64 protein-coding genes and 1 other annotated feature (2 of these 65 running past the window's edge) are annotated in these 57,671 nt (G+C 38.7%); of the genes, 54 read left to right on the forward strand and 10 right to left on the reverse strand.

Annotation, left to right across the window (positions count from 1 at the left end):
* On the forward strand, positions 1-652 hold the final stretch of the coding sequence (locus tag COD92_RS04620; RefSeq protein WP_098529903.1) for a peptidoglycan D,D-transpeptidase FtsI family protein. Its footprint begins 1,115 nt before the window's first position; 652 of the gene's 1,767 nt are visible here — the last part of the coding sequence; its start codon lies beyond the left edge, outside the window; its stop codon occupies positions 650-652.
* Between the two features lie 69 nt (positions 653-721).
* Positions 722-1,348, forward strand: a complete 627-nt coding sequence (locus tag COD92_RS04625; protein ID WP_176541171.1) for a YrrS family protein — start codon at positions 722-724, stop codon at positions 1,346-1,348.
* A gap of 33 nt (positions 1,349-1,381) precedes the next feature.
* Here the strand turns inward: COD92_RS04625 and COD92_RS04630 are convergent, their stop codons facing one another.
* The gene (locus COD92_RS04630; protein WP_098529905.1) at positions 1,382-1,585 is read right to left on the reverse strand and encodes a DUF2536 family protein; all 204 of its coding nucleotides are present in this window, start codon (positions 1,583-1,585) and stop codon (positions 1,382-1,384) included.
* Positions 1,586-1,874: 289 nt separating this feature from the next.
* Here COD92_RS04630 and mtnN point away from each other — a divergent pair, with 289 nt between their 5' ends.
* From mtnN to COD92_RS04660, 6 genes are all read left to right on the forward strand, one after another.
* Positions 1,875-2,570, forward strand: coding sequence for a 5'-methylthioadenosine/S-adenosylhomocysteine nucleosidase (gene mtnN / locus COD92_RS04635; RefSeq protein ID WP_098529906.1), 696 nt, complete (start codon positions 1,875-1,877; stop codon positions 2,568-2,570).
* A 17-nt stretch (positions 2,571-2,587) separates the two neighbouring features.
* On the forward strand, positions 2,588-3,511 hold the full coding sequence (locus tag COD92_RS04640) for a PLP-dependent cysteine synthase family protein (protein ID WP_098529907.1): 924 nt from the start codon (positions 2,588-2,590) through the stop codon (positions 3,509-3,511).
* Position 3,512: 1 nt separating this feature from the next.
* Positions 3,513-4,646, forward strand: a complete 1,134-nt coding sequence (locus COD92_RS04645; protein ID WP_098529908.1) for a bifunctional cystathionine gamma-lyase/homocysteine desulfhydrase — start codon at positions 3,513-3,515, stop codon at positions 4,644-4,646.
* A gap of 142 nt (positions 4,647-4,788) precedes the next feature.
* Positions 4,789-5,043, forward strand: coding sequence for a YrhC family protein (locus COD92_RS04650; RefSeq protein ID WP_098529909.1), 255 nt, complete (start codon positions 4,789-4,791; stop codon positions 5,041-5,043).
* A gap of 512 nt (positions 5,044-5,555) precedes the next feature.
* The gene (locus COD92_RS04655) at positions 5,556-5,696 is read left to right on the forward strand and encodes a YrzI family small protein (protein WP_098529910.1); all 141 of its coding nucleotides are present in this window, start codon (positions 5,556-5,558) and stop codon (positions 5,694-5,696) included.
* Between the two features lie 21 nt (positions 5,697-5,717).
* On the forward strand, positions 5,718-5,858 hold the full coding sequence (locus tag COD92_RS04660; RefSeq protein WP_098529911.1) for a YrzI family small protein: 141 nt from the start codon (positions 5,718-5,720) through the stop codon (positions 5,856-5,858).
* A 474-nt stretch (positions 5,859-6,332) separates the two neighbouring features.
* On the opposite strand, the gene COD92_RS04665 is transcribed toward COD92_RS04660, so the two are convergent.
* Both COD92_RS04665 and COD92_RS31800 read right to left on the reverse strand, forming a co-directional pair.
* Positions 6,333-8,132, reverse strand: a complete 1,800-nt coding sequence (locus COD92_RS04665; protein WP_098529912.1) for a M3 family oligoendopeptidase — start codon at positions 8,130-8,132, stop codon at positions 6,333-6,335.
* Positions 8,133-8,248: 116 nt separating this feature from the next.
* The gene (locus COD92_RS31800) at positions 8,249-8,413 is read right to left on the reverse strand and encodes a hypothetical protein (RefSeq protein ID WP_176541172.1); all 165 of its coding nucleotides are present in this window, start codon (positions 8,411-8,413) and stop codon (positions 8,249-8,251) included.
* 224 nt (positions 8,414-8,637) lie between these two features.
* Between COD92_RS31800 and COD92_RS04670 the strand changes: the two genes are divergently transcribed.
* Positions 8,638-9,594: a F510_1955 family glycosylhydrolase gene (locus tag COD92_RS04670; protein WP_098529913.1), complete on the forward strand. Its 957-nt coding sequence runs from the start codon at positions 8,638-8,640 to the stop codon at positions 9,592-9,594.
* Positions 9,595-9,669: 75 nt separating this feature from the next.
* Here COD92_RS04670 and sigK read toward each other — a convergent pair whose 3' ends face one another.
* Both sigK and pssA read right to left on the reverse strand, forming a co-directional pair.
* Entirely contained in the window at positions 9,670-10,383 is a 714-nt protein-coding gene (gene sigK, locus COD92_RS04675) for an RNA polymerase sporulation sigma factor SigK (RefSeq protein ID WP_098529914.1), read from the reverse strand.
* 173 nt (positions 10,384-10,556) lie between these two features.
* Positions 10,557-11,096, reverse strand: coding sequence for a CDP-diacylglycerol--serine O-phosphatidyltransferase (gene pssA / locus COD92_RS04680; protein WP_098529915.1), 540 nt, complete (start codon positions 11,094-11,096; stop codon positions 10,557-10,559).
* Positions 11,097-11,226: 130 nt separating this feature from the next.
* On the opposite strand from pssA, the gene COD92_RS04685 reads away from it, so the two are divergent.
* The gene (locus COD92_RS04685; protein WP_098529916.1) at positions 11,227-12,009 is read left to right on the forward strand and encodes a phosphatidylserine decarboxylase; all 783 of its coding nucleotides are present in this window, start codon (positions 11,227-11,229) and stop codon (positions 12,007-12,009) included.
* Positions 12,010-12,089: 80 nt separating this feature from the next.
* Here COD92_RS04685 and COD92_RS04690 read toward each other — a convergent pair whose 3' ends face one another.
* Entirely contained in the window at positions 12,090-12,230 is a 141-nt protein-coding gene (locus tag COD92_RS04690) for a sporulation histidine kinase inhibitor Sda (RefSeq protein ID WP_098529917.1), read from the reverse strand.
* Between the two features lie 484 nt (positions 12,231-12,714).
* Here COD92_RS04690 and COD92_RS04695 point away from each other — a divergent pair, with 484 nt between their 5' ends.
* Genes COD92_RS04695 through COD92_RS04730 form a run of 8 tightly spaced genes read left to right on the forward strand, consistent with a single transcriptional unit; the run spans position 12,715 to position 17,760 of the window.
* Positions 12,715-13,230: a YqeG family HAD IIIA-type phosphatase gene (locus tag COD92_RS04695; protein WP_098529918.1), complete on the forward strand. Its 516-nt coding sequence runs from the start codon at positions 12,715-12,717 to the stop codon at positions 13,228-13,230.
* A 3-nt stretch (positions 13,231-13,233) separates the two neighbouring features.
* The gene (gene yqeH / locus COD92_RS04700; protein WP_098529919.1) at positions 13,234-14,340 is read left to right on the forward strand and encodes a ribosome biogenesis GTPase YqeH; all 1,107 of its coding nucleotides are present in this window, start codon (positions 13,234-13,236) and stop codon (positions 14,338-14,340) included.
* A 32-nt stretch (positions 14,341-14,372) separates the two neighbouring features.
* Positions 14,373-15,206: a shikimate dehydrogenase gene (gene aroE, locus COD92_RS04705; protein ID WP_098529920.1), complete on the forward strand. Its 834-nt coding sequence runs from the start codon at positions 14,373-14,375 to the stop codon at positions 15,204-15,206.
* Positions 15,206-15,496, forward strand: a complete 291-nt coding sequence (yhbY, locus tag COD92_RS04710) for a ribosome assembly RNA-binding protein YhbY (protein ID WP_098529921.1) — start codon at positions 15,206-15,208, stop codon at positions 15,494-15,496. The genes aroE and yhbY overlap by 1 nt, the downstream gene beginning before the upstream one ends.
* A gap of 35 nt (positions 15,497-15,531) precedes the next feature.
* On the forward strand, positions 15,532-16,122 hold the full coding sequence (locus COD92_RS04715) for a nicotinate-nucleotide adenylyltransferase (protein WP_098529922.1): 591 nt from the start codon (positions 15,532-15,534) through the stop codon (positions 16,120-16,122).
* Positions 16,091-16,657, forward strand: coding sequence for a bis(5'-nucleosyl)-tetraphosphatase (symmetrical) YqeK (yqeK, locus tag COD92_RS04720; RefSeq protein WP_098529923.1), 567 nt, complete (start codon positions 16,091-16,093; stop codon positions 16,655-16,657). Before COD92_RS04715 ends, yqeK begins: the two co-directional genes overlap by 32 nt.
* A gap of 3 nt (positions 16,658-16,660) precedes the next feature.
* Positions 16,661-17,017 (forward strand): ribosome silencing factor, encoded by a 357-nt coding sequence (gene rsfS / locus COD92_RS04725; protein ID WP_098529924.1) that lies wholly within the window; start codon positions 16,661-16,663, stop codon positions 17,015-17,017.
* Positions 17,014-17,760 (forward strand): class I SAM-dependent DNA methyltransferase, encoded by a 747-nt coding sequence (locus COD92_RS04730; protein ID WP_098529925.1) that lies wholly within the window; start codon positions 17,014-17,016, stop codon positions 17,758-17,760. Before rsfS ends, COD92_RS04730 begins: the two co-directional genes overlap by 4 nt.
* Before the next feature lie 71 nt (positions 17,761-17,831).
* On the opposite strand, the gene comER is transcribed toward COD92_RS04730, so the two are convergent.
* A complete protein-coding gene (gene comER, locus COD92_RS04735) occupies positions 17,832-18,656 on the reverse strand; it encodes a late competence protein ComER (RefSeq protein WP_098529926.1) in 825 nt (274 codons plus the stop codon).
* An 85-nt stretch (positions 18,657-18,741) separates the two neighbouring features.
* Between comER and COD92_RS04740 the strand changes: the two genes are divergently transcribed.
* The 3 genes from COD92_RS04740 (at position 18,742) to COD92_RS04750 (ending at position 22,336) form a co-directional block, all read left to right on the forward strand.
* On the forward strand, positions 18,742-19,392 hold the full coding sequence (locus tag COD92_RS04740) for a helix-hairpin-helix domain-containing protein (protein ID WP_255286628.1): 651 nt from the start codon (positions 18,742-18,744) through the stop codon (positions 19,390-19,392).
* 69 nt (positions 19,393-19,461) lie between these two features.
* Positions 19,462-19,914, forward strand: coding sequence for a ComE operon protein 2 (locus tag COD92_RS04745; RefSeq protein ID WP_098529927.1), 453 nt, complete (start codon positions 19,462-19,464; stop codon positions 19,912-19,914).
* A gap of 94 nt (positions 19,915-20,008) precedes the next feature.
* On the forward strand, positions 20,009-22,336 hold the full coding sequence (locus COD92_RS04750; protein ID WP_176541173.1) for a DNA internalization-related competence protein ComEC/Rec2: 2,328 nt from the start codon (positions 20,009-20,011) through the stop codon (positions 22,334-22,336).
* Positions 22,337-22,406: 70 nt separating this feature from the next.
* On the opposite strand, the gene COD92_RS04755 is transcribed toward COD92_RS04750, so the two are convergent.
* A complete protein-coding gene (locus COD92_RS04755) occupies positions 22,407-22,541 on the reverse strand; it encodes a YqzM family protein (protein WP_098529929.1) in 135 nt (44 codons plus the stop codon).
* Between the two features lie 307 nt (positions 22,542-22,848).
* On the opposite strand from COD92_RS04755, the gene holA reads away from it, so the two are divergent.
* Positions 22,849-23,865, forward strand: a complete 1,017-nt coding sequence (gene holA / locus COD92_RS04760; protein ID WP_098529930.1) for a DNA polymerase III subunit delta — start codon at positions 22,849-22,851, stop codon at positions 23,863-23,865.
* Between the two features lie 50 nt (positions 23,866-23,915).
* On the opposite strand, the gene rpsT is transcribed toward holA, so the two are convergent.
* Positions 23,916-24,176: a 30S ribosomal protein S20 gene (gene rpsT / locus COD92_RS04765; RefSeq protein WP_098529931.1), complete on the reverse strand. Its 261-nt coding sequence runs from the start codon at positions 24,174-24,176 to the stop codon at positions 23,916-23,918.
* Between the two features lie 212 nt (positions 24,177-24,388).
* On the opposite strand from rpsT, the gene gpr reads away from it, so the two are divergent.
* The 13 genes from gpr (at position 24,389) to deoC (ending at position 39,712) form a co-directional block, all read left to right on the forward strand.
* Positions 24,389-25,507, forward strand: coding sequence for a GPR endopeptidase (gene gpr, locus COD92_RS04770; RefSeq protein WP_098529932.1), 1,119 nt, complete (start codon positions 24,389-24,391; stop codon positions 25,505-25,507).
* A gap of 125 nt (positions 25,508-25,632) precedes the next feature.
* Positions 25,633-26,838 (forward strand): stage II sporulation protein P, encoded by a 1,206-nt coding sequence (spoIIP, locus tag COD92_RS04775; RefSeq protein WP_098529933.1) that lies wholly within the window; start codon positions 25,633-25,635, stop codon positions 26,836-26,838.
* A gap of 17 nt (positions 26,839-26,855) precedes the next feature.
* Complete coding sequence (locus COD92_RS04780) at positions 26,856-27,170, forward strand: DUF3679 domain-containing protein (RefSeq protein ID WP_098529934.1); 315 nt, start codon at positions 26,856-26,858, stop codon at positions 27,168-27,170.
* Between the two features lie 402 nt (positions 27,171-27,572).
* Positions 27,573-29,408 carry a translation elongation factor 4 gene (gene lepA, locus COD92_RS04785; RefSeq protein WP_098529935.1) on the forward strand — a complete coding sequence of 612 codons (1,836 nt, stop codon included), beginning with the start codon at positions 27,573-27,575 and terminating at the stop codon, positions 29,406-29,408.
* A gap of 78 nt (positions 29,409-29,486) precedes the next feature.
* Positions 29,487-30,626 carry a radical SAM family heme chaperone HemW gene (hemW, locus tag COD92_RS04790; RefSeq protein WP_098529936.1) on the forward strand — a complete coding sequence of 380 codons (1,140 nt, stop codon included), beginning with the start codon at positions 29,487-29,489 and terminating at the stop codon, positions 30,624-30,626.
* 125 nt (positions 30,627-30,751) lie between these two features.
* Positions 30,752-31,783: a heat-inducible transcriptional repressor HrcA gene (gene hrcA / locus COD92_RS04795; RefSeq protein ID WP_098530114.1), complete on the forward strand. Its 1,032-nt coding sequence runs from the start codon at positions 30,752-30,754 to the stop codon at positions 31,781-31,783.
* Positions 31,784-31,938: 155 nt separating this feature from the next.
* Positions 31,939-32,538, forward strand: coding sequence for a nucleotide exchange factor GrpE (gene grpE / locus COD92_RS04800; RefSeq protein WP_098529937.1), 600 nt, complete (start codon positions 31,939-31,941; stop codon positions 32,536-32,538).
* 29 nt (positions 32,539-32,567) lie between these two features.
* Positions 32,568-34,394, forward strand: a complete 1,827-nt coding sequence (gene dnaK / locus COD92_RS04805; RefSeq protein ID WP_098529938.1) for a molecular chaperone DnaK — start codon at positions 32,568-32,570, stop codon at positions 34,392-34,394.
* Positions 34,395-34,651: 257 nt separating this feature from the next.
* A complete protein-coding gene (gene dnaJ / locus COD92_RS04810) occupies positions 34,652-35,779 on the forward strand; it encodes a molecular chaperone DnaJ (protein WP_098529939.1) in 1,128 nt (375 codons plus the stop codon).
* Between the two features lie 17 nt (positions 35,780-35,796).
* Complete coding sequence (gene prmA, locus COD92_RS04815) at positions 35,797-36,738, forward strand: 50S ribosomal protein L11 methyltransferase (RefSeq protein ID WP_098529940.1); 942 nt, start codon at positions 35,797-35,799, stop codon at positions 36,736-36,738.
* A 94-nt stretch (positions 36,739-36,832) separates the two neighbouring features.
* Complete coding sequence (locus COD92_RS04820) at positions 36,833-37,582, forward strand: 16S rRNA (uracil(1498)-N(3))-methyltransferase (protein ID WP_098529941.1); 750 nt, start codon at positions 36,833-36,835, stop codon at positions 37,580-37,582.
* A 6-nt stretch (positions 37,583-37,588) separates the two neighbouring features.
* Positions 37,589-38,962 (forward strand): tRNA (N(6)-L-threonylcarbamoyladenosine(37)-C(2))-methylthiotransferase MtaB, encoded by a 1,374-nt coding sequence (gene mtaB / locus COD92_RS04825; protein ID WP_098529942.1) that lies wholly within the window; start codon positions 37,589-37,591, stop codon positions 38,960-38,962.
* Positions 38,963-39,037: 75 nt separating this feature from the next.
* A complete protein-coding gene (deoC, locus tag COD92_RS04830) occupies positions 39,038-39,712 on the forward strand; it encodes a deoxyribose-phosphate aldolase (RefSeq protein ID WP_098529943.1) in 675 nt (224 codons plus the stop codon).
* A gap of 42 nt (positions 39,713-39,754) precedes the next feature.
* On the opposite strand, the gene COD92_RS04835 is transcribed toward deoC, so the two are convergent.
* Positions 39,755-40,696, reverse strand: a complete 942-nt coding sequence (locus COD92_RS04835; RefSeq protein WP_098529944.1) for a Na/Pi symporter — start codon at positions 40,694-40,696, stop codon at positions 39,755-39,757.
* A gap of 188 nt (positions 40,697-40,884) precedes the next feature.
* On the opposite strand from COD92_RS04835, the gene rpsU reads away from it, so the two are divergent.
* The 19 genes from rpsU to dnaG all read left to right on the forward strand — a co-directional run.
* Positions 40,885-41,058, forward strand: coding sequence for a 30S ribosomal protein S21 (gene rpsU, locus COD92_RS04840; protein WP_007087607.1), 174 nt, complete (start codon positions 40,885-40,887; stop codon positions 41,056-41,058).
* A gap of 15 nt (positions 41,059-41,073) precedes the next feature.
* Entirely contained in the window at positions 41,074-41,520 is a 447-nt protein-coding gene (locus COD92_RS04845; RefSeq protein WP_098529945.1) for a GatB/YqeY domain-containing protein, read from the forward strand.
* A 132-nt stretch (positions 41,521-41,652) separates the two neighbouring features.
* The gene (locus COD92_RS04850) at positions 41,653-42,285 is read left to right on the forward strand and encodes an NfeD family protein (RefSeq protein WP_098529946.1); all 633 of its coding nucleotides are present in this window, start codon (positions 41,653-41,655) and stop codon (positions 42,283-42,285) included.
* Between the two features lie 22 nt (positions 42,286-42,307).
* Positions 42,308-43,303 (forward strand): flotillin-like protein FloA, encoded by a 996-nt coding sequence (floA, locus tag COD92_RS04855; protein WP_176541174.1) that lies wholly within the window; start codon positions 42,308-42,310, stop codon positions 43,301-43,303.
* A 33-nt stretch (positions 43,304-43,336) separates the two neighbouring features.
* A complete protein-coding gene (locus COD92_RS04860; RefSeq protein WP_098529947.1) occupies positions 43,337-43,783 on the forward strand; it encodes a hypothetical protein in 447 nt (148 codons plus the stop codon).
* A gap of 76 nt (positions 43,784-43,859) precedes the next feature.
* Positions 43,860-44,162 carry a sporulation protein YqfC gene (gene yqfC / locus COD92_RS04865; protein ID WP_098529948.1) on the forward strand — a complete coding sequence of 101 codons (303 nt, stop codon included), beginning with the start codon at positions 43,860-43,862 and terminating at the stop codon, positions 44,160-44,162.
* Positions 44,159-45,373, forward strand: coding sequence for a sporulation protein YqfD (gene yqfD / locus COD92_RS04870; protein WP_098529949.1), 1,215 nt, complete (start codon positions 44,159-44,161; stop codon positions 45,371-45,373). Before yqfC ends, yqfD begins: the two co-directional genes overlap by 4 nt.
* Positions 45,348-46,316: a PhoH family protein gene (locus COD92_RS04875; protein WP_098529950.1), complete on the forward strand. Its 969-nt coding sequence runs from the start codon at positions 45,348-45,350 to the stop codon at positions 46,314-46,316. Before yqfD ends, COD92_RS04875 begins: the two co-directional genes overlap by 26 nt.
* Positions 46,317-46,520: 204 nt before the next feature.
* The gene (locus tag COD92_RS04880; RefSeq protein WP_098529951.1) at positions 46,521-48,698 is read left to right on the forward strand and encodes an HD family phosphohydrolase; all 2,178 of its coding nucleotides are present in this window, start codon (positions 46,521-46,523) and stop codon (positions 48,696-48,698) included.
* A complete protein-coding gene (ybeY, locus tag COD92_RS04885; protein WP_098529952.1) occupies positions 48,695-49,165 on the forward strand; it encodes an rRNA maturation RNase YbeY in 471 nt (156 codons plus the stop codon). The genes COD92_RS04880 and ybeY overlap by 4 nt, the downstream gene beginning before the upstream one ends.
* Entirely contained in the window at positions 49,149-49,529 is a 381-nt protein-coding gene (locus COD92_RS04890) for a diacylglycerol kinase family protein (RefSeq protein WP_098529953.1), read from the forward strand. The genes ybeY and COD92_RS04890 overlap by 17 nt, the downstream gene beginning before the upstream one ends.
* Before the next feature lie 237 nt (positions 49,530-49,766).
* On the forward strand, positions 49,767-50,150 hold the full coding sequence (cdd, locus tag COD92_RS04895; RefSeq protein ID WP_480254374.1) for a cytidine deaminase: 384 nt from the start codon (positions 49,767-49,769) through the stop codon (positions 50,148-50,150).
* Entirely contained in the window at positions 50,140-51,060 is a 921-nt protein-coding gene (gene era / locus COD92_RS04900; RefSeq protein WP_098529955.1) for a GTPase Era, read from the forward strand. The genes cdd and era overlap by 11 nt, the downstream gene beginning before the upstream one ends.
* A gap of 157 nt (positions 51,061-51,217) precedes the next feature.
* On the forward strand, positions 51,218-51,361 hold the full coding sequence (locus COD92_RS04905; RefSeq protein WP_098529956.1) for a YqzL family protein: 144 nt from the start codon (positions 51,218-51,220) through the stop codon (positions 51,359-51,361).
* 36 nt (positions 51,362-51,397) lie between these two features.
* Positions 51,398-52,150: a DNA repair protein RecO gene (recO, locus tag COD92_RS04910; protein ID WP_098529957.1), complete on the forward strand. Its 753-nt coding sequence runs from the start codon at positions 51,398-51,400 to the stop codon at positions 52,148-52,150.
* Between the two features lie 114 nt (positions 52,151-52,264).
* Positions 52,265-52,449: a binding site (T-box leader), on the forward strand.
* 73 nt (positions 52,450-52,522) lie between these two features.
* Complete coding sequence (locus COD92_RS04915; protein WP_098529958.1) at positions 52,523-53,905, forward strand: glycine--tRNA ligase; 1,383 nt, start codon at positions 52,523-52,525, stop codon at positions 53,903-53,905.
* Between the two features lie 123 nt (positions 53,906-54,028).
* Positions 54,029-54,664, forward strand: coding sequence for a transcriptional regulator CcpN (gene ccpN, locus COD92_RS04920; RefSeq protein ID WP_176541175.1), 636 nt, complete (start codon positions 54,029-54,031; stop codon positions 54,662-54,664).
* A gap of 26 nt (positions 54,665-54,690) precedes the next feature.
* Complete coding sequence (locus COD92_RS04925; protein ID WP_098529960.1) at positions 54,691-55,500, forward strand: pyruvate, water dikinase regulatory protein; 810 nt, start codon at positions 54,691-54,693, stop codon at positions 55,498-55,500.
* A 542-nt stretch (positions 55,501-56,042) separates the two neighbouring features.
* A protein-coding gene (gene dnaG, locus COD92_RS04930) for a DNA primase (protein ID WP_098529961.1) crosses the window boundary here: on the forward strand, positions 56,043-57,671 show its 5' portion. Its footprint extends 180 nt past the window's final position; 1,629 of the gene's 1,809 nt are visible here — the first part of the coding sequence; the start codon lies at positions 56,043-56,045; its stop codon lies off the right edge, out of view.

The following is a 57,671-nucleotide window of genomic DNA, read 5'->3' on the forward strand; positions in this document are numbered from 1 at the left end:
GCACCTATTAGAGGAATATGCAGACAAACTTTCATTAACCACCACAGTGGGCTGGCAGGGAGATGTCTATCATACAAGTGATTTCAAACAGCTAACAGAAGAGGAGTCTGGCCATGTATTTGTTTCGGATGAGGCAAGGAAGGATGCTAACATCGCAGCGATGTCTGGAATCGGCCAGCATGAAGTCCGTGCAACCCCTTTAGCAGTTGCGAATATGATGGCAACTATTGCTAGAGGGGGAAAAAAAGAGATGGTTAGAACAGTGTCCAAAATTGAATATAAAAATGGGACCACATTGGTGGATTTTCCAGTCCGAAGCCTTGAAGGGGATTCCATCTCCCCGTACACCAGTATGAAACTGCAAAAATTACTGCGCGAGGTTGTAACTAATCCTAATGGCACAGGCAGGTGGTTTAAAAATTTACCATATGAAGTTGCCGGAAAATCAGGGACAGCTGAAACAGGAAAATATTTGGCAGGTAAGCAGCTTCATAATAAATGGTTTGCCGGATATTTTCCTTATAAAAATCCAAAATATGCACTTGTCACAGTGAATTTGGATGTGTTAGATTCCGAGGGCGGTGTGAATTTGTTATTTGCAGATATGGTGAAGATGCTCTATGAAACAGATTATGAAAAAAGTAGTAAGTAGGTTTTCCCTTCAAGTTCTCTTTAAATCATGTTAGAATATTAAGAGCCTTATTTTTAGGAGGGAAAAATCTTGAGCAATGATTCCAATTCACGTTCGGGTTATCGAGCGAAACGAAAAAAAACAAATGTGGTTTTGAATACTTTGATTGTGGTTGTCCTGCTATTAATCATCTTTGTTGCATATAATATATTTTCATCAGGAGATGACAATGCTTCGTCGTCAAAAACGGAAAGTACAAAAACGGAACAAACAAAAACTGCAGATAAAGAAAAAACAACAGATAAAGATACAACAACCGATGAGAAGACAAAGGACGACACTGTATCAAGTGATGACAGTACTTCTTCAGAGGATCAAACGGCAGCCGAACAAGAAAGTGAAGAAACAACCACACCTGAACAGCCAGATGATACACAGGCCGTTGTTACTGATGATGGAAGTTCTTCAACGACTCAAACAGGTGAGCATAAAATGACATTTGAGGGTGAAGATTGGCAGGCAATGATAAATGCCATTTCCAATGCAACAGGTCTTGATCAAAGCAATATGACAGTATATTGGCTTGGCAGTGATAAGTCTACTTCCAATGCAGCCGTTGGGACCGTGGCTTCTAAAGATAAGTCACAGAAATATAAGGTTTATATAAAATGGGTTGATGGCCAAGGCTATGTACCTACAAAGGTTGAACGACAATAATGAAAATAGGATGGTGCATCTAATAGCACCATCCTATTTCTTTTTAAAATGCACAACCGCTGTAAAATAGGTCTGACCATTTTCGTTCACATGCATTTGATGTGAAACAGAGTGGACGGATAACATAATGGCACGATTCTCATCAATCTGTGACTCAATCTTTTTCTGCAATGTCTTTAAATTATCCGCCTCAAAAAATTCTACCTTATCCTCAATAAAGTCGAGTTGAAAATTCATCTGGCTCCCCCTTTCCATATGTTGATTTTAGTTAATTTAATGCTTGTATACAATTGTTTTATCATTAATCTAGCAGGTTGTTTTTAAATGGTGATAGAATAGGGTTTGCGGATACGATGTAGGAATACGAGGAAGATTATAATCGTACATCTGTAAATATAAAAACTAATTGCTTACACTAACCTGACAATACATAACTGAATACAATAATGCAATCCCATTTTAGATGGAGTGATATATTTATTTGTCCGGGTTAATGGCAGGCTGAGAAGGAAGAAAGAGGTAATATATGAAGATCGCAATTATTGGAGCAATGGAAGAAGAAGTAACCTTACTACGAGATAATATTAAGGATCAAACACAAGAAACGGTTGCGGGCTGCGAATTTACATTTGGTAACATGCATGATTCAGAGGTCATCTTACTGCGTTCGGGCATTGGGAAAGTAAATGCGGCGATGTCGACGACCATCCTGCTTGAAAAATATAAGCCCGATTGCATCATCAATACCGGTTCAGCAGGAGGCTTTAATCCTTCTTTAAACGTTGGGGACGCCGTTATTTCAACAGAAGTCCGTCATCATGATGTCGATGTAACTGCCTTTGGATATGAATATGGCCAGGTACCTCAGCTTCCTGCTGCTTTTTTAGCGGATGACAAATTAATTTCTGTTGCTGAATCTGCGGCAAAAGAACTTGATAAGTTTCAAATTGTTAAGGGACTAATCGTAACAGGTGACTCCTTTATGGAAGACCCGGCACGGGTTGAGTTCGTTCGGTCGAAATTTACGGACCTTCAGGCGGTGGAAATGGAAGCTGCAGCGATTGCGCAAGTCGCCCACCGTTTCGGGGTTCAGTTCGTCATTATTCGTTCGCTTTCCGACATTGCCGGAAAAGAGTCTGAAATCTCATTTGATCAGTTTATCGACAAAGCAGCAACTAATTCTGCTACTTTGGTTATGAAAATGGTAGCTGCATTAAAATAGTACTTAGGGGTGGAGCAATGCAGTTTTACAAAAACGTCCATGAATTAATTGGGCATACACCTATGGTTGAAATTACACAATTTTCTTTGCCTGAAGGCGTTCGTATTTTTGCAAAGCTTGAATTCATGAACCCAGGGGGAAGTGTCAAGGACCGGCTTGGAATTAAACTTTTAGAAGAGGCGTTTTCAAGCGGGAAACTATGGTCTGGCGGTACTGTCATTGAACCCACTGCTGGAAATACCGGAATTGGTCTGGCGCTAGCCGCGATTAATAAAGGAGTACAGGTCATTCTGTGTGTACCAGAGAAATTTAGTATCGAGAAACAGGAATTAATGAAAGCACTGGGAGCTAAGGTCGTTCATACTCCAACAGAACAGGGGATGAAGGGAGCAATAGCTAAAGCTGACGAGCTTTTAAAAGAAATCCCGGGGTCTTATTGTCCACGGCAATTTGGGAATCCGGCTAACCCTGAAACATATTATAAAACACTTGGGCCTGAAATTTGGGAACAAATGGATGGGAACGTCCATATTTTTGTTGCCGGGGCAGGCACTGGCGGAACCTTTATGGGGACCGCCCGGTATTTAAAAGATCAGAACCAAGCAGTTAAGACTGTTATAGTGGAACCAGAAGGATCTATATTGAATGGCGGAGAGTCCGGACCTCACAAAACAGAAGGAATTGGGATGGAATTTTTACCAGCCTATATGGATTCCGCTTATTTTGATGCGATTCATACCGTTTCAGATGTTAATTCCTTTCGTCTGGTGAAGGAATTAGCTATGCAGGAGGGACTGCTTTGTGGGAGTTCTTCAGGTGCAGCCTTCTATGCAGCCTTAGAGGAGGCAAAGACGGCAAAAGCAGGGACCAATATTGTGGTTATTTTTCCGGACGGCAGTGAACGTTATTTAAGTAAGAAGATTTTTGAAGGAGGCATATAGCTTGAAACCGAAAACAAGATTAATTCATGGCGGTATCAGTGAAGACCCTGCAACTGGCGCTGTTTCTTTCCCAATTTATCAGGTAAGTACGTATAAACAGGAGGGGGTTGGAGGGCACAAGGGCTTTGAATATTCCCGGACCGGAAATCCTACTAGACATGCGTTAGAGGAGCTTATAAAGGAAATTGAAGGCGGTACAGCAGGTTTTGCTTTTGGCTCCGGAATGGCGGCGATTACGGCTGTATTCATGCTGTTTAACAGTGGGGACCATGTCGTCATCACAGACGATGTCTACGGTGGGACGTTCCGTGTATTGACGAAGGTATTAAAGCGCGTTGGTATTGATTCAACCTTTGTAGATACTAGCAATTTGGAAAATATTCAACGTGAAATTCGTCCAAATACAAAAGCAATTTACATCGAGACACCGACCAACCCGCTCTTAAAGATTACCGATATTGAAGCAGCAGCAAAGCTGGCAAAGGAAAATAATTTGTTAACAATCGTTGACAATACTTTTTCCACTCCTTATTGGCAGAATCCGCTTGAGCTCGGCGCAGATATTGTCCTTCACAGTGCGACAAAATATATTGGCGGCCACAGTGATGTGGTGGCTGGGTTAGCGGTGGTAAACAGCGGCAAGCTTGCTGAAGACCTCCATTTTGTTCAAAACTCCACTGGCGGTGTTTTAGGGCCGCAGGATTCATGGCTATTAATTCGTGGGATTAAAACTTTAGGAATTCGTATGGAGGAGACGGAAACGAATACGAAGGCGATCGTCGCATTTCTACAAACCCATCCTAAGGTCAACAAAGTATTCTACCCAGGCCTTGAAACCCATCCTAATCATGAGATTGCCAAAAAACAGGCAAGAGGGTTTGGCGGCATGGTTTCCTTTGATGTTGGCAGCGGGGCAAATGCAGATCTAATCCTTAGCAGAATTAAATACTTTACCCTTGCAGAAAGCCTTGGAGCCGTCGAGAGCCTAATTTCCGTGCCAGCACGTATGACACATGCTTCGATCCCAGCTGAACGAAGAGCCGAGCTAGGCATCACAGAAGGCCTAGTCCGAATCTCTGTAGGCATCGAAGACGTTGAAGACCTAATCGAGGACCTAACTCAAGCATTAAAATAAAGATAATACAGCAAAAGGTGACAGGCACCATGTGAAATTTTCACATGGTGCCTGTCACCTTTTCTAATATTTACATACTGTTTAGCTGCTATATCTGTGGTAAAGTAGGTTAGTAGATTTTAAGAAAGACAGGTGATAAGTAGTGAAGCAGCAAACCAAGATGTTGTATGAGAAAATGGTCGATTTTAAACGTTTCGGAACTGTCTTATTGGCTGTTGGAATCTTTTTTTATTTAGGTGTTATTATTCCGGTTGAAGCAAAAACTGAACTTGCACAAAATTTGATGGTCCTTTCTTCCACATCCTTTATTGCTTTGTCGATTTTGTTTTTTATTCAGTACAAGCAATGTCAACTAAAGCTGTTAGAAATCGATGATAACGAAGATTTAAATAATTAAACGCCAGGCGCACCGATTCTTTTGTCGGGGCGCCTTTTTACGTATTTTAAGAGGGCAATTTCCTTATTTATAAAAAACTTTCGAAAAATGGTTTACAAAGTTAGTTAGTATGGATATAATTACCATATAAAGTGAAATATTCCAAAGGAGGTCGAAGAAAATGATGTTAAATAGAACAGTTTACTCAAGCGCTGCAACAGCGAGAACAAGTATGAAAACTGTATATCTAAATATCACTCATTCGACCAGATTGGAATGGATCGCTTAGCGTATCATTTGCGTAAAGTGACAATACATATCCATGCCGCAGGGAGAATGACGCCTTGCGGTATTTTTGTGCCTAAAATTAGGCTCTGGCCGCAGGGAAGCTCTTTCTGCGGCCTTTTTGTGCCCTTTTTACGAGCCATTTGGATATGTGGTGCATAAGGTAAAAATGCAGGCATTGGACAGTATCATCTTATCTTTGGTTTTGGGCTGTCATTTAGAAATTTTATTTAAGGAGGTGGTTGTACATGACCCTGAATATTCTATTTTTCTCGATTACCATCAAAAAAAGAAATGTAAGTTTGGAGGAAGCCGCTAACCAGGAAATGATTGAAAAACTTTATGAAGAACACAAAAATCGTCAAATATCCATGCACCGCTATATGTAAACAAAAAGGAAGTGAAACAAAATGACTCTAAATATTCTGTTTTTAACCATTACAATCCGTAAACGAAAAATCAGCACCGAAGAAGCTGTCCATCAAGAAAAGGTTGAAAAGCTTTATGAACAATACAAAGACAGACAAATTTCTATGTATCGAAACATTTAGAAATAACTATTAAAAATTATACAAAGAAAGGTGGTTTTTGATATGATGTTTTTTCTAATGCAAGGACGGGGAGCAAGCTTATGGGGTATGAAGGATACCACCTAGTCGAGGAAGAAAAAATAGGAGGTAAAATCACGATGCCACTGCACACTATATTTTTATCATTAATATTTAAATTGAAGAAAACAAACAAAAACACCAATTCGTAATGATTCATATATTAGCCATGCTAGTAAACCACATATCATTGTTAACAAAATGTTCATTATTCCCTGAGATTGGTACTGTGAAAATATGATAAATTCAAATTAGAAAATAACAGATCTCTAAGGGGTGGAGAACATGTTTATGGTTGTGATGGCTCTCATTATTACAGGAGCAATTGGATGCGTAATTTCAGCTGAGATTAGTGTAGAATAATATAAAAAAATGAGCATTGGCTAAATAAAGCCGATGCTCATTTTTTTATCTCGATTATTTCTTTTCCGTTAATTCGAGGAATTCATCGATATCAGCAAGACAAGTACCCACGGCTTTTTCCCAAAAGTCTTTTTGGGTTAAATCCACTTGTAAATGTTTTTGGGCCAAATCCTCTACCTTCATGGAGGCAGTGTCTCTTAACAGAGCCATATATTTTTCCTCATATCCTTTGCCCTCTTCAAGGGCCTGTGCATAAATGCCCAACGAGAAAAGGTAGCCAAATGTATAAGGGAAGTTATAAAACGGTACATCCGTGATAAAGAAATGGAGCTTCGAAGCCCAAAAAAGTGGATGATATTCTTCTAAAGCATCACAGTAAGCCTCTTTCTGTGCTGCCAACATCAATTCACTAATTCGATCTGCAGTGACAGTCCCAACTTTCCTTTCCTCATAAAAACTCGTTTCAAACAAGAAGCGAGCATGGATATTCATAAGAAGGGCAACTGTCCGCTGGATTTTATCATCCAATAGAACAAGCTTTTCTTCTTCGTCCTTAGCATTTTTAACAGCTGCATCTGCCACAATCATTTCGGCAAAGGTTGAGGCTGTTTCTGCCACATTCATGGCATAGTTGCAATTGAGAAATGGGACTTCTCTCATTGCATAGGAATGAAACGCGTGACCAAGCTCATGGGCGAGTGTAGAAACATTCGATGGCGTACCGGAGTAGGTCATAAAAATCCGCGATTGTTCGTTCTCTGGAAGATATGTACAAAACCCTCCCGGTGCTTTCCCTGGACGGTCCTCTGCTTCAATCCATCGTTCCTCAAAAGCATTTTTCGTAAAGGCCGCGAGCTTTTCTCCAAAAAGGGCAAAGTTCTGTTCAATAAATTGGGCCCCTTCTTGGTAAGGTACCTTTGTTTCCGTTTTTCCGTATGGAGCATCTAAATCAAACCAGCTTAACTTCTTAAGTCCGAGGAGTTTAGCCTTGCGCTCCAAATAATCAACAAGCTTTTGTTTATGCTGCGAAATAACTGACCACATCGTTTCCAATGTTACTTTTTCCATCCGGTTAATGCTGAGCGGCTCTTGTAAGACATCTCCCCAGCCTCGCTTCTGGTAAACACTTAAACGGAATCCTGCAAGATGATTAAGTGTTTTGGCGAGAATGTCGGCTTGGTTTCCCCAGGCTTGTTCCCAATTTTTAAAAACAGCAGCACGAATCTCGCGGTCGGGGTTTGAGAATTTGTTAAAAGCTTGTCCGACGGAAAGCTGTTGTTCCTCACCGTTTTCGCTAAAGGGAACTTTTATTTTACTAACTATTAAATCATAGAGTTGGCCCCAGCTATGATAGCCGTCAACTTCAAGGGTGCTGATTAAGGCTTCTTCTTCTTTTGAAAGTTTCTCTTTAGCCTTTTCTCGGCTCTTCGATAAAACAAAGCTAAATTCTTTCAACGGTTCTGTGGCAACTAACTGCACCCAGACTGTGTCATCAATTGTGGTGAAGTGATGGTCCAGTGAACCTATTGCTGTTTGAAATACGGCTCCCAAACTTGTTATTTTTGCATCAAGAGAGTAGGCCTTTTTATCTTTTGTGTTTTGTGCTAATAGACAGCCAATAAACGCTCCAGCATGAGTTAACTTCTTTGCGGCCTCTTCTAAATCATGTAATAGTTCCTGCAGGTATTGGCTATCCTCCACTGAATTAAGGGGTGTCCAATTGTTTACCTTTGCTTCAAACTTTTTAATACTTTCTTCCGTTTGAACGATGAACTTTTGTAATTCTTCTGAATCACTTCCTCTAGGGAAAAATACATCAAGATTCCATATTTCTGAATATGTATTGACTTTCATGTTTGTACCTCCTCAAATATGTACTTCTTCATTATAATCCATTTATCAAAAAATTCTCTTACTTTGCACTATATAAAAATGGCTTATGCAGTGAGCACAAGCCTGAAAATATACTCTCAACAAAACTGTGTATACCACCACCAGCCACCAAAGATTAATAAGAGAACGAATAAGATGATGATAACTGCAATCCATATCCCACCGCCACCGTAGCTATAAGGAACAGGGCAGGCAGGATATGGGGCTGGGTAACCGTAGGGATATGAATAACCAAATGGCATCTGAATCACCCCTTTGCCCTTTTATATTAAGGTATGAGCACTACTATTAACTGTATAGGCAAACGTGTATGTCCCGCTATATACAAATAAAATTTAGAGAGAAATTACGGAAAGCGGTTTTCCAGTGGAAGATTATTTGACAACCGTATGAGGAGTGGGGTATAAGTGGATGGATAAGGATTCCTAACCAAATATCTCATATTTTAATATTATAGGAGGAAAAAATGAAGCTTACGATTAAAACGTTTTTTGTTTTTCTTTTAGGAGTGGTGCTGGTTACATCAGGCTGCTCCAATAAGAGTCAGGTGAAAGAAGAAACAAGTTCGAAAAATAAAGCTGCTTTTCAAATCGTGGATGCAGGTTCCATAAGCTTGAAAAATATCCGCGGGATTGGCTACCCGGGCAACGATACTGCCCTATATATTGCCGGAAATGATGGACTAAAACTTTATAAAGATAAAAAGTGGTACAAAACAACGGCAAACCAACATGACTATATTGGTTTTCAAGCTGTTGATACAGGATTTATCGCAAGCGGTCATCCGCAAAAAGGCTCGGGTTATAAGGATCCGCTCGGTCTAATAAAAAGTGTCAATAAGGGAAAAATCATTCAGAAGCTGGCTTTTTATGATAAAGCTAACTTTCATTTTACTGCGGCTAGTTACTCCGGAAATGGACTTTATGTCATTGGGGAAGCGCAAAGTGATGAGGTAAGTTTGGGTGTAAACTATTCTACTGATAACGGGGACACTTGGAAAAAAAGTGCACTTAAAAATTTTAGTGCAGATTCAATGGGGATGATGGCAGTTCATCCGACTAACGGAAATACAATGGCGATGTCAACAAGATCTGGTATCTATTTTTCAAACGATAACGGGAATACCATGAAACTGATAACAGGACCAATCATGGTGACGGCATTAACCTTCAGCGGGGATTCAATCCTTTTTTCTAGTGTCGAAAATGAGAAAATTTTATTGAAAACAATTCTCCCTTCTACTGGTGAACAGGCTGATTTGATTATTCCGTTTCTTGATTATGATAACCCCATTACCTATTTGGCTGTTAATCCAAAGAATACTAAGCAGCTGGCCTTTACTACATACAAAAATGATTTATATGAATCCACTGATGGCGGGAAAACATGGAACAATTTATTGAAGGACGGTAAAAATAAGTAAACTCAAACCAAAAGAGCAGGAGGAGAACTCCTGCTCTTTTGGCTATGCCATATTCTATTCATCATGATAAAAACTTTATCTTTTCTTCCGATCTTTCTCAGCACGGTAAAACTCATGGAACATTTTCATCAGCGCTCGTTTTTCAATCCTTGATACATAGCTTCTTGATATACCTAGTTCCTTCGCAATTTCCCGCTGCGTTTTTTCTTTTTTTAAATCCAGACCGAATCGGCCGATAATCACTTCCTTTTCCCTGTCATCTAGCACTTCAATATACTTTTTTATTTTTTCAAGTTCCATGTTAAGTTGAATGGTATCCACTACATCTTCAGATTCTGATTTTAGTACGTCAATTAATGAAATTTCATTGCCCTCCTTATCCTGACCGATCGGGTCATGCAGAGAAACATCCTTTTTTGTTTTTTTGAGCGCTCTAAGGTGCATTAGAATCTCATTTTCAATACATCTTGCTGCATAAGTGGCGAGTTTTGTGCCTTTCCCTTCTGAATAGCTCTCAATTGCTTTTATTAATCCTATCGTTCCAATGGAAATTAAATCTTCTGAATCCTCGCCGGTGTTTTCGAATTTTTTTACGATATGGGCAACAAGGCGTAAATTGTGTTCGATTAACATATTACGTGCGTGCGCATCCCCTTCTGCCATTAACCGTAAGTACTTTCTTTCTTCTGCTGCAGAGAGGGGTTGAGGAAAGGCATTATTTTTTACATAAGAAACAAGAAATAAGAATTCCTTCATTAAATATCCGAGAGCTGTTAAGATTCCAGTCATCTACATCCACCCCCGTGCTTTTTTGGACTCTAGCCCTTTTATTAATTCCTATGAAGAAAACAAGAAATTGTGTCTGTCCTGATAATTTTATTTACAAAAAATAAAAATGACCTATCTAGCGAGCCACTAGAAAAGGTCAGATTTGTTTGGATTTAGATTAAGCGAATTTTTTCTTATACTTTTTTCAGTTTAAAGGAGCTAACCATTAGAAATGATAAAATAATCATAATAAATAAGAACGTTTGTGAGGGGAGGTAAGGAATTGCCAGATAACTTAAAGTTGCAAGGCAGCCTGCTGCTGTAATCGGTAATCCTGTAAAATAGCCATTACTCTCTGTGATGTTAAACCGTGCTAATCGAAAGGCACCACAGCTAATGTAAAAAACGGTAAAAAATGAACCTGGTCCGCCAAATTCAAATAAAATTCCTTGGTATAGTAATAGTGCTGGTGCGACTCCAAATGATATAATATCACTCATGGAATCCAATTGTTTCCCTAATTCTGATTCAATATTAAACTTTCGGGCGATCATGCCATCAAACCGATCGGCTAGGGCTGCAATAAAAATGAGTAATAAGCTTAAGCGTAAATTTCCATGCAGGCCAAGGACAATTGCAAATCCACCGAGTGAAAGGTTTGTTATAGTAATAACATTTGCTGTTTGGGATTTCAGTTTTTTAATTGTGTGATCCAATACATCTAATAAAAACATTCTCCACACCACTCCTTTTTTTTAAAAACAGAAGGGAATTATACTTTTTTAGGTTATTCTATATTATTTAATTCTACGGGTTTTATGTCATTGCGTAAAGAGTATTTTTACACTATTTGGGGGTATTATCATGTTACAGGGTTTATATCGTCTGTTAATAGAATTGACCAATGGAAGGTGGACATCAGGGGTTTTAAAAAAGTTCGCTCGTTCACGAGTTAGTCGGTTTGTTGTCCCGTCGTTTGCAAGGATTTATCAAATAAATCTCGAGGAAATGGAAAAAGGGCTGTCTGATTATCCAACATTGCACGATTTATTTGTGAGAACGCTAAAAAAAGAAGCAAGAAAGATTGATCCCCAAACGGACACTGTAGTCAGTCCTGTCGATGCCGTTCTGGAAGACGTTGGAAAAATCAAAGAAACAAGTGACATCATGGTAAAAGGGAAAACTTATTCTATCGGTGAGATGCTGGGGGATCCTGATATTTTGTCCAAATATCTTAATGGTACATATATGATTTTATATTTAAGTCCAAGCCATTATCATCGCATCCATAGTCCTGTCAATGGAACTGTTACCAAACAATGGGAGCTTGGTTCGAAATCCTTCCCTGTTAATAAATGGGGATTGAAATACGGTCGGGGGACCCTTTCAAAAAACTATCGCGTCATAACTGAAGTGAAAACAAATTATGGACATGCAGCCATTGTTAAGGTTGGAGCAATGTTCGTAAATTCAATTGAGACGACTCATAAGGGCAGTGAACTAGAAAAAGGCAGGGAAATGGCTTACTTTAGTTTTGGTTCGACAGTTGTCCTGTTATTTGAAAAAGGGATCTTTCAAATGGACAAAACACTTCATACTCCACAAGAGCTTAAGGTTGGGGAAAGACTAGGAATACTTGTAAAGTAGTGCAAAACGGCGCTTTTTAGCGCCGTTGTTATTTTTACTCTATATAAAAAGAAAAGCCCTTAAAGGGCAGAAAGTTAAGATTAAGAAGATTTTTTGATTTTATTGAATAAAGAACGTCGGTGAATCTCAGACTCAATGAGACCAATAAATTCTGGGCTTAAGTTTAATTCTCTTGCTTTAAAATATGATTCGATTAATAATTCATCTGACAGTTTCCGCATGTCAGAATCCACCTCCGATTTAAAATAAAATGGTTCTATTATATAAGAACAAAGCATAAATTGGTAAGTTCAATAGCTGTAACCTAAATCTACCAAATTTATTCCTTTAGAACAATCGTTCTCTTTATCCACAGATTGACGTGGATAACTTGTGATTAATTTGTTTATAAAGTAACAAAATGTAAAGGTTTCAATGGGTATAATGTTAATAAGGTTATCCACAAAGCAGCTAAACAATGGGTTTTGTCGAAAAATATTTATTTTTAATTTCGTGAAATCAGTAATTCCTTTAAAATTAACAGAAAGTAATCGTATTTGAATCTCATGTTTGTCGATATTTGAAGGATAATAAGAAATAAAGTAATTTTGCGCCCTTTCACTTTTCTTTTGAAACGAGGGAGGAAATTGGTTATGATGGTACAAGAAAAGAAAATGGTGGTTGTTCATCCAACATTTTATTTAGAACTAATGAGGTGTACGCTTAGTGTTAAAACAATTTTTACCAAATGAACATGTGAAAAGCATTCTTGATATTTCACCTGAAGAATTAAAAGCAAGAGGGATTAAGGGGATTATTACCGATTTGGATAATACCCTTGTAGAATGGGACCGCCCCAGTGCTACTCCACAATTAATCCAATGGTTTGATGAAATTAAAAAACATAATATCCTGGTAACCATTGTTTCTAATAATAATGAAGAAAGAGTAAAGTTTTTTTCAGACCCTCTCAAAATACCGTTTATTTATAGAGCACGGAAACCTATGGGACCGGCGTTTCACAGGGCAATACAACAAATGGGAATAAAAAAGGAAGAAGCAGTTGTGATTGGCGACCAATTATTAACCGATGTCCTTGGGGGAAATCGGAGCGGATTTCATACGATTTTGGTTGTGCCTGTTGCCTCGTCTGATGGTTTTTGGACGAAATTCAATCGGTTTGCGGAACGAAGAATTTTAAATTGGTTCCGTAAAAAAGGGATGCTTCAATGGGAGGATTAATCTGTGAGTGATCAACAATATATTTGTATGGGCTGTGGTATAAAGGTCCAAACGGAAAACCCAAACGAAATTGGTTATGCTCCTTCTTCTGCTTTGGAGAAAGCGACCATTATTTGCCAAAGATGTTTTCGGTTAAAACACTATAACGAGGTTCAAGACGTAAACTTAACGGATGATGATTTTTTAAAGATTTTAAATGAGATTGGCAAGTCTGACGCCCTCATTGTCATGATTGTAGATATCTTTGATTTTAACGGGAGCTGGCTTCCGGGCTTGCACCGATTCGTTGGTAACAATAAGGTAGTCCTTGTGGGAAATAAAGTCGATTTACTGCCAAAATCTGTGAAGCATGCCAAGTTAGTTCAGTGGATGAAGCATGAATCAAAAGAACTAGGGCTCAGACCGGAAGAAGTATTTTTAGTAAGTGCTGCTAAAGGACTAAATATTGGAGATACGGCCGCAGCCATTGATGTTTTGCGAAATGGAAAAGATGTTTATGTGGTCGGTTGTACGAATGTTGGAAAATCAACATTTATCAATCGAATTATTAAAGAGGTAACCGGTGAAGAGGACGTTATCACCACCTCTCATTTTCCTGGTACAACATTAGATATTATCCAAATCCCGTTAGATGATGAAAAATTTTTAATTGATTCACCCGGAATTATCAATCACCATCAAATGGCGCATTTTATTAACAAAAAAGATTTGAAAATCATCACACCTAAGAAGGAAATAAAGCCAAAAGTTTTTCAATTAAATGAAGGCCAAACCTTGTTTTTTGGGGGATTGGCACGTTTTGATTATATAAGCGGCGGCAGAAGATCCTTTGTTTGTTATGTATCCAATGAATTGAATATCCATCGGACGAAAATAGAAAATGCTGACGATCTTTATGAAAAGCATCTAGGGGAATTGCTGACACCACCAGGACCAGAAGATTTAGAATTTTTTCCGGAGCTAGTCAGACAAGAATTTACTGTCAAGGAATCCAAAACAGATATCGTTTTTTCGGGTCTTGGCTGGATTACCATAAATGAGCCTGGGGCAAAAGTGGCTGCCTATGTGCCAAAGGGTGTACAAACTTTAATGCGAAGATCATTGATTTAGTATAGAAAGTGTTAATAGGGTGGGGGAAATAGATGAAAAAGTTATTTGGAGTATTGGGGAACCCGATTGGCCATTCGATGTCACCGGTTATGCATAATGATTTGTTTTCTCTTTATAATATCGATGCAGAATATCTTCCTTTTCTAGTACAGGAAGATGAATTAAGAGATGCGGTAAATGGATTAAGAGCACTGGGAGCAGGTGGATTTAATGTCACCGTTCCTCACAAAAGCAGCATTATTCCATTTCTTGATGAAGTGGATGAGTTAGCAGCCAGTATTGGTGCTGTTAATACAGTTATCAATAAAGATGGAAAATTGATAGGCTACAATACCGATGGTCTGGGGTTTTTAAAAGGGTTAGATGCCTATTTAACCAAAATTGAAGGTCAAAAGATATTGGTAATTGGAGCAGGTGGTGCAGCTAGAGCTATCTATTTTACTTTAGCGAAAGAAAAACCGATGCAGATTGACATTGCTAATCGCACACTTGAAAAAGCTGTTCAACTCATTGAAGAGTGTCCATACTCCATTTCCTCAAGGGCTCTAACCTTAAAGGATGCCAGCAGTGAATTAGGTGAATATGACTTGATTATTCAAACGACCATGATTGGTATGGAGCCAAATATCACGGAGCGGCCCATAACTCTTGAATATCTAAGAGAAGATTCCGTTGTCTGTGAAATCATCTATAACCCGCTTGAAACAAGGATTTTGCGTGAAGCAAAGAGCATAGGGGCAACGGTTCAAAACGGAATTGACATGTTTGTTTATCAAGGGGCTCTAGCCTTTGAAAAATGGACAGGGATATTTCCAGATATAAAAAGAATGAAAGAAAATGTGTTGGGACAACTAGGAGGAAAATAATGCTAACAGGTAAACAAAAAAGATTTTTACGGTCAAAGGCACATCATTTAGATCCGATCTTTCAAGTAGGGAAGGGCGGGGTAAATGAGAACATGATTAAACAAATTGCCAATGCGCTTGAAGCCAGAGAACTTTTTAAAATAAGTGTTCTGCAGAATTGTGAGGAAGATAGAACAGAGGTAGCAGAGCAGCTGGCAAACGGTACTGGAGCAGAAATCGTTCAAATTATTGGAAACACGATTGTCTTGTATAAAGAATCTACAGAAAAGAAAACAATCATTCTTCCCTAAAAAAGTGACCTTTAAAAGTAAAGGATGGCGAATGCATGAAGAAAGTTGGAATATTGGGCGGCACGTTTGATCCGCCCCATTATGGACATCTTTTGATTGCCAATGAAGTTCTTTCGGCCCTTAAGCTTGATAAAATTTGGTTTATGCCAAACCATGAACCACCACACAAGAAAAAACCGGAGTCTGTTAAGGATGAGGACCGCCTTCGTATGCTGGAGCTGGCCATTGAGGGAAATTCGGCATTCAGGGTTCAACCAATCGAACTCGAACGTAATGGGCCATCTTATACAGTCGATACAATGAAAATACTTAACGCTGAGTATTCTGACCATCAATTTTTCTTTATAATTGGTGCCGATATGATTGAATACTTGCCGAAATGGCATGATATTGATATACTCGTTAATCTTGTCCAATTTGTTGGGGTAGAAAGACCATCTTACAGCCATCAAACAGACTACCCTGTTCTTTATGTTGACGTACCTGCCATTGATGTGTCATCTAGTATGATAAGGGATAGAGTGAAAAAAGGTAAATCGGTTCGTTACTTATTGCCCGACCCAGTTATTGATTATATTGAGGAGAAACATTTATATGGAACGTCAAAAAGCTTTAGACATAGTTAAACTCCAATTAACGGAACATCGATACCAGCATACGCTAGGGGTAATGGAAACAGCTATTAGCTTGGCAGAGAAATATGGAGCAGATGTGAAGAAAGCAGAAATAGCAGCTATTTTTCATGATTATGCAAAGTTTCGCCCCAAGGATGAAATGAAAGAAATTATCATGTCACAAGGTCTGCCGCAGGATTTACTTTTATATAATACTGAATTGTGGCATGCTCCAGTTGGTGCATACCTGGTAGAGAAAGAGGCAGGGGTCAGTGATAATGAAGTATTGGATGCCATCCGCTACCATACTTCTGGAAGACCTAATATGACTTTGCTGGAAAAAGTAATCTATTTAGCGGATTATATAGAGCCTGGGAGACATTTTCCAGGAGTAGAAGAAGTAAGAGAAATCGCAAATGAGAATTTAGAAAAGGCACTCATTAAAGCAATTCAAAATACGATACTCTTCCTAATGAAAAAGAACCAAACGATTTATCCGGAAACATTTTATACTTATAATGATTTAATCCAAAAACTGGAGGACTGATGAATGGATAATCAAGAACTTCTAAAAATTGCGGTAAAAGCAGCAGACGATAAACGTGCTGAAGATATTTTGGCGTTAGATATGAGAGGGATCTCGTTAATTGCTGATTATTTTATTATTTGTCATGGTAATTCTGACAAACAGGTACAGGCGATTGCACGAGAAATGAAGGAAAAGGCCCAAGAGAACGGTTATGATGTAAAAAGAATCGAAGGTTTTGATGAAGCAACATGGGTGCTAATTGATTTAGGAGATGTTGTAGCCCATGTATTCCACCGTGATGAACGAAGCTATTACAATTTAGAACGGTTGTGGGGCGATGCTCCACATGTTGATATCCTCAGTGAGTTAAATTCATGAGTTATGAGCAATTTGCTTACTTGTACGATGAGCTTATGAAAGATGCCCCATATGACAAATGGGTATCGTTTGTTAAGGATATTCTTGCCAAATATGACGTTGAAGCAACCCGCCTGTTGGATTTAGCCTGTGGGACAGGGGAGCTCTCAGTCCGATTGGCTAAACAAGGGTTTGACGTAACGGGAATTGATTTATCAGAAGATATGCTTTCAGTGGCTCAGGAAAAGGCACAGGCTAGTGGTGTCAAAATACCTTTTTTTCAACAGAACATGGCGAATTTGGAGGGACAAGGACAATTTGATGCAATCGGTATCTTTTGTGACTCATTAAATTATTTGCAAACGGAAGAAGAGGTAAAATCGACTTTTTCAAATGTACACCAACATTTACAAGATAATGGGATCTTTATTTTTGATGTACATTCTGTTTATAAAATCACAGAAGTATTCATTAATCAAACCTTTGCCTTGAATGAGGATGACATTTCTTATATTTGGAATAGTTTCCCTGGAGATAATCCCAATAGCGTTGAGCATGAACTAAGCTTTTTTGTTTTAGACGAGCGGACAGGGAAATATGATCGAATCGATGAACTGCATTTCCAGCGTACTTATCCTATCGAGCAATATTCTGACTGGTTAGATGCTGCGGGCTTTCAATTGCTTGAGATAAGTGCCGATTTTGAACATCAAGACCCAACAGAGCAATCTGAGCGAATTTTCTTTGCTGCAAAGAAAAAATAAAAAAAGCCATCTTTTTAAAAAAAGATGGCTTTTTTATCATTTATTAGAGGAATTTGTAAATGGTTGGCGAATTATTGTCTAGAGAATTGAATTTCAACCTTTTCTAGATCCTCTTTAAACTTCGTATGGGTTGCTTGGAATACGTGCTCAAATACTGATCCAAGCTCGGCATCTAACACCTTAATCCCTTCACCTGTTATCCCGCCCTTTACACACACCTTTTCTTGTAATGACGGTAACGTATAATGTCCTTGCTTAATTAATTCTCCAAGTCCTACAATCATCTCACTTGCAAAAACAGTCGCTGTCTCCGTATCAATCTCTGTCTCTTTCACAGCGGCCTGAATAAAATTCTGAAGCAGATAGCTAAAGAAAGCAGGTCCACAGCTTACAATATCAGAAGCTACCCTTGTAATTTTTTCATCAATATGAACCGGCACAGAAATCTTTGAAATTAGTTTTTCTAGTTTCGTTTTCCAATGTTCGCTGCAATTTTCCCCATACGTAACGAGTGAAACCCCAGCTAATGCTCGATTAGTAATGCTAGGTATTACTCGGACAGTTGAACAGTTTACCCTTTTTTCAATTTGGCTGGTACTGACAGGACTAGTTATCGAAACAAGACACTTATCAGGAGTTAAATGTGGATTAATTTGCTCAAGCAGATTACGGATGTCTAATGGCTTTACACAAATAAAGATTATATCGGATTGTGCAGCTACTTCTTCCGGGTTTGCCCCAATCAAAATGTCCTTATATTTATCTTTAAGCAGCAAGGCTTTTGATTTTGTTCGATTCATGATCATCATGGAAGAAGGGAAAGCGGCCTTTCCGTCAATCAAAGCCTCCACTATGATTCGCCCCATATTACCGGTACCAATAATACCTATATTCACAATTCGACCCTCCTTCGCATCCGTATTCTTTTATAACATTATGAAAATGAAATGTGAAATATACCTTTAGAAAGGATGGATATTCTTGAAGAATTGGCTAATACAACACAAGATTCATGTTGTTGTAGTGCTGTTGCTTGGTTTCGGAGGTTTTTATTATTTTTATCTTCAGGTTCCTATGGATTCGGCCCCATTGAATTCAATTAGTCAAGTGAACGAAGCCCTAAAACAAGATGTGGAGACAGGAACAGAAAAGAATGCCACACCAGCGGCTAACCAGCCTGAAAATATTATGGTGGACGTAAAAGGACAAGTCAATCGTCCAGGCGTTTATCAATCTAACACAGGCGAGAGGGTAATTGACGTAATAGGACGAGCCGGCGGATTAACGGAGCAGGCTGATCAAACACAAGTTAATTTTGCTGAGCATGTAGAAGATGAAATGGTCATTTACATTCCAGGCAAGGGTGAAGAAGGAAGTAGTTTACCTTCCTCAATTGGAACAAGTGGAACTGTTTCGAGCGCGGATGGACAAAAACAGGGGAAAATTAATATTAATAAAGCGGATGAACAGGAGCTGCAAAATCTTCCAGGGATTGGTCCAGCAAAAGCAGCAGCGATTATCGAGTTTCGAAATACCAGCGGCCCGTTTAAAGCGATTGAAGACTTAAAAAACATTAGCGGAATTGGTGATAAGACATTTGAAAAACTTAAGGATTTAATCGCAGTAAAATAAAACTTCCATTGACCTAAATTGGCTTGTACCAGTAAACTTAAAAGAAAAGTTATACAGGGAGTGGAAAACGTGGAGAGAATTTCTTGGGATCAATATTTTATGGCACAAAGCCATCTGCTTGCATTAAGAAGTACCTGTACAAGATTGACCGTGGGTGCAACCATTGTCAGAGATAAACGAATTATTGCCGGAGGCTATAACGGTTCGATTGCTGGCGGTGATCATTGTATTGATAAAGGGTGTTATGTCATAGACCATCATTGTGTAAGAACGATTCATGCTGAAATGAACGCCCTATTGCAGTGTGCAAAGTTCGGTGTTCCGACCGCTGATGCCGAAATTTATGTGACCCATTTTCCTTGTCTTCAATGCTGTAAGGCAATCATTCAGGCGGGGATTAAAACTGTCTATTATGCGGAGGATTATAAAAATCATCCATATGCAATTGAGCTGTTTGAACAGGCAAAGGTAAAAATTGAGAAGGTCGAATTAAAAGAGCAAGTAATTCAATTAGGCAAATAATAACCTCTAAATGGCGCCGGATGACTTCCGGCGTTCTCCCTCGCAATCAGTTATCGCTACCATCTTCAAAAAAACAATCATGGAGAATAAAATAATGAGCGGAAAATATATTTATGTCGCCATGGGTGCATTTTTAGGTGTATTATGTTCACTTGTAAAAATTTTCCCATTTATTATATTAGCTTTTTTATATCTATTTGCGTTAGTTAAACTTAAGAAATTCAAACAAGCCCAAATTTTATTGATCCTCCTTTTAGGTTTTGTCTTTTTTCTTAAAGGGGAGTGGGCAGATACACATAACAATTCAAAGTTTTCGCCAGCTAAGACTGTTTTTTACATACAATATACTCAAGACCCCATTATTGATGGAGATTTATTAAAAGTACAAGGAATAGAGCGCGAATATAAAGAACAAGTTCTGCTCCGGTATCAAATTAAATCAGAGAAAGAAAAAAAGGTTCTACAAAATCAAAGCCTTTATGGCTGCCTTTGTCAGGTTAAAGGGACGTTAAAGAAGCCCTCAATAGCTAAAAATCCGAATGGATTTGACTATAGGAGCTATTTAGCTGCGAACGGAATTTTTTGGGTCATCGATTTCCAACAAAGCCCGCTTCAAAATTGCAAACCCACCAAATTATCTCCATCCGTATTCATAAAACAGCTTCGCTTTACTGGTATTAGTTATTTGAAAAGTAATTTTCCTCAGGAAATTGCAGGGTTGTCAGCAGCTTTAATATTTGGTGATACAAATATCCTTGACCCTGAATTATTAAGCGACTACCAACGTACTGGCATCGTCCATCTTCTGGCTATATCTGGTCTCCATGTTACTTTGTTCATAGGGATGATATTTTTTATCGGAATTAGATGTGGACTGACTAGACAGTTTATGACAAACTTTCTTTTGATCCTCTTACCTGTTTACGTCGTTTTAACAGGCAGTTCCCCATCGGTCATACGCTCTGCTCTTATGATTTCTCTGATCTTAATCGCTGAAAAGTGGAAGCGCCACCTTAGGCTTACAACGATTGATGCCATAAGTTTGGCCTTTATCCTTTACCTATTTGTTTCACCAATGGTCATTTTTGATATTGGCTTTCAGCTTTCCTTTTTAGTCAGTTTTGCCATTATTTTAGCTGCCCCCGAAATCCTCAATAGGTATAGAGGGAATGGAGCAAAGATGGTTGCCACCTCTGTGACAGCACAGCTGTCCGCCATGCCGCTTTTGCTTTACCATTATTTTGAACTTTCCCTGATAAGTATAGCTGCCAACTTGTTGTACATACCTCTATTTTCATTTATTTATCTTCCCGCTGTATATGTATTATTTATTATTCAATTACTGATTGGAACTACACCAAGGATACTGATTATCCTCTTAGAAAAGACCATTGAGTTATCCAATAAGCTGCTTGAGGTTATTGGGAATATACCTTACACCAGTTATATACCTGGGAGACCTCACAACTTCATTATTTTTGTTTACATTATCCTTATTGCTTCATTATTTTACGTATGGGAAAGGGGGCCTTATTTAAACAAGAGAGTGCATTCAATGGTTCTCGTTGTTACCCTCTTATCCATCCAACCCTGTTGGAATTGGTTGAATCCTTATGGTGAAGTGACAATGATTGATGTTGGACAGGGGGATAGTATATTGATTCATTTTCCACATGGACAAGGCAACTATCTCATTGATACAGGCGGTTCGTTGAGCTTTAAAGAGGAAGAGTGGAAAATGCGGTCCAAACCATTTGAGGTTGGACGGGATGTGGTTGTTCCATTTTTAAAAGGGAAAGGGATTACAAAAATTAATAAGTTAATCCTAACCCATGGCGATATGGATCATATTGGCGGTGCTAGTTCGATTCTTTCAGAACTTGAGGTCAAACAAATATTAATGCCATCAGTAACTGAACCATCGGAGACAGAGGAGCTTATTTCTAAGGAAGCAGCAAAACAAAGGATACCAGTCATAAAAGTATCATCAGGAGATAATTGGCATCAAAATGGAAATTCATTTTATATTCTTTCTCCAGAAAGAAACTTTACGGGCGAGCGAAATAGAGGCTCAATAGCTTTTGTTGCAGTGATAGGAGGTATCAGCTGGTTTTTCGGAGGAGATCTCGATCAAGAAGGAGAAGAGAAAATTATAGCACAGCATCCTAAATTAACCATTGATGTTTTAAAAGCCGGTCATCATGGCAGTAAAACGTCAAGCGCCGAGGCCTTTATTAATCAAATCAAGCCCAAGGCAGCCCTTATTTCTGTCGGTGAACATAACCGGTTTGGGCATCCTCATCAAGAAGTCTTAAACCGTTTGGCAGCTGTTCATACTAAGATATATCGAACCGATCTACAGGGGGCAATCACCTATTATTTTTATGGTGGAAAAGGAACCTTTTCAACCTATTTGCCATAAGTTATACTAAATCTCTTAATTAAAAAAGACTGCACCGTTGCAGCCTCTTTGATAAATTATGTAGCATTCATTAGGAACCAATTAATTTAATGACTGTAGCAATAATAAAAATTACAGCAAAAAAGCCGAAAGAAACTCCAAAACCTATCCCAGAATCGATCGCATCATTACGTTTGCTTTGCACTTCTTTTTCAAAATGATTCACGCTCTACCCCTCCTATTTTCAAGTATAGTATAAGCTATTTGTCTGAAAAAATCCAGCATCCTTTCGCTTCTTTCCTATACTGACAAGAGTTGTCAAAATAGTTCGACTCAAAAAGGGCTACAATATAAGTAGTCAGGAACCCCGCCAGGCAATATAAGATCCTAGGGAAAATATTGCTGGCGTTCAAATAGATCCGGGAATTGGCATTTGTTGGATAAAATGTGCTAATTCCCTTTTAATACTTGTCAAAAGGTCCAAGCTTCTTTACGATAGAATATGAGTGAAAAGTTAGGGGAGCGCTGGATAAATGGTACTTGAAATATGGAGAAAAATCAAAAAAAAGGAAATTGCTCCTATTTATTTATTATATGGAACAGAAGCATTTTTAATCAATGAAACAAAACAATTACTTCTGAACCAAATTCTTGATGAAGAAGATAAGGATTTTAATTTTTCAGCTTATGACTTAGAGGAGACTCCGGTTGATTTTGCATTAGAGGACGCCGAGACCTTTCCTTTTTTAGGCGAGAAAAAAGTTGTTTTTTTACATAATCCCGTTTTTTTAACGGCTGAGAAAACAAAGGAAAAGGTAGAACATAATCTGGCAAAGTTGGAAGCATATTTAAAAGAGCCTGCTCCCTATACAGTAATGGTCATTTCCGCTCCGTATGAAAAATTGGACGAAAGAAAAAAGATTACCAAAGAACTTAAACGAAATGCAGAATTAGTTGAGGCCAAAAAGTTATCTGAACATGAATTAAAAAAATGGGTAAAAGAACGGGCGAAAAGCAATGGGCTGGAGTTTGAGGAAAAAGCAATTGACCAATTGCTCTCATTAGCCGGAACAAATATGTTTATGCTTTCTAGCGAGGTGGACAAATTGTCCCTTTATGCGGCTGAGCAAAAGCGTATTGATAGCGAGCTGGTTGAAAAATTGGTTGCCAGAACGCTAGAGCAGAATATTTTTACCCTTATTGAAAGAGTGGTCCAAAGAAGATTAGATGAGGCATTGCGGATTTATTATGACTTGTTAAAACAAAATGAAGAACCTATAAAGATCTTAGCACTGTTGTCCGGTCAATTTCGGCTAATCTATCAGGTAAAGGAACTCTCAAGAAGGGGATACGGACAGCAGCAAATTGCCGGCTATTTAAAAATTCATCCATTTCGGGTTAAACTAGCCCTTGGTCAGGCGGGCAGTTTTACGGATGAAGAATTAGCAAACCTGATGGAGATGCTTGCAGAGGCAGATTACCAGATGAAAACCGGCGGAATGAATAAATCTTTATTGATTGAGATGCTTTTGTTCAGATTAAAAAGGTAATAAAAAAACGATTCCAGATAGGAATCGTTTTTTTTGTACGCTTTTTAAAATTAAAGAGCGTTAGACTTTTTCATTAGACGTGATTTTTTACGAGCAGCAGCATTTTTGTGGATAAGACCTTTAGCAGCAGCCTTGTCTAATTTACTAGCAGCAGAAACTAATGCTTCTTTAGCAGCAGCCGCATCGTTAAGAGTAACAGCAGCTTCTACTTTTTTAACAGCCGTACGCATTGCAGATTTAGCAGTTGTATTTTGAGCATTACGAGCTTCAGTTGTTTTCACACGCTTAATAGCAGATTTAATGTTAGGCATTACATTCACCTCCTACAAAGTATCGAGACTTATATGAACTCGACTTTACATTCATCCATAATAATTCAGAACAAGAAGTATTTTATCAAACAGAAGGCTAGATTGCAATACACAATTCATGGAGAAAAGAATTTAAAATGCATGTTTTACGGGCTTAAGGGCAAAAATAGGAAATAGTTTCTATTTAGGATTCTCTATTAGGGGTGGATTTCATGAATGAGTCTATTGATTTAAGCAAGTATTCGATACGAACAGATTTAGCGATTGAAGCAAGAGAAATGGTGCTTGCTGGAAAAACAGTCGGAGAAGAAGAGAACCTTTCGAAAATCGAAGGTGTCATTATTAAAGAAAAAGATGTGGACGATATAAAACTCTCGCTTGTAGAGGTTACAAAGCAAGGGGAAGAACAGCTAGGAAAAAAAGCAGGCCGTTACTTAACGTTAGAGGTACAGGGGATCAGGCAGCAGGACTCCGAGGTACAACAGAAGGTGCAAGAAATCTTTGCCCGGGAGTTTGCCCATTTTTTAGCTGGGTCGGGAATTAAAAAAACGGATTCTTGCCTTGTGGTAGGGTTGGGGAATTGGAATGTCACTCCCGATGCACTTGGTCCAATGGTGTGTGAGAATCTCTTGGTAACTCGGCATTTATTTCAGCTTCAGCCTGAGAATGTTGAAGAGGGTTACCGATCTGTTAGTGCCTTATCACCAGGTGTAATGGGCCTGACGGGGATTGAAACAAGCGACATCATTTTTGGAGTGGTTGAAAAAACGAAACCGGATTTCGTCATCGCTATCGATGCATTAGCATCACGTTCCATAGAAAGAGTCAATTCAACGATCCAAATCTCTGATACAGGTATCCACCCTGGTTCAGGGGTGGGAAACAAAAGAAAGGAACTAAGCAAGGAGACCTTAGGGATTCCGGTGATCGCCATTGGGGTACCAACCGTTGTAGATGCTGTTTCGATTACAAGCGATACGATTGATTTTATCCTAAAACACTTTGGGAAAGAGCTAAGGGAAGGAAATCGCCCCTCTAGATCCCTTGCACCAGCAGGGATGACGTTTGGTGAAAAAAGAAAATTAACAGATGAGGATATGCCGGAGGAACAGCATCGCAAAACATTTTTAGGTATGATTGGCACGCTTCCGGATGACGAAAAAAGAAAACTAATCTACGAAGTTCTCTCACCAATTGGTCATAATTTAATGGTGACACCAAAAGAAGTCGATGTGTTTATCGAGGATATGGCGAATCTTATTGCCAATGGATTAAATGCCTCGTTGCATTCTGCGATCGATCAAGAAAATGCCGGTTTTAATACAAGATAAAATCACTTAAAGGGGTCTGGTTAATTAATAGACCCCTTTTACTTCCACTATTAAAATAAATCATAGTTCTACCATTTCTAGTAAGGTCATAGTATTTACTAGAATCGTTTAAGCGAGGTGGAACTATGAAAAACCCTAGAACATCAGGTGCATTTTTAAGTGTCCAAGGTACAAGCATCTTGAAAATTTTTGCGGCACTTTGTTTATTTATTATATTGATTTTCTCTATCAGCGGGCTCTTAACGTCATTAAAGCCACAATATCGACTTATGTCAACATCCGTCAATCAAGCTGCTACTAATGTGAATGGAGAACTTCTTTACCAATTAATGGGCTGGGAAAACCACCATTTTTTAAAGGTAGAGAATAACTGGGTAACCACACCCAAGCTAACTAATTTGATCTTTAAACTATCTAGCAATATTAATCTAAATGACCCGCGCAGCCTTCTTGGCAGGGAGCTTCCGGGATTCTACCAATTTGATGGGAAAATCCTTGTCGCCGGAGAAGGGACTAATTATACTAATATGCCGGTTGAGTCGGCACCGCCAATTGAAATTATGAAAGAAGAACGTGAAGCAGCCTTACAAAATCTTGAAGGATTGGACAAGCCTTCAGATGAAAATTCTTCGCCAGCACCTGGACAAACTACCGGAGGAAGAAAAGTTGTCTACGTTTACTTCTCTCATAATCGGGAATCTTATTTACCATACCTTAAAGATGTAACCGACCCGGATTTAGCGTATCACTCGCAAATAAACGTGACCAAGATTGGTGACCAATTAAAAACAAGTTTAGCTGACAGAGGAATTGGCAGCTTTATAGATAAAACTGACATTCAAGCGGAATTAAACAAAAAAGGATGGAAGTTCTGGCAGTCCTATGATGAATCTCGGACCGTTGTTCAAACTGCTATGGCCGGTAATCGTGATTTACATTATTTTATTGATATTCATCGTGATTCGCAGCGAAGAGATAAAACCACGGTCACCATTAATGGGAAATCTTATGCAAAGGTGGCCTTTATTATTGGCGGGAAAAATCCAAATTACGAAAAAAATGCAAAACTCGCAACAGAACTCCATAAGCGGCTTCAGGAAAAATATAAGGGGTTAAGCAGAGGGGTTATTATAAAAAATGCCGCTGGATCAAATAGTATCTATAATCAAAACCTTTCGGAAAATGCAATTTTGATGGAATTTGGCGGAGTTGACAATACATTTAATGAATTAAACCGCTCCGCTGATGCAATAGCTGACGTGTTTAGTGATTATTACTGGCAGGCAGAAAAAGTAAATCAGGATACAGAGCAACCGTCCAATAAACAATAGTGGTTAGGAGTATTTTTATGAAAATGTTTATGTTGAAAAGCTTATGTCTAGCTGCTTTATTGCTAATTGCTGTGTTAACAGGCATGCAGTTGGCGAATAATGGGATTCAAAAAATGAAGGGGTATGAGGATCACAATCTAGAAACAGCAGTCAGTTTTCATGAAAAGAGGGCATCGTTCCTTGGAAATGAGATTTCCAGCCACGATATTGCAGCAAAAAAGAGAAAGCTAGAGGAAATAAGTGCTTTTAATTTCTTTTCCTCAATGGGCAAAAAAATGTCAGATGGGATCACAGGTGCTTCAGAAAAACTAATCCATCTTATCGATAACTAAGAAAAGCGCAAGGCGCCCGCCTATCGGCGACAAGCACAAGACGAGCCGGCCGAAAGGTTGTTNNGCTGGACAATTCTCGAAGTCGAAATTTTTACTTTCGTATCATATAAGAAAAACGGCATACCTAATATGCCGTTTTTTATCGTTTACCTCCAGCGCCTAGCCCCTCGATGGTCTACAGCCACTCAGGGAATGAAGGCAAAGAACGCCTTCTTTCCCTGAGGGTCCTATGCTTGTCGGGCCTGTTCAAGGCGCTTGCGCTTTTGTTTTTTTGGACGGATTGCATTCTTTTTAGCCAGACTTTGTTAACGAACGGGAATCGATTCTGTATTGAATCTTGTTTGCCCTACTGATATAATTAAAAATAGTGTACATGTGCGAGTATAGTAGGAGTGGAAGACCATGAACAGAGAAGAAAGACTCAAACGACAATCAAAAATTAGAAATTTTTCCATTATTGCCCATATTGACCATGGGAAATCAACATTAGCTGACCGGATTTTGGAAAAAACGAATGCCTTATCCTCTCGTGAAATGAAAGATCAGCTGTTGGATTCAATGGATTTAGAAAGAGAACGCGGGATTACGATTAAGTTAAATGCCGTACAATTAAAATACAGAGCAAAAGATGGGGAAGAATATACATTCCATTTAATAGATACACCGGGACATGTCGATTTTACGTATGAAGTTTCAAGAAGTCTTGCAGCATGTGAAGGGGCTGTTTTAGTCGTGGATGCTGCGCAGGGAATTGAAGCACAAACACTAGCAAACGTATACTTAGCCCTAGATAACGACCTTGAAATATTACCAGTTATTAATAAGATTGACCTGCCAAGTGCTGATCCAGAAAGAGTCCGCGGCGAAATCGAAGAAGTAATCGGTCTGGATGCCTCTGAAGCAGTTCTTGCATCAGCCAAAGCTGGCATTGGGATTGAAGAGATTCTCGAACAGGTTGTTGAGAAGGTTCCTGCTCCAACTGGAGATCCAGAAGCCCCATTAAAAGCCTTGATTTTTGACTCTTTATATGACGCCTATCGCGGCGTTGTAGCCTATATTCGTGTCGTCGAAGGTACCGTTAAGGTTGGTGACAAAATTAAGATGATGGCTACTGGAGCAGAGTTTGAAGTAAACGAAGTCGGTGTATTCACACCTAAGTCCGTTATGCTTGATGAGCTGTCTGTTGGAGATGTTGGCTTCCTGTCAGCTTCGATTAAGAATGTCGGGGACACACGTGTCGGTGATACGATTACCAACGCTAAAAATGGTGCGACTGAACCGCTTCCTGGTTATCGAAAATTAAATCCGATGGTATACTGTGGACTTTACCCAATTGATACTGCGAGATTCAATGATCTCCGTGAAGCTTTAGAAAAACTGCAATTAAATGATTCGTCGCTTCAATTTGAGCCAGAAACGTCTCAAGCACTAGGGTTTGGTTTCCGTTGCGGATTCCTTGGACTTCTTCATATGGAGATCATTCAAGAACGGATTGAACGAGAATTTAAAATTGATTTAATTACAACTGCGCCAAGTGTTATCTACCATGTCCATTTAACAGATGGTTCTCAACTAAATGTCGACAACCCATCCGATATGCCGGACCCGCAAAAAATTGACCGTGTTGAAGAGCCATATGTTAAGGCAACGATGATGGCTCCAAATGAATATGTGGGTGCTATTATGGAGCTTTGCCAATTGAAGCGCGGAATTTTTATTGATATGCAATATCAAGGTGAAAACCGAGTTAGCATCGTGTATGAAATTCCTTTAGCTGAAATTGTGTATGATTTCTTTGACCAGTTGAAATCTAGTACCCGGGGCTATGCGTCCTTTGATTATGAGTTGATTGGTTATAAACCTTCAAGTCTGGTTAAAATGGATATATTACTAAATGCCGAGAAAGTGGATGCATTAAGCTTTATTGTCCATAAAGATTTTGCTTATGAACGCGGCAAAGTAATTGTTGAGAAGTTAAAAGAACTGATCCCAAGACAACAGTTTGAAGTACCTATTCAAGCGGCAATTGGTCAAAAAATTGTGGCTCGTTCTACTATTAAAGCGATGCGTAAAAACGTATTAGCTAAATGTTACGGCGGGGATATCTCCCGTAAACGTAAATTGTTAGAAAAGCAAAAAGAGGGTAAGAAACGGATGAAACAAGTAGGGTCCGTTGAAGTACCACAAGAAGCGTTTATGGCCGTATTGAAAATGGACGATAACAACACGAAAAAATAAAAACTAAAGAGAGGTTAGGGAGCGCCTGAAGCAGGTTTTCCTAGCCTCTTTTTCGTTAAAAAGAATAGAGGAAGAAACATGATTAAAGCAGCATACCTCCATATCCCGTTTTGTGAGCACATTTGCCACTACTGTGACTTTAATAAAGTGTTTTTAAAAGGCCAGCCAGTTGATGATTATTTAAAGGCCCTCGACCGAGAGATGAAAATGACCCTTTGTGAATTTCCAACCGATTCACTGGATACCATTTTTGTTGGCGGAGGAACTCCCACTTCTTTAAATGAACAACAGCTCTACACTTTTTGTGAAAGTATTATTACAAACCTGCCAAGAAGCGAAAATATTGAATTTACTTTTGAAGCCAACCCCGGTGATTTATCAAAAGAAAAATTACAAATATTAAAGGATGCAGGTGTGAACCGAATCAGTCTTGGTGTACAAACGTTTAATGAGGAGCTGCTAAAAAAAATCGGCCGTGTCCACAAAGCAAAGGACGTTTACCAGACGGTTGAAAACGCAAAAAAAGTTGGATTTGAGAATATCAGCATTGATTTGATTTTTAGCTTACCCACCCAAACTGTCCAGGACTTTAAAGAGTCATTAACAGAGGCCTTTTCGCTGGATATTCCACACTTTTCAGCCTATTCACTAATTATTGAGCCAAAAACTGTTTTTTATAATTTATTAAAAAAGGGCAAGCTGCCGACTCCTGGGGAAGATGTGGAAGCGAGTATGTATGAAATGTTAATGGAAGAAATGGAAATGAACGGTTTTAATCAATATGAAATCAGTAATTTTTCAAGACCGGGATTCGAAAGTAAACATAATTTAACCTATTGGAATAATGAATATTATTATGGATTCGGGGCAGGCGCACACAGTTATATAAATGGCTGGAGACGGTCCAATTCAGGGCCTGTAAAAAAATATATTGAGCAAGTCAATAGTAATGTTCTCCCGATTTTTGAAGACCATCTCGTTACAAAAGAAGAGCAGATGGAAGAGGAAATGTTTCTCGGGCTCCGAAAAACGGAAGGGGTCTCCATTGCTCACTTTTATGAAAAATTTGCCCTCGACCCTCTAAATTTATTTGCAAAGGAACTGTCCGATCTAAGTGCTAAACAATGGATAGAGGTGCAAAACGATAATATATATTTAACTAGAAAGGGCCGCTTATTGGGTAACGAAGTATTCCAAGCCTTTTTAGGTGTTATCTAAGACAAAGTCTTTAGGCTGATGTGCCATTTTGCGTTCTTTTTGATTGACACCATCCCACTTTTTTTGATAATTTATTAATATAATTAGCACTCGTTAATGAGGAGTGCTAACAGAGGTGATGAATGTTGCTAACAGATCGTCAATTGTTGATTCTTCAGGTTATTGTTGATGACTTTATTCGATCTGCCCAACCAGTCGGCTCAAGAAGCTTGTCGAAAAAAGAGGAAATTTCCTTTAGTTCCGCTACCATTCGAAATGAAATGGCCGACCTAGAAGAGTTGGGGTTTATCGAAAAGACACATACCTCCTCAGGGCGTGTGCCTTCAGAAAAAGGATATCGGTATTATGTGGATCATTTAGTCTCGCCTCAAGCATTAAATCAAAATGATATCTCGATCATTCAATCGATTTTTGCAGAGAGAATATTTGAGTTTGAAGCAATCATCCAAAAATCTGCGAAAATCTTATCGGAGTTAACCAATTATACATCCATCGTCTTGGGACCTGCTGTAAGCATTAATAAATTAAAGAAAATACAAATCATTCCTTTAAATAAGGAAACAGCTGTGGCTATTTTTGTAACGGATTCGGGTCATGTTGAAAACAGGACATTTACGCTGCCCGATATGGTGGATGCAAGTGATATTGAAAAAACGGTGAACATTCTGAACGATCGTTTATCCGGAGTCCCGCTAGAAGAATTAAATGATAAGATTTATAAAGAAGTGGCCGTGCTGTTACGCCAGCATATCCATAACTACGATTTAATGCTCCATTTGATCGCAGAATCATTTAAAATGCCGGTAACAGAGAAGTTATTCTTCGGTGGAAAAACAAATATGTTAAGCCAGCCGGAATTTCACGATATTGCCAAGATTCGTAGTTTAATGACTATGATTGATCAAGAAGATTGGATCTACAATCTAATTCGAAATGAATCAGCTGGCATCCATGTTAAAATCGGCAGGGAAAATAATATTAGTGCCATGGATAATTGCAGTTTAATTACTGCTTCTTATTCTGTAGGTATTGAAAAATTAGGAACAATTGCAATTTTAGGTCCTACAAGAATGGAATATTCACGTGTAATTAGCCTGCTTCAATTTTTAAGCAGGGATTTGACCACTGTTTTAACAAAATTGTATCAAAGTAATTAGTGCTGGTAATATTGAGTAAGGGTGAAATGCCTTTTAGAAATGTCTAGTTCCAGCGCCCTAGCGGCGAGACGCCTTTCTATGTTTCACCCCTTTTCCTTGTAATATATATCAGTTACGATAAGTAATTAGTGAATCCTTTAAGGGAGGTGAGTAAGTTGACGACTGAAAAAAATAATACAATCAATGAAGAAGCAGAAATCGAAAGTACTGAACAAGTTGAACTTACTGAGGAAAATACTGGTGAAGCTGTTCCTAGTGAAGATACAGCAACAGAAGAAGCAGAAGTTAATCCTGTTGAACAATATCTGCAAGAAATCCAGCAGCTTAAGGATAAGCTCGAGGAAGCAGACAATCGAATCTTGCGACTTCAAGCTGATTTTGATAATTTCCGCCGCCGTACCAGATTAGACCAAGAGGCTGGCGAAAAATATAGAGCTCAAAAATTGATTACGGACCTATTGCCGGCTTTAGACAACTTTGAAAGAGCCATGAAAGTAGAAGCCGATAATGAACAAGTTAAGTCTTTACTGCAAGGAATGGATATGGTATACCGAGGTATGGTGGATGCACTGAAAAAAGAAGGTGTAGAGCCAATTGAAGCTGTTGGCAAAGAATTTGATCCCCACCTGCACCAAGCCGTTATGCAGGGAGAAGATGAGAATTATGGTTCGAACATTGTTACTGATGAATTTCAAAAGGGTTATCTGTTAAAGGATCGCGTTATTCGACCTTCAATGGTTAAAGTAAATCAATAATTCTACATATTTATTAGGAGGAAAAGGCAATGAGTAAAATAATTGGTATTGACCTTGGAACAACAAACTCTTGTGTATCCGTTTTAGAAGGCGGAGAACCAAAAGTAATTCCAAATCCCGAAGGAAACCGTACAACTCCTTCTGTAATTGCGTTTAAAAACGGAGAACGCCAAGTTGGGGAAGTGGCAAAACGCCAAGCAATAACAAATCCAAATACAATTATTTCAATTAAACGCCACATGGGTACAAATTACAAAGTTAATATTGAAGGAAAGGATTACACTCCACAAGAGTTATCCGCTAGTATTCTTCAATATTTAAAATCATATGCTGAAGATTATCTAGGAGAACCGGTTACAAAAGCAGTTATTACGGTACCAGCTTACTTTAACGATGCAGAGCGTCAAGCAACAAAGGATGCCGGCAGAATTGCAGGCCTAGAAGTGGAACGTATTATTAACGAACCAACTGCAGCTGCACTTGCTTATGGTTTAGATAAAACGGATCAAGATCAAACTATTCTTGTTTATGACCTTGGTGGCGGTACGTTTGACGTTTCAATCCTTGAATTAGGTGACGGCGTATTCGAAGTTAAATCGACTGCAGGGGATAACCGTCTTGGCGGCGATGACTTTGACCAAGTCATTATCGATTATTTAGTGGAACAATTCAAAAAAGAAAATGGCATTGACCTTTCTCAAGATAAGATGGCATTACAACGTTTGAAAGATGCAGCTGAAAAAGCGAAAAAAGACTTATCAGGTGTAACTACGACTCAAATTTCTTTACCATTTATCACTGCTGGTGCAGCTGGGCCACTTCACCTAGAAGTATCGATGACAAGAGCAAAATTTGATGAAATTTCTGCTAACCTTGTTGAACGTACAATGGGTCCAGTTCGTCAAGCTTTAAGTGATGCAGGATTATCACCATCACAAATTGATAAGGTAATCCTTGTTGGTGGTTCTACGAGAATTCCAGCTGTTCAAGAAGCAATCAAAAAAGCAACTGGTCAAGAGCCTCATCGTGGTGTAAACCCAGATGAAGTTGTTGCAATGGGAGCTGCTATTCAAGGTGGAGTTATAACAGGAGACGTTAAGGATGTTGTCCTACTAGACGTAACTCCATTATCCCTTGGTATTGAAACAATGGGAGGTGTATTTACGAAGTTAATCGATCGTAACACTACAATCCCTACATCAAAATCACAAGTATTCTCAACTGCTGCAGATAACCAAACAGCTGTTGATATTCATGTTTTACAAGGGGAACGTCCAATGGCTGCAAATAACAAAACCCTAGGACGCTTCCAATTATCGGATATTCCGCCAGCACCTCGTGGAATTCCACAAATCGAAGTTACGTTCGATATCGATAAAAACGGTATTGTTAACGTTCGTGCAAAAGATCTTGGCACAAATAAAGAACAACAAATTACAATCAAATCTTCTACAGGCCTTTCTGATGAAGAAATTCAAAAAATGGTTAGAGAAGCCGAAGAAAATGCTGAAGCAGATAAACAGCGCAAGGAAGAAGTGGAACTTCGCAATGAGGCTGACCAGCTAGTCTTTACAACAGAAAAAACGTTAAAAGACCTTGAAGGTAAAGTGGATGCAGCAGAAGTTGCAAAAGCAAATGATGCAAAAGACGCCTTAAAACAAGCCATTGAGAGCAATGATTTAAACGAGATTCGTGCTAAAAAAGATGCTCTACAGGAAATCGTCCAGGCATTAACTGTTAAGCTTTACGAACAGGCTGCCCAAGCACAACAAGGTGCTCAAGATGCAGGCGCTGCTGGTCCAAAAGACGACAATGTTGTAGATGCTGAATTTGAAGAAGTAAAAGACGATAAGTAGAAAAGCGGAAGCGCCTTGAACAGTGGCGCAAGGCTACAGACGAGCAGGCATGAAGGCTGGTTTTTAGCCTTCTTGACTGAATGGCTTAGACCTAAGAGCCCCTAGGCGCTGCAGCTAGACAGTAATTATAGGATATAGGAACCGTTATTCTTACAAAAAAGTCAAAGTCAAAGTAACAGGCTTTGGCTTTTTTATTGCAATACCCTTCTAATGGGTGTTAGAATAGTCTTTATGTGACAGATTCGGGAGTGGTAATCATGAGTAAACGAGATTACTATGAAGTACTTGGTGTTAGTAAAAGTGCTTCTAAGGATGAAATAAAAAAGGCCTATCGAAAGCTATCTAAACAGTATCATCCGGACATTAATAAAGAGCCAGATGCAGCTGATAAATTCAAAGAGATTGCTGAAGCTTATGAAGTGCTAAGCGATGATCAAAAAAAGGCCCATTATGACCAATTCGGACATACCGATCCAAACCAGGGCTTCGGCGGCGGTGACTTTGGCGGCGGCTTCGGAGGGTTTGAGGATATCTTTAATACCTTCTTTGGCGGTGGCGGCGGGTCTAGAAGACGTGATCCGAATGCGCCAAGACAAGGTGCTGATTTGCAATATACAATGACGGTTTCATTTGAAGAAGCTGCGTTTGGAAAAGAAACGGATATAGAAATACCAAGAGAAGAAACATGTGAAACCTGTCATGGCTCGGGTGCTAAACCTGGAACTAACCCAGAGACATGTCAGCATTGTCATGGTACTGGACAGCTAAATGTTGAACAAAACACACCATTTGGCAGAATTGTTAATCGCAGAACTTGCCATTATTGTAATGGTACTGGAAAAGAGATTAAACATAAATGTTCAACATGCAGCGGTAAAGGGAAAGTCCAAAAACGGAAAAAAATTCATGTCAAAATTCCTGCGGGTATTGATGATGGACAACAGTTGCGCATGGCAGGACAGGGTGAAGGTGGAACCAACGGCGGGCCGTCTGGAGATCTTTACGTAGTATTCCATGTACGTTCACACGAGTTTTTCGAACGGGATGGCGATGATATTTATTGTGAGATGCCAATTACCTTTGTTCAAGCTGCCTTAGGTGATGAAATTGAGGTTCCAGCTCTAAAAGGAAAAGTTAAGCTTAAAATCCCTGCCGGAACACAAACAGGTAAAAAATTCCGGCTCAAAGGAAAAGGGATTCCAAACGTTCGTGGATACGGCGTCGGAGATCAGTATATAATAGTCCGTATTATTACCCCAACCAAGCTGTCTGATAAACAAAAACAGCTTCTTAAAGAATTTGCGGACATCAGTGGTTCTTCGCCAATCGGTGAACACGAAGAAAGTTTTTTCTCAAAAGTAAAAAGAGCTTTTAAAAGCGAGTAAGGATGGAGTTGGTAGAGATGAAGTGGTCAGAGATTAGTATCCACACGACAAACGAGGCGATCGAACCTATTTCAAATATTTTACATGAGGCTGGGGCGAGCGGTGTAGTCATAGAAGACCCCTTTGAATTGACGAAAGAAAGGGAAGATCAATTCGGAGAAATCTACCAACTTAATCCAGACGATTATCCCGAAGAAGGCGTCATTATAAAAGCCTATTTACCTGTTAATAGTTTCCTTGGTGAAACGGTAGACGCAATCAAAGAATCGATTAACGATCTTATCCTTCATGACATTGATTTAGGGTTAAATAAAGTAACCATAAGTGAAGTAAATGAAGAAGAATGGGCCACAGCTTGGAAAAAGTATTATAATCCAGTGAAAATTTCTGAAAAATTTACGATTGTGCCAACATGGGAGATATACGAGCCTGTTAGCAGTGATGAACTAATTATTGAATTGGACCCTGGTATGGCCTTTGGTACAGGAACACATCCAACAACGGTAATGTGTATCCAGGCTTTAGAAAGAACTGTCCGTCCGGGTGACCGTGTCATTGATGTAGGTACAGGCTCAGGCGTTCTTAGCATCGCTGCGGCATTGCTTGGAGCAGAAGACGTTAGGGCATATGATCTAGATGAAGTGGCTGTTACATCAGCGAAGCTGAATATCAAGCTAAATAAGGTACATGATAAGGTTGCTGTTGCGCAGAATAACCTCTTAGCTGGTGTTGAGGAAAACTCTGCAGATGTGATTGTCGCGAACATTTTAGCCGAAGTTATTCTCAGGTTCACTGATGATGTTGCTCGTGTTGTAAAACCAGGAGGTTCTTTTATTGCCTCTGGTATTATCCAGCCTAAAAAAGATCTCGTGAAGGATGCCCTAATTGATTCGGGTTTTGAAATCATTGAAACCATTTTAATGGAAGATTGGGTTGCTATTAGCGCAAAAAGGAAATAATGACTGAAAAAGGGGTGTAGACAACCCCTTTTTATTTTCCTTACATCTATAAAATAGTAAAATAAAGTGTAAATGTTAAGAGAGGGTGCAATGTATGCAACGCTACTTTGTTCAACAAAAAGCCAATAATGATCACTTTATCATTGATGAAGAGGACCGTCATCATATCGTAAAGGTCATGCGGATGGAAATCAATGATCGAATTATTTGCGTTGATCCAGAGGGCAAACAGGCTGTTTGCAGGCTTTCAGAAATTACCAATTCAAGTGTCGTTGCAGACGTTGTACAATGGATAGATGAGAGTCCCGAGCTCCCAATTTCGATCACAATAGCAAGCGGGTTACCTAAAGGGGACAAATTAGAGTGGATCATCCAAAAAGGGACGGAATTAGGTGCCCAACAGTTTTTGCCCTTTTCTGCTGCCCGTTCGGTAGTAAAATGGGATGAAAAAAAAGCGGCAAAAAAAATAGATAGATGGCAAAAGATTGCTAAAGAGGCGGCAGAACAATCCCATCGAACTATTTTACCTAGTATTATTAATCCTATGTCCTTTAAAGAGTTGCTGAAAAAGAGCAATGACTTCGATTATAAATTAGCGGCATACGAGGAAGAAAGCAGGCAAGGTGAGACCTCGGTGCTTTCTTCAACCTTAAAGAAGATGAAAAATGGTGAAACCCTCCTTTTCGTTTTTGGACCGGAAGGCGGCTTAGCGGAGGAAGAGGTTCAGCAATTAAAGGATTTTGGGTTTGGGCTTTGCGGTTTAGGACCGCGAATATTAAGAACGGAAACCGCACCACTATATTCACTTGCGGCTATTTCCTATCATTTTGAACTATTGAGGTGAGATTAAATGGCAACAGTTGCGTTTCATACACTAGGTTGTAAAGTGAATCATTATGAAACAGAAGCCATTTGGCAGTTGTTTAAACAAGAAGGTTATGAGCGGGTTGATTTTGAATCAATTTCTGATGTTTATATTATTAATACATGTACCGTTACAAATACGGGCGATAAAAAAAGCCGTCAAGTCATCAGACGTGCAGTACGGAAGAATCCAGATGCTGTTATCTGTGTAACGGGATGCTATGCTCAAACTTCTCCAGCAGAAATCATGGCGATCCCTGGTGTTGATATTGTAGTAGGAACCCAGGATCGTGTAAAGATGCTGGATTATATTGAACAATTTAAAGCAGAACGTCAGCCTATTAATGGCGTTGGGAATATTATGAAAAACCGAGTTTATGAAGAGCTTGATGTTCCAGCCTTTACGGACAGAACGCGTGCCTCACTGAAAATTCAAGAGGGCTGCAATAATTTCTGTACGTTTTGTATTATTCCATGGGCACGCGGCCTGATGAGATCCCGTGATCCAAAAGAAGTCATTCATCAAGCCCAGCAGCTGGTTAATGCCGGTTATAAGGAAATTGTCTTAACTGGTATTCATACCGGCGGTTACGGTGAAGACATGAAAGACTATAATCTTGCTGCCTTGCTCCGTGATTTAGAAGCAGGTGTAAAAGGTATAGAAAGATTACGTATTTCATCGATTGAGGCAAGTCAGATAACGGATGAAGTCATTGAAGTAATTAAACATTCCAAAACAATCGTCCGTCATCTTCATATTCCGCTTCAATCTGGTTCTAATACTGTACTAAAACGTATGCGCCGTAAATATACAATGGAATTTTTTGCAGAACGGTTAGAGCGTCTAAAGGAAGTACTTCCAGGGCTTGCAGTTACTTCTGATGTCATTGTCGGTTTTCCAGGTGAAACAGAAGAAGAGTTTATGGAAACTTATAATTTTATTAAAGATCATAAATTCTCTGAACTTCACGTATTCCCATATTCTAAACGGACGGGCACTCCAGCTGCAAGGATGGAGGATCAAGTAGATGAGGAAGTAAAAAATGAACGAGTTCACCGTTTGATTTCACTTTCAGATCAACTTGCAAAGGAATATGCGTCTCTTTTTGAAGGTGACGTATTGGAGGTAATTCCGGAAGAGGAATATAAGGAAGAATCGAATACGGGTCTTTATGTTGGATATTCCGATAATTACTTAAAAGTAGTTTTTCCAGCAACAGAAGCTATGATTGGGAAAATTGTTAAAGTCAAAATTACTAAAGCAGGTTACCCTTATAATGAAGGGCAATTTGTCAAAGTGGTGGAAGATTCAGCATCAATGAGAGAAGAAGTTTTTAATAAGGAAGAAGCAGCCATTTAAGGAAAAAGGACCTGATTAGGTCCTTTTTTATTTTGGATAAACTACATAAGAGAATAATTAATAAGGAGTGAACATATGGTTGTGACAAATATTGCCGCAATGATTGACCATACTTTACTAAAGGCAGATGCAACAAAGAAGCAAATTGAAACCCTTTGCCAGGAAGCACGGGATCATAAATTTTTTTCTGTCTGTGTAAATCCTGCCTGGGTAAGTACCGCCAAGGAATTGTTAAACGGAAGTGGTGTGAAAATTTGTACTGTAATCGGTTTTCCTCTAGGGGCAACTACGACTGAAACGAAAGCATTTGAAACGAAGAATGTTATCGACTTAGGAGCAGATGAAGTAGATATGGTCATTCCTATTGGTGCATTGAAAGACGGAAATGATCAATTAGTTGAACAGGACATCCGTGCTGTAGTAGAAGTGGCTAAAGATAGAGCATTAACAAAGGTAATCATTGAAACAAGCTTGTTAACAGATGAAGAAAAGAAACGGGCTTGCGAACTTGCAGTCAAAGCAGGAGCTGATTTTGTTAAAACATCAACAGGCTTCTCAGGCGGTGGTGCCACTGCTGAGGATATAGCTCTTATGAGACAAACTGTAGGACCGAATATTGGTGTCAAAGCCTCTGGGGGAGTCCGAAGTACTCAGGATGCCTTAAGCTTGATGGAGGCTGGTGCTACAAGAATTGGAGCCAGCGCAAGTGTTGCCATTATAAAAGGTGAGCAAGTAAATTCAAATTATTAACCTGCCATATAAAAAAGACGGTATAGCGATACCGTCTTTTTCTTAAGATATAGGTTTTTTGGAAGTTCTGTCGTGTAAAAACAAAATCATCTCGCCAAATTTAGTGGCAACTGGTAAAACCATTAAAGAGGTAACAACATTAAAAATAACACTTATATGTGCTAACTGAATATCTGTTTGACTTGCAAGAAGCTCTGCATTCTTCGTTAAAAAAGGGATGAGCGGGATAAAAATTAACACTCCAAATACATTGAGCCAGACATGTGCAAAGGCTGCCAGTCTAGATTCTTTGCCGCCTCCAATCGATGCAATCACAGCCGTAATACACGTTCCAATGTTTGCTCCAAGAACAATCGCAATCCCTGCATCAAGCTGGAGCAGGCCGGCTGTTAAAAATCCCATTGCAATCCCCGTCATGGCAGTACTTGACTGGATGATCGAAGTGATAACTGCCCCTGTGAGCAGGCTTAAGGCAATATTGTCATTGATGGATAATATAAATTTGTTGATAAACGGCATGACTGTAAGCGGCTGTGCCAATAGTTCGAAACCCTTCATCGCTGTGAACACGGAAGCAATCCCAAATAGCAGCATTCCAATGCTTCTTGCCTTTTTATTCTTAAATAAAATAAGCAGCGCACCGCTTATGGCTAATGGAACAAGAATTCTATCTATGTCAAACGTAATTAATTCTGTTTTAAAGGTCGTTCCAATATTGGTGCCGAGAATAATGCCAATAGATTGAGGAAATGTCATAATCCTAGCTGAAATTAATCCGATTGTAATAACCATTACCGCCGAGCTGCTTTGCAATAGTGCGGTAATAAATGTACCGGTTAACATTCCTTTTAAAGGTGTACTGGTTAGTTTAATTAACCATGTTTTTAATTTATTGGCTGACAAATTGAATAACCCAAACCGAATAATCGTCATTCCAAAGATAAATAATAAAATACAAAGTATAAATAATAGTATGTATAGCATATTATTTGGCCCCCTCCCTTCATTGTATGGGTGCACCTGAAGGGACATGCCAATTTTTTAGACAAGTATCTTGATGAACTTTCATATATAGTGTGAATTTAAGTTGACCTTGTATCAAGGTTATATTATAATTGCAAGGTACATGGATTGAATGTAAGTGTGTTGTGTTTCGGAGGGAGGGAAAGAGAATGTCTAAAACCGTCGTTCGTAAAAACGAATCGCTTGAAGATGCTCTTCGTCGCTTCAAACGTACAGTATCAAAAACTGGTACTTTGCAAGAGGCAAGAAAGCGCGAATTTTATGAAAAACCAAGTGTAAAACGTAAGAAAAAGTCTGAAGCAGCAAGAAAACGTAAGTTTTAAGAGAGGGTGTAATATATGAGTCTTCTCGAGCGTTTGAACAATGATATGAAACAAGCGATGAAAAACAAGGAAAAAGACAAACTCTCAGTTATTCGGATGGTGAAAGCATCACTTCAAAATGAAGCCATCAAGCTCGGTACACAAGAGCTTTCCGAAGATGCAGAGTTAACGGTCCTTTCTCGCGAAGTAAAACAACGCAAAGACTCCCTCCATGAATTTGATAAGGCTGGTCGTCAAGACCTAGTTGATAAATTGCGTACAGAACTTGAGATTCTTGAGCTGTATTTACCGAAACAGCTTTCTGAAGAGGAACTGTCAGAAATTGTCAAAGAAACGGTCGCTGAAGTCGGCGCAACATCAAAAGCGGAAATGGGAAAAGTGATGGCTGCTATTATGCCTAAAGTTAAAGGTAAAGCAGATGGTTCGCTCGTTAATAAATTTGTACAACAACACCTTTCATAAGTATTCTGACATAAAGACTGCAGGTAATATGCCCGCAGTCTTTTTACATATTTTGATAAATTTGAAACTTTTTTATGACTAGGGACGTATAACAGATAGTCAGAAAGAACTGAATAGAAAGGGGGGGCTTATATGATTGAATTTCTAACAAACCCTGTTGTTGTAACTGTCCTATTAACTATTGCCGGAGTCGGAATCGTTTTGGAACTTTTTACAGCCAAATTTGGTATTGCAGGTTTAATAGGGATATTTGCGCTAATCTTATTCTTTTATAGTCACTTTCAAGCAGGTCTAGCAGGATTTGGAACATTACTTCTATTTGTTGCCGGAATCCTGCTTATTTTTTTGGAATTTTTTTTACCTGGGGCGATAGCAGGTACACTAGGAGTCGCAGCCTTAATACTAAGTCTGTTTTTAGCAGGCCAAAATGCCTTGCAAATTGGAGTTTCCATTTTAATTGCCATTGCTGTCTCAATTTTTATATTCTTTTTGATGACTAAGACCTTTGGAAAAAAACTTGTTTTATTTAATAGGATGGTATTAACCGAGGCCGCTAGAAAAGAGGATGGGTACGTTTCAAATATTAATCGAACTGATCTTCTAGGGGTGGAAGGCCATACTCTTACCATCTTACGGCCGGCAGGAACTATTGTTATAAACAATGAACGCGTGGATGCTGTTTCGGAAGGCGGTTTTATCGAGAAGAATGCCAAGGTGAGAGTCATCAAGGTCGAAGGGGCCCGTATTGTCGTCAGAGAAGTATAAAAAAAGCAGGAGGAGATTGAATATGGATATTGTATCAGGGGGAACTATTTTTATTATTGCAGTTGTTATCATTGCCCTTATTTTTTTAGGAATATTACTATCATTTGTACCAGTCATGCTGTGGATTTCCGCACTGGCTGCAGGAGTCAGGATTAGTATTTTTACATTAGTTGGTATGAGACTTAGACGTGTAACCCCAAGCAGGGTCGTAAATCCACTTATAAAAGCCCATAAAGCCGGTTTGAATGTCACAACTAATCAGCTTGAAAGTCACTATCTTGCGGGTGGAAATGTCGATCGAGTGGTCAATGCGTTAATCGCAGCGCACCGTGCCAATATTGAATTATCCTTTGAAAGATGCGCGGCCATTGACCTAGCAGGACGTGATGTATTAGAGGCTGTGCAAATGAGTGTAAATCCAAAGGTAATTGAAACGCCATTTATTGCTGGTGTGGCTATGAATGGGATAGAAGTGAAAGCGAAAGCAAGAATTACCGTCCGGGCCAATATAGAGCGTCTCGTCGGTGGTGCTGGTGAAGAAACAGTTGTTGCCCGAGTGGGGGAAGGCGTTGTATCCACCATCGGTTCGTCAGATAGCCACAGCAAAGTTCTTGAAAATCCGGATTTAATTTCGCAAACCGTTTTGTCGAAGGGGCTTGACGCCGGTACAGCTTTTGAGATCCTTTCGATAGATATTGCTGATGTTGACATCGGTAAAAATATCGGGGCTGAATTGCAGACAGAACAAGCAGAGGCAGATAAAAAAATTGCTCAGGCAAAGGCAGAAGAACGCCGGGCAATGGCTGTTGCTCAAGAACAGGAAATGAAAGCAAAAGTACAGGAAATGAGAGCTAAAGTGGTGGAAGCAGAAGCGGAAGTACCACTTGCAATGGCAGAAGCGCTTAAATCAGGGAATATCGGTGTAATGGACTATATGAATTTTAAGAATATTTCTGCTGATACTGATATGAGGGGCTCGATTGGAAAGATGACAGGTGACAAAAAGAATGATCAATAATCCCCGTGTTGCCAAAAAAGGAGGGGGACAGGTTTGGAAACTATTTTAATCATGATTGTCGTAGGAGTCATCTCAATGATTTTTAGGAAAACAAAAAACAACCAAGGACAATCAATAAGAAAACCCTTTGGAAATCGCCTGGGGGATTTTCAAACCATGATAAAAGAAATTACTGATATTCCGAAAGACACAATGATAGTACAAAAAGAAAAGAAGCAGGGTCCGCTGCAAGGTAACCAAGGTAAGCTTGAAAAAGAATTCCTGCAGGTAAGACAAGAGTCTGAAGCTGGCAGGATGGGGATGGCAGCGGCGCGAACCCAAACTGCAAATGGAGGACCAATAAAAAATCAAGAAGAGATAAAATTCCCTATAACAGAAAATCCAGATCCACGTACAGTTATAAATGGAATAATTTGGTCAGAGATACTTGCTGAACCCCGTTCAAAAAATCCTTATACTGTGAAAAAACGCTCGAGTTGATTTGAAACGAGTAGAAAAAGAAGTGCTAGAACCCCCTTTCGTCTCATAAATATGAGATGAAAGGGGGTTCTTTTTTATGGCAAAAAAATGGGGCCAACGGGTTCGAAATTGGATGGCTAATAAAATGGATCTTCCTCAGGATGTCATGATGGATCTACCTCGAATTACGATGATTGGACAAATCCATATATATGTGGAAAATCACCGCGGCCTGCTGTCCTTTACTGATAAAGAGCTCCGTTTGTTACTAAAACAAGGGCAATTGTTAATTAAAGGTAAGGGTTTTGTGATAAAAACCATCTTACCAGAAGAGATTTTATTGGAAGGAAAGATTGATCAAGTCATTTATATAAATGATATTGCGGGAGGAACAAAATGAAGAACCAGTGGATTGAATTTCTATATGGCAGAGTTATTGTAAAAGTATCCGGTAAGGGGCTTGAACGTTTTTTAAATGTATTAACAAGAAACGGTTTACATATTTGGAATGTCAAACGGCATGGGACCGAGACGATTACATTCAAAATACGGGTCCAAGATGCCCTTAAGATTAGAAAGTTTGCACGAAAAAGTGAATGCAAAATTTCTTTTTTACAGCGAGAGGGTGCTCCATTTTTACTTAAAAGATTATGGAAAAACAGCGGCTTTATGTTAGGAGCCGCCGCCTTTATATTTATCATTTTCCTCCTTTCAAATATGATTTGGGGTATTGAGATAAAGGGGGCAAAACCTGCAACTGAGTATCAAATTCGCAAAGAATTGGACAAGATGGGTGTTAAAATTGGAAAGGTTCAATTCTTTGTAGCCAACGTGGAAGGGATTCAAAGAAAATTGACCAATAATATTGGCGCATTAACATGGGTTGGTGTGGAATTAAAAGGGACAACCTACCATCTGCAAGTGGTCGAAAAAAATGAGCCTAAAAAACCTGAGCAATTTTCACCGCAAAACCTGATTGCAAAAAAGAAGGCCATTATTGTTAAAATGTTTGTGGAAAGCGGCCAGAAAGTTGTTGATATTCATGACCATGTTGAAAAAGGACAATTACTCGTTTCAGGAGCATTCGGACAAGAAGACAACCCTGAACTAACAGCCGCAAAAGGTGAAGTATGGGGGGAAACTTGGTATAAAAGCCATGTCGAGCTTCCATTGGTCACCAAATTTAAAGTGTATAATGGCAAGGAACAGCAAAAACATTTCTTATTATTAGGAAATTTAGAAGTACCTATCTGGGGCTTTGGGAAACCTGAATTTAAGCATTATGAGACTGAAAAAAATGTGCATAACATTCGCTTTTTAAAATGGGAGCTGCCTATTTCTTATGTAAATAATACAATCCGGGAACGTGAAGTGTACGAACGGAGCTATTCTACTAGTGAGGCTGAAAAAATGGCATTAGAACTAGCAAAAAAACAAATAAAAAGCAGTCTAGATGAGGATGCTAAGATTAAGGATGAAAAAATTTTACACAAAGCAATGGAAAATGGTAAAGTTATACTAGATATCCATTTTAAGATAATTGAAAACATTGCAGTCGGACAACCGATTTCCAAGGAGACTCCTGATGACAGAAAAATTAACAACCATTAATGTACAGTTAGAAAATCCGGCAGAAGCTATTACGCTGCTAGGAAATTCTGATCAAAATCTAAAAACAATTGAAGAAGAGCTGAATGTATCGATTATTACAAGAGGTGAATCTGTCAGTTTATCCGGTGATGAAGATAAGGTGATTATGGCGGGGGAAATAATTGACAGATTGATTTTTGTAATCCGAAAGGGTATAAATATAGGTCAACGAGACGTTCTTTATGCTATTCAAATGGCTCAAAAAGGCACACTAGATTATTTTGTGAATTTATATGAAGAAGAAATCGGTAAAAATATTAAAGGGAAAACGATTCGAATTAAGACGCTGGGGCAAAGACATTATGTGACAGCCATAAAGAAAAATGACTTAGTGTTTGGAATTGGTCCAGCCGGAACCGGTAAAACCTATCTTGCAGTCGTAATGGCCGTCAACGCTCTAAAAACAGGACAGGTAAATCGAATTATTTTAACAAGACCTGCAGTGGAAGCTGGTGAAAGTTTGGGCTTCCTGCCAGGCGATTTAAAGGAAAAAGTTGACCCATATCTACGGCCTCTGTACGATGCGCTAAACGATGTCCTAGGGGCAGAACATACCCAAAGGCTAATAGAACGAGGCACAATCGAAATTGCGCCGCTTGCCTATATGAGGGGCCGTACGCTAGATGACGCTTTCGTTATCTTAGATGAGGCGCAAAATACCACTCAAGCACAAATGAAAATGTTCTTGACCAGGCTGGGTTTTGGGTCAAAAATGGTGATAACAGGTGACCAGACCCAAGTGGATTTACCGAAGGGTGTAAAATCAGGCCTAATTGTGGCAGAAGAGATTTTACAAAATGTAAAAGGGATTTCATTTATCTTTTTAGAACAAAGTGATGTAGTTCGTCATCCTCTTGTCGGCAGAATCATTGAAGCCTACGAAAAGAAGGGTAACCAACAGTAAAAAAGAGGGGTAAACCTTTTTGGTTTATCAGGGATAAACCTTTTTGGTTTATCCCTTTTTCCATATTTACACAAATATCTTCTATTTAAGGTGAAACTTTCCCGAAAAACTGATATGATTTTACATAAAGCGTATTTTCTAGTAGTATTTTGTTATTCTTTTACTATAACAATGATGAATAGGGCCGTGGTTGGGGGGATTTAGTTGGATAAACTACAGCAGAACTTCATACGGATACGAAAATTACTTGATATTACTTTTTTTCGCATTTTATTTTTTATTGTGCTAGGGATAGTTTTAGTTGGGGCGATCTACAACAACGTTAAACCAGAAAAACTTGAGCTAAGCTTGTTCTCAGTAGCAGAAAATACCATTCGTTCTCCCGCAACAGTAGAAGACAAGGAAAGTACCGAAAACAAACGGAAAGAGGCAATAAATCAGGTACAGCCTGTATACGCTTTGAAAAATGAATATACACAAAATCGAGTTGATTTAATTTCTTCTATTTTTCAATCAGCGATAGAGGTTAATAATGAAATTGAGGAAGATAAGAGAAAACAGGAAGAAAAAGCTTCAGAAGAAACGATAACGATAAAGGAACCAAGTGATTCCGATAAAGAGTCACAGCTAAAAGCAAAATTGACTTCAAGTGTTTCGAAGGATCTTTCTAATCAAGTTTTTACTGCCTTAATTCATGCTGATAATGATGAACTAGCTATTGCGAAAGATTTAACTGTTACGGCAATCAGTAATGTGATGACCAAAAGAATTTCTGCTGATGAGGTGGAAAATGCTAAGAAGAGGGTAGAAGAAGAATTAAAGTACACCACCTTAAATGATGAATTAAAATTAGCTGCTATTGAATTAGGGCGATATGCTGTCATTCAAAATGAGTTTTATGATCCTAATGCAACAGAGGAACTCAGACAACAGGCCGCAGAAAAGGTTGAGCCTGTAAAAATCCTTCAGGGACAAATTATTGCTGAAGAAGGGGAATTAATTAATCAGGATATATATCGGCAATTAAAATTGGTAGGTCTCATAAACAATAACCATTCATATAAGCCGCTTATTGGTTTAATCGTGTTAATTACCATAAGCCTATCAGCTATTTATTACTATTTTCATCAAATGAAATCACTCCCGGAGAAGCGCCAAACCGCCTTATTATTGTATGGGATTATTTTTATTCTCTCGATTTTTATCATGAAAATCATTAGTATCCTGCAAGTTTTTAGCTTTGAGGGCATTGGTTATATTTTTCCGGCTGCAATGAGTGGAATGTTAATTAAAATATTAATTGATGAAAAGCTGGCTATTTTTATGTCGATCCTTTTGGCTGTATGCGGGAGTATCCTTTTTAATGAGGGAATTACCGGAACACTTAATTTTTCCGTAGGGATCTATATCCTTTTTAGCAGTATTGCAGCTATTCTGTTTTTAAACAGTCAAAATCGCCGTTCAAAAATATTCCAATCTGGTTCCTTCGCAGCGATTATTAATGTGTTTACAATAGGTGCGTTAATGCTGCTCCCCAATGGCCAGTATTCAGGAATGGAGTACGGCTACTATCTAATCACAGCACTTGTATCCGGGATCAGCTCTGCTGTGTTGACTGTAGGGTTATTACCATTTTTTGAAGCAAGCTTTGGAATTCTTTCTTCGATAAGGCTGATTGAATTGTCAAACCCTAATCACCCACTCCTAAGAAAAATACTAATGGAGGCCCCCGGAACTTATCATCATAGCGTAATGGTGGCAAATTTAGCTGAATCTGCCTGCGAGGCCATTGGGGCAAATGGGCTATTAGCAAGGGTTGGTAGTTATTATCATGATATTGGAAAAACCAAAAGGCCGAACTTCTTTATCGAAAACCAAATAAACCATGACAATCCCCATGATAGGCTGCCGCCAGATAAAAGTGCACACATTATTATTGCTCATGTAATCGATGGAGCGGCTATCTTAAAGAAATATCACATGCCGAAAGAAATTATTGATATCGCAGAGCAGCATCATGGAACAACATTGCTAAAATTCTTTTACCATAAAGCTCTTCAGAGCGAATCGGATAGTAAAGAAGAGGAATTTCGCTATCCCGGCCCTAAAGCACAAACAAAGGAATCTGCGATCGTTGGTATCGCGGATAGTGTAGAGGCAGCAGTACGCTCGTTATCACAGCCTACACCAGAAGTAATCGAATCGCTTGTAAGAAAAATTGTGGCTGAACGGCTTGAAGATGGGCAGCTAAACGAATGTGATATTACGATGAGAGAAATTGAAACAGTCTCTCACGCATTATGTGAGACTTTAAAGGGGATATTTCATTCAAGAATTGAGTATCCAGAATTAACAAATACAAAGCAGGTGAAGCAAGCATGACATTACTCATTGATAGTGTGGACGAAACAAATGAATTGACAGAGCAGCAAATGCTTGAAATAGAAAGAATAATTAATTTTGCTGCTAGGAAGCAGCTGATTGAAGAGCATAGTGAGGTATCTATAACCTATGTTTCGAATGAGAGGATTCAAGAAATTAATCGTGAATACCGAGATAAAGATACTCCCACGGATGTCATTTCATTTGCAATGGAAGAGCTTGGAGAGGGTGAGGTAGAACTATCAGGAATGGATATGCCCCGAATCCTAGGCGATATTATTATCTCGATCCCAAGGACAAAGGAGCAGGCTGAGGAATATGGCCATTCTTTCGAGCGAGAGTTAGGATTTTTAGCCGTCCATGGCTTCCTTCATCTTTTAGGCTTTGATCACATGACAGAGGAAGATGAAAAGGAAATGTTTACATTGCAAAAGGAAATTTTGAACGATTATGGACTCACACGATAAACGGAAACGATTCGTCTTATTAAATTCCTTTTCGTATGCAGTTGCAGGAATTCTGACAGCTGCTCAAAACGAAAGAAATATGCGATTTCATCTTATTAGCTCACTAATCGTTTTAGTGTTATCTTTTTATTTTTCAATATCAAAACTAGAGTGGATTTTCATTCTCTTCGCAATTGGGGGGATGTTTGCCCTAGAATTAATGAATACTGCAATTGAGCGGGTAGTAGACCTGGTTACAGCAGAATTTCATCCGCTTGCAAAACAGGCAAAAGATATTGCCGCTGGAGCTGTTTTCATTTATTCGATATTAACAGTAATCGTGGGCATCATCATTTTTTTACCCTATGTATTAAAGCAGTTCTAGAAAGGTTACTAATTAACAGGATTTTAACTAATTTGAAATACGTTGACCATTTCGGTAAAATAACTAAAATAATTTATTTTTAGAAGACAAGTTACATTATGAGAAAATTCTAACTTTTTAAAATTTTTTATTACTTTTTCGCTACACCTAATGATTTTCTCTAATATTTGAGGTAAAATAAAGAAACAGCAGATTCCTGCTGGAAGGGAAGACGTTTTTGTGAACATTGAACAATTAATGGAAGAAGCAAAAAAGGCAAGAGATAAAGCATATGTTCCATACTCTAAGTTTGGAGTTGGAGCAGCATTGTTAACAACAGATGGGAAAGTATATCACGGCTGTAATATTGAAAATGCCGCTTATAGTATGTGTAATTGTGCCGAGCGTACCGCCCTTTTTAAGGCTTACTCTGAAGGTGACCGAGATTTTCAAATGATGGCTGTTGTTGCGGATACAGATCGCCCTTGTTCCCCATGTGGTGCATGCAGGCAAGTAATATCTGAGCTATGCCCAAGTGATATGAAAATGATATTAACCAATCTTAAAGGCGATGTAAAAGAATTAACGGTAGCTGAGTTACTTCCTGGTGCCTTTTCTCCGGAGGATTTACATGCAAACTAAAGGGAATGAAAACGGATACAAATCAGGATTTATTTCAATTATCGGACGGCCAAATGTAGGGAAATCAACCTTCCTTAATCGGGTGATTGGTCAAAAAATTGCCATAATGAGCGATAAACCACAGACAACTAGGAACAAAATTCAAGGAGTGTTATCCCTTCCTGATGCGCAAATGGTTTTTATTGATACACCAGGTATCCATAAACCAAAACACAAATTGGGCGACTTTATGATGAAGGTAGCACAAAATACACTTAAAGAGGTTGATTTAATTTTATTTATGGTAAATGCCGAAGAAGGATTTGGACGCGGGGAAGAATTTATTCTGGAAAAATTCCAAACCGTTAATACCCCTATCTTTCTCGTCATTAATAAAATTGACCAAATACATCCTGATGAATTGCTGCCTATTATTGAATCATATAAAGAAAAATATGACTTTAAAGAAATCGTTCCAATATCCGCATTAGAAGGTAACAATGTTGAACGATTATTAGAGCAAATTAAAGGCTTTTTACCAGAAGGGCCGCAATATTATCCAGCTGACCAAGTTACTGATCATCCGGAACGTTTTATTATTACCGAAATGATTAGGGAAAAGGCACTTCACTTAACCAGAGAGGAAATCCCTCACTCTTTGGCGGTTGTTTTGGATAAGATGGAACGGCAGTCAAATAAGGATATTATTCATGTTATGGCTACAGTTATTGTCGAAAGGGATTCACAAAAAGGTATTATTATTGGTAAGCAAGGGAGCATGCTCAAAGAAATTGGCAAGCGGGCCCGGGTGGATATTGAAAATCTTCTCGGTTCAAAAGTATTTTTAGAGCTTTGGGTTAAGGTACAAAAAGATTGGCGTAATAAAATGTCCCAGCTTCGTGATTATGGCTTCAATGAGGATGAATATTAACAAAACCCTATCTAAAATATTAACTATTAAACAAGATTATGCATGGACAACATTAACAATTATTTCGTCTTATATTTTGGCAAAGGCAGGCTATGATAATTATAAGGTTTGGGATTTAACATTAGGCTAGTCTAAATAATGAAAGGTGGGGTTTTCGATGATGGATTTTACGTGGAAAGTATTCCTCCAGACAGGTAATATTGACACATATCTTCTCTTTAAGGAGCTTGAGAAGGAAAACCAAGAAATACCCGGAAATCAGAATGAAGATCTAGCACAAATTGATTTTCCCGTTTCATAAGTTTGTTTTCGCTCTTACGTTAGAAGGTGACAAAAAATGCTTCAGAAATATGAAGGCATTGTCATTAGAACCACAGATTATGGTGAAACTAATAAGATAGTAACGATATATACCAGAGAAGGTGGTAAGATTGGCGTTATGGCTCGTGGAGCCAAAAAGCCAAATAGCCGCCTTTCCTCTATTTCCCAGCTGTTTACACATGGATATTTCCTCTTGCAAACCGGTTCTGGTTTAGGGAGCCTGCAGCAGGGAGAAATCATCACTTCCTTGCGCGCTATTGGAGAGGATATTTTTTTAACAGCCTATGCCAGTTATATTGTTGAATTAACAGATCGATGTACTGAGGATAAAAAACCAAACCCGTTTCATTTTGAATTGCTTTATCAGACACTTAATTATATGAATGAAGGTTTTGATCCTGATATACTCATGAATATATACGAGATGAAGATGTTAAATGTAATGGGCCTCTACCCGATTTTAGATCGATGTTCTATCTGCGGCAGTTCAGACGGTCATTTTTCATTTTCAATTCGGGAAGGCGGATTTATCTGTCATCGCTGTTTGGATAAAGATCCATATCATTTTCCATTATTACCAGCAACTGTTAAATTATTACGGCTATTTTATTATTTTGATCTTACCCGCTTAGGAAATATTTCAGTTAAAGACGAAACGAAGGCTGAATTGAAAAAAATTATCACAGCCTACTATGATGAGTATTCAGGTCTTCATCTTAAATCTAAAAAGTTTCTTAATTCGATGGATCATTTTCGTAATCTGTTATAGTTACCTTGTTGACAATGTTAGAAGTTTTCGTTACTATTTCCTTAATAAAGGCTATTTTCGCATATATTATTAAGGTCCAAAAGCAACAAAGCTTACGAAAAGAGCCTCAATAAAATATTTGCATTGACGGAGAGTAGTAATTAGCCAACTCTATAAAAGCGAACCTAGGGCGGTGTGAGCTAGGGTATAGGGCACTAATGAAGGCGTTCCTGAGCAATCGTGTTGAAGAAACACAATTTAAGGAGGCTGCATTTAAAGCAGCAAATAGGGTGGAACCGCGGGTAACTCTCGTCCCTATGCTTGTCAAAAGCATAGAGACGGGAGTTTTTTTATGTCTCCCACTATCCATTTAAAAAAAGGAGCGAGAAAACAATGAATGTAACAATGGAACAAATCGTTTCACATGCGAAACACAGAGGATTTATTTTTCCTGGGTCAGAGATATATGGAGGTTTAGCTAATACTTGGGATTACGGTCCATTAGGCGTAGAATTTAAAAACAATATCAAACAGGCTTGGTGGAAAAAATTTGTTCAAGAGTCTCCTTATAATGTCGGCTTAGATGCCAGCATCTTAATGAATCCAAGAACTTGGGAAGCCTCAGGTCATATTGGTAATTTTAATGACCCAATGATTGACTGTAAAAACTGTAAGGCCCGTCATCGTGCAGACAAACTAATTGAAAATGCCCTTGAGGAAAAAGGCATAGAAATGGTGGTAGACGGGCTTCCATTCGAAAAGATGGAAGAATTAATTAAGGAACATAACATTGCTTGTCCTGACTGTGGCAGCCATGATTTTACCGGTATTCGCCAGTTCAATTTAATGTTTAAAACATTCCAAGGGGTAACGGAAACTAGTACAAATGAAATTTTCCTTCGTCCGGAAACCGCTCAAGGTATTTTTGTAAATTTTAAAAATGTACAACGGACAATGAGGAAAAAGTTACCGTTTGGGATTGCACAGATTGGTAAAAGCTTCCGAAATGAAATTACCCCTGGTAATTTTACATTCCGAACAAGAGAATTTGAACAAATGGAGCTTGAATTTTTCTGCAAACCGGGTGAGGAGCTAAAATGGTTCGATTATTGGAAGCATTTTGCTGAAAACTGGTTATTATCTCTAGGTCTAACAAAGGAAAACATTAGGCTTCGTGACCATTCAGAAGATGAGCTTTCCCACTATAGTAATGCGACAACAGATTTTGAGTTTAAATTTCCGTTTGGCTGGGGCGAACTGTGGGGCGTAGCTTCAAGAACAGATTATGATTTGAAGCAGCATATGGATTTTTCTGGTGAAGATTTCCATTATTTAGATCAGGAAACGAATGAAAGGTATGTACCATATTGTATTGAACCATCACTTGGTGCTGACAGGGTTACGCTAGCTTTCTTAATCGATGCCTATGATGAAGAACAGCTTGAAGACGGTACTTCAAGAACGGTGATGCATTTCCATCCTGCATTAGCACCATATAAAGCTGCGGTATTACCGTTATCGAAAAAACTGTCTGAAGAGGCGAAAGAGGTATTTGCTGATTTATCAAAACACTTTACGGTGGATTATGATGAAGCAGGCTCTATCGGTAAACGCTACCGCCGCCATGATGAAATTGGTACACCATTCTGTATTACCTATGATTTTGACTCTAAAGAAGACCACATGGTTACAGTGCGTGACAGAGATACAATGGAACAAACCCGTCTCCCTATTTCTGAGTTAGTAAACTTTTTACAAGAAAAAATGGTGTTTTAAGTAAGCTAAAGGTGCGGTTGTCCGCACCTTTTATCTTTAACCATTATTATTTAAAATAGCGGAGAAGTAGTATATAATATTTCTAAATCAAACGAGGCAAGAGATTAATGTATTTTTAAGGTGGTGAGGACAATCGAACTGACTAAACGCCAGGAACATATATTACAGATCGTAAAAGATAATGGTCCAATTACTGGTGAGCAAATTGCGGACCAATTGAGTTTAACACGTGCTACATTACGGCCTGATTTGGCAATCCTAACAATGGCAGGCTTTTTGGATGCACGGCCGCGGGTTGGCTATTTTTATACTGGAAAGTCGGGGACTCAGCTATTGACTGAAAACCTACAGAAAATTTATGTCTCGGATTATCAATCTATCCCTGTGGTAGTAGGTGAAAGTGTTTCGGTTTATGATGCGATCTGTACGATGTTTCTTGAAGATGTGGGTACTTTATTCGTAGTGGATCAAAACTCGAATCTAGTCGGGGTATTGTCGAGGAAAGACTTATTGCGGGCAAGTATTGGCAAACAAGAGCTTACCAGTATCCCTATCAATATCATCATGACAAGGATGCCGAACATAACAACATGTGAACGGGAAGATTTATTAATTGATGTTGCCAGGAAACTAATTGAAAAGCAAATCGATGCCTTGCCTGTCGTAAAAAAATCGGAGACAGGGTATGAGGTTATTGGCAGAGTGACAAAAACAAACATTACAAAAGCCTTTTTGGCTTTAGCTGATGAGGAAAGATAAATAGGAAATGGAGATGATGAGGGAGAATGAGCGAGCCGATCATTTATGTGGTCTCTGATTCAGTTGGGGAGACAGCTGAATTAGTTACGAAAGCAGCGATTAGCCAGTTCAATGGATCTGGTATGAAATTAAAGAGATTTCCTTATGTGGAGGATAAAGAACATATCGAAGAGGTTTTATCCCTGGTTTCCAATGATAAGGGAATGATTGCTTATACCCTTGTAAAGCCAGATATGCGTACATATTTGAAGGAGAGAGCCGATGAAGACGGTATACAAGCTGTTGATTTAATCGGGCCTATTATTGATCAAATTCAAATTTTCAGCGGGAAAACGCCATTATGTGAACCTGGTTTGGTAAGGAAACTTGATGAAGATTATTTTAAAAAGGTTGAGGCAATCGAATTTGCAGTAAAATATGATGATGGACGAGATCCAAGAGGTCTCTTAAAGGCTGATATCGTTTTGATTGGAGTTTCAAGAACCTCTAAAACCCCATTATCTCAGTATTTGGCACATAAACGGTTAAAGGTGGCCAATGTACCGCTGGTTCCGGAAGTAGATCCGCCGGAAGAACTATATAAAGTTCCAATTGATAAGTGCTTCGGGTTGAAAATAAGTCCGGAAAAGTTAAATAATATTAGAAGAGAACGGCTGCTTTCCCTAGGATTAAACGATCAAGCAAGCTATGCTAATATTGAACGGATTAAAGAGGAATTAACCTTCTTTGAGAAGATTGTAAAGAGAATTAAGTGTCCGGTGATTGATGTGACCAATAAAGCAGTCGAAGAGACCGCAAATGTTATACTAAATTATATTCAAAAGGGAAGATTCTAACACATAGTCAATTGATTATGTGTTTTTTAACTTAAAAAAATCGAAAAAAAGTTATGGTAAAATGATAACGAATATACTATAATAAAAAATTGTGATAAAAATATATCTTTTTAGGTTTAGAGTTGCATTAGAACGAATAAACTATTTATTGTTAGATGTCAAGGCAGCCCCCTAAAAAAAATTCGACATAAATCCTTTTTATAAAAGTTATCTGATTAAGAAGGAATATGCGGAGTGATGTAGAATTTATACTTATGGATAAGGCAAATCGGCTATTTTTGTCGATTCAGATTCTTGCCCGGTCAAAATGAAATTGTCGAAATCGTATTTAAAATTCCGCTAACGTTTATTTTGCTGCTTCCTACGTTCATCATGTGAAAGAAAAATATTACATATAGAGGAGAATACGAAAGAGGGTAAATACTAATCATTTTAAGGACCAAGCAAGATTTGTGATGAAATTAACAAAAATTTTGTCGAAATTTGCAGGGATTTAATGAATGCTTGCCGAATACCTGTAGTACAAATGGAGTTGTGTTTGCATGGCAGACCTTATTGCCGAAGAAAAGATTGACCAAATTCGTCAGGCTGTTGACATAGTCGAGGTAATAAGCGATTATGTTCAACTGAAAAAACAGGGGCGAAATTACTTCGGATTATGTCCATTCCATGGAGAGAGCACCCCATCATTTTCAGTATCACCTGACAAACAAATCTTTCATTGTTTTGGTTGTGGAGCGGGGGGAAATGTATTTTCTTTTTTAATGGAGCTTGAAGGAATATCATTCCAAGAGGCAGCCATTAAACTAGCAGCGAAGGTAAATATTGATTTAGGAATAAACATACCTTCATCAAAGGGCGGAAAAAAACTTTCTAAAGAGCTTCAAGCGATGTTGGATGCCCATGAGCTTTTAAGGAAATTTTACCACCATCTCTTAGTAAATACAAAAGAAGGTCAGCATGCGCTTGAGTACTTACTGAACAGAGGGTTTACCCAAGAATCAATTGATAAGTTTCAAATTGGGTATTCATTAAATTCATGGGACTTCGTGTATAAGTTCTTGACTAAAAGGGATTTTTCACCTGAATGGATGGAGAAAGCCGGTTTAATTATCAAACGAGAGCGGGATGGAACTTACTTCGATCGTTTTAGGGACCGGATTATGTTTCCTATTTTTGACCGTCACGGTAATACGATTGCTTTTTCTGGGAGATCACTTGGGCCTGATGAGCCAAAATATTTAAATAGTCCCGAAACAGCAATCTTTAATAAAAGTAAAATTTTATATAATTATCACTTGGCAAAACCAAGCATAAAAAAACTGCAATATGCTATTTTATTTGAAGGATTTGCTGATGTAATTGCTGCAGACCGGGCTGGTGTAGAAAATGGTATAGCCACAATGGGAACGGCATTAACAGATGAGCATATTGCTCTGTTAAGACAAAATGTTCAAACGATTACCATTTGCTATGATTCCGATAAAGCGGGTATCGAGGCTGCTTACAGGGCAGGGAACCATCTTCAAGAAGCTGGCTTTCAAATTAAAGTTGCGATGATGACAGATGGTCTGGATCCTGATGAATATATTCAAAAGAATGGTACAGATAAGTTCCGCAACGAAGTCATTGGTGCAAGTTTAACCTGGATGGCCTTTAAATTTCTTTATTTCCGGCGAGGAAAAAATCTTCAGCTTGAAGGAGATCAGCTCGCATACATCGAACAGATAATCAAGGAGATAAGTAAACTCGATAAGGCTGTTGAAAGGGATCATTACTTAAGACAGCTGGCATCGGAATTTTCCCTTTCGTTAGAGGCTTTAAAGCAGCAGCAAAAGCAAATTTATTTTGCTGATAAGAGAAAATCAAATGGGTTGAAAGAACCAGCTCATAAGCCTTTGTTAGTTGTTAAGCCCGCAGAAGAACTGAAACCGAAATATGTTACAGCAGAGAGGCGGTTGATCGCCCATATGCTTAAAAATCGAGAAGTGGTATATAAAGTTCAGGAATTACTAGCAGGACAAACGTTTAATACCGATGAACATCAGGCAATAATAACCTATCTGTTAGGATTTTTTGAAGATCACACAGAACCTGACACCAGCGCGTTTTTAACCTATATTCAAGATGACAATCTTAGAAGAATGGTTGCAGACATTGAAATGATGTCC

It is taken from the genome of Bacillus sp. AFS037270 (assembly GCF_002585305.1).

Coding starts and splice junctions, on each gene's coding strand:
- COD92_RS04630 (WP_098529905.1), bottom strand. CDS start 1,585: ATGAATTTTCAACTCGACTTTATTGAGGATAAGGTAGAATTTTTTGAG.
- mtnN (WP_098529906.1), top strand. CDS start 1,875: ATGAAGATCGCAATTATTGGAGCAATGGAAGAAGAAGTAACCTTACTA.
- COD92_RS04640 (WP_098529907.1), top strand. CDS start 2,588: ATGCAGTTTTACAAAAACGTCCATGAATTAATTGGGCATACACCTATG.
- COD92_RS04655 (WP_098529910.1), top strand. CDS start 5,556: ATGACCCTGAATATTCTATTTTTCTCGATTACCATCAAAAAAAGAAAT.
- COD92_RS04660 (WP_098529911.1), top strand. CDS start 5,718: ATGACTCTAAATATTCTGTTTTTAACCATTACAATCCGTAAACGAAAA.
- COD92_RS04665 (WP_098529912.1), bottom strand. CDS start 8,132: ATGAAAGTCAATACATATTCAGAAATATGGAATCTTGATGTATTTTTC.
- COD92_RS31800 (WP_176541172.1), bottom strand. CDS start 8,413: ATGCCATTTGGTTATTCATATCCCTACGGTTACCCAGCCCCATATCCT.
- COD92_RS04670 (WP_098529913.1), top strand. CDS start 8,638: ATGAAGCTTACGATTAAAACGTTTTTTGTTTTTCTTTTAGGAGTGGTG.
- sigK (WP_098529914.1), bottom strand. CDS start 10,383: ATGACTGGAATCTTAACAGCTCTCGGATATTTAATGAAGGAATTCTTA.
- pssA (WP_098529915.1), bottom strand. CDS start 11,096: ATGTTTTTATTAGATGTATTGGATCACACAATTAAAAAACTGAAATCC.
- COD92_RS04685 (WP_098529916.1), top strand. CDS start 11,227: ATGTTACAGGGTTTATATCGTCTGTTAATAGAATTGACCAATGGAAGG.
- COD92_RS04690 (WP_098529917.1), bottom strand. CDS start 12,230: ATGCGGAAACTGTCAGATGAATTATTAATCGAATCATATTTTAAAGCA.
- aroE (WP_098529920.1), top strand. CDS start 14,373: ATGAAAAAGTTATTTGGAGTATTGGGGAACCCGATTGGCCATTCGATG.
- yhbY (WP_098529921.1), top strand. CDS start 15,206: ATGCTAACAGGTAAACAAAAAAGATTTTTACGGTCAAAGGCACATCAT.
- COD92_RS04715 (WP_098529922.1), top strand. CDS start 15,532: ATGAAGAAAGTTGGAATATTGGGCGGCACGTTTGATCCGCCCCATTAT.
- yqeK (WP_098529923.1), top strand. CDS start 16,091: ATGGAACGTCAAAAAGCTTTAGACATAGTTAAACTCCAATTAACGGAA.
- rsfS (WP_098529924.1), top strand. CDS start 16,661: ATGGATAATCAAGAACTTCTAAAAATTGCGGTAAAAGCAGCAGACGAT.
- COD92_RS04730 (WP_098529925.1), top strand. CDS start 17,014: ATGAGTTATGAGCAATTTGCTTACTTGTACGATGAGCTTATGAAAGAT.
- COD92_RS04750 (WP_176541173.1), top strand. CDS start 20,009: ATGAGCGGAAAATATATTTATGTCGCCATGGGTGCATTTTTAGGTGTA.
- holA (WP_098529930.1), top strand. CDS start 22,849: ATGGTACTTGAAATATGGAGAAAAATCAAAAAAAAGGAAATTGCTCCT.
- rpsT (WP_098529931.1), bottom strand. CDS start 24,176: ATGCCTAACATTAAATCTGCTATTAAGCGTGTGAAAACAACTGAAGCT.
- gpr (WP_098529932.1), top strand. CDS start 24,389: ATGAATGAGTCTATTGATTTAAGCAAGTATTCGATACGAACAGATTTA.
- spoIIP (WP_098529933.1), top strand. CDS start 25,633: ATGAAAAACCCTAGAACATCAGGTGCATTTTTAAGTGTCCAAGGTACA.
- COD92_RS04780 (WP_098529934.1), top strand. CDS start 26,856: ATGAAAATGTTTATGTTGAAAAGCTTATGTCTAGCTGCTTTATTGCTA.
- lepA (WP_098529935.1), top strand. CDS start 27,573: ATGAACAGAGAAGAAAGACTCAAACGACAATCAAAAATTAGAAATTTT.
- hemW (WP_098529936.1), top strand. CDS start 29,487: ATGATTAAAGCAGCATACCTCCATATCCCGTTTTGTGAGCACATTTGC.
- dnaK (WP_098529938.1), top strand. CDS start 32,568: ATGAGTAAAATAATTGGTATTGACCTTGGAACAACAAACTCTTGTGTA.
- dnaJ (WP_098529939.1), top strand. CDS start 34,652: ATGAGTAAACGAGATTACTATGAAGTACTTGGTGTTAGTAAAAGTGCT.
- prmA (WP_098529940.1), top strand. CDS start 35,797: ATGAAGTGGTCAGAGATTAGTATCCACACGACAAACGAGGCGATCGAA.
- COD92_RS04820 (WP_098529941.1), top strand. CDS start 36,833: ATGCAACGCTACTTTGTTCAACAAAAAGCCAATAATGATCACTTTATC.
- mtaB (WP_098529942.1), top strand. CDS start 37,589: ATGGCAACAGTTGCGTTTCATACACTAGGTTGTAAAGTGAATCATTAT.
- deoC (WP_098529943.1), top strand. CDS start 39,038: ATGGTTGTGACAAATATTGCCGCAATGATTGACCATACTTTACTAAAG.
- COD92_RS04835 (WP_098529944.1), bottom strand. CDS start 40,696: ATGCTATACATACTATTATTTATACTTTGTATTTTATTATTTATCTTT.
- rpsU (WP_007087607.1), top strand. CDS start 40,885: ATGTCTAAAACCGTCGTTCGTAAAAACGAATCGCTTGAAGATGCTCTT.
- COD92_RS04845 (WP_098529945.1), top strand. CDS start 41,074: ATGAGTCTTCTCGAGCGTTTGAACAATGATATGAAACAAGCGATGAAA.
- COD92_RS04850 (WP_098529946.1), top strand. CDS start 41,653: ATGATTGAATTTCTAACAAACCCTGTTGTTGTAACTGTCCTATTAACT.
- floA (WP_176541174.1), top strand. CDS start 42,308: ATGGATATTGTATCAGGGGGAACTATTTTTATTATTGCAGTTGTTATC.
- yqfC (WP_098529948.1), top strand. CDS start 43,860: ATGGCAAAAAAATGGGGCCAACGGGTTCGAAATTGGATGGCTAATAAA.
- yqfD (WP_098529949.1), top strand. CDS start 44,159: ATGAAGAACCAGTGGATTGAATTTCTATATGGCAGAGTTATTGTAAAA.
- COD92_RS04875 (WP_098529950.1), top strand. CDS start 45,348: ATGACAGAAAAATTAACAACCATTAATGTACAGTTAGAAAATCCGGCA.
- ybeY (WP_098529952.1), top strand. CDS start 48,695: ATGACATTACTCATTGATAGTGTGGACGAAACAAATGAATTGACAGAG.
- COD92_RS04890 (WP_098529953.1), top strand. CDS start 49,149: ATGGACTCACACGATAAACGGAAACGATTCGTCTTATTAAATTCCTTT.
- cdd (WP_480254374.1), top strand. CDS start 49,767: ATGGAAGAAGCAAAAAAGGCAAGAGATAAAGCATATGTTCCATACTCT.
- era (WP_098529955.1), top strand. CDS start 50,140: ATGCAAACTAAAGGGAATGAAAACGGATACAAATCAGGATTTATTTCA.
- COD92_RS04905 (WP_098529956.1), top strand. CDS start 51,218: ATGATGGATTTTACGTGGAAAGTATTCCTCCAGACAGGTAATATTGAC.
- recO (WP_098529957.1), top strand. CDS start 51,398: ATGCTTCAGAAATATGAAGGCATTGTCATTAGAACCACAGATTATGGT.
- COD92_RS04915 (WP_098529958.1), top strand. CDS start 52,523: ATGAATGTAACAATGGAACAAATCGTTTCACATGCGAAACACAGAGGA.
- COD92_RS04925 (WP_098529960.1), top strand. CDS start 54,691: ATGAGCGAGCCGATCATTTATGTGGTCTCTGATTCAGTTGGGGAGACA.